At 67.2% G+C, this 56328-nt stretch carries 54 protein-coding genes and 1 pseudogene; 22 read left to right on the top strand and 33 right to left on the bottom strand.

Translation table 11 applies throughout. The features are described 5' to 3' along the window. On the top strand, window positions 1-212 hold a 212-nt coding region (locus KA419_12310; GenBank protein MBP7866720.1), incomplete at its 5' end, for a transposase. A gap of 54 nt (window positions 213-266) precedes the next feature. Here the strand turns inward: KA419_12310 and KA419_12315 are convergent. Together KA419_12315 and KA419_12320 are read right to left on the bottom strand one after the other, a co-directional pair. Further along, window positions 267-1022: a hypothetical protein gene (locus KA419_12315; protein ID MBP7866721.1), complete on the bottom strand. Its 756-nt coding sequence runs from the start codon at window positions 1020-1022 to the stop codon at window positions 267-269. A 10-nt stretch (window positions 1023-1032) separates the two neighbouring features. After that, window positions 1033-2529, bottom strand: coding sequence for a hypothetical protein (locus tag KA419_12320; protein ID MBP7866722.1), 1497 nt, complete (start codon window positions 2527-2529; stop codon window positions 1033-1035). Between the two features lie 332 nt (window positions 2530-2861). Here KA419_12320 and KA419_12325 point away from each other — a divergent pair, with 332 nt between their 5' ends. Continuing rightward, window positions 2862-7025 (top strand): SUMF1/EgtB/PvdO family nonheme iron enzyme, encoded by a 4164-nt coding sequence (locus KA419_12325; GenBank protein MBP7866723.1) that lies wholly within the window; start codon window positions 2862-2864, stop codon window positions 7023-7025. Window positions 7026-7327: 302 nt separating this feature from the next. Further along, complete coding sequence (locus KA419_12330) at window positions 7328-10075, top strand: 2-oxoglutarate dehydrogenase E1 component (protein ID MBP7866724.1); 2748 nt, start codon at window positions 7328-7330, stop codon at window positions 10073-10075. A 179-nt stretch (window positions 10076-10254) separates the two neighbouring features. Here KA419_12330 and KA419_12335 read toward each other — a convergent pair whose 3' ends face one another. The 6 genes from KA419_12335 to KA419_12360 all read right to left on the bottom strand — a co-directional run bounded on the left by KA419_12335 (window position 10255) and on the right by KA419_12360 (window position 14616). Continuing rightward, the gene (locus KA419_12335) at window positions 10255-10848 is read right to left on the bottom strand and encodes a GNAT family N-acetyltransferase (protein MBP7866725.1); all 594 of its coding nucleotides are present in this window, start codon (window positions 10846-10848) and stop codon (window positions 10255-10257) included. A gap of 91 nt (window positions 10849-10939) precedes the next feature. Further along, window positions 10940-11542, bottom strand: coding sequence for a hypothetical protein (locus tag KA419_12340; protein MBP7866726.1), 603 nt, complete (start codon window positions 11540-11542; stop codon window positions 10940-10942). A 162-nt stretch (window positions 11543-11704) separates the two neighbouring features. After that, window positions 11705-12499, bottom strand: coding sequence for an MBL fold metallo-hydrolase (locus tag KA419_12345; GenBank protein ID MBP7866727.1), 795 nt, complete (start codon window positions 12497-12499; stop codon window positions 11705-11707). Between the two features lie 115 nt (window positions 12500-12614). Continuing rightward, complete coding sequence (locus KA419_12350) at window positions 12615-13262, bottom strand: hypothetical protein (protein ID MBP7866728.1); 648 nt, start codon at window positions 13260-13262, stop codon at window positions 12615-12617. Window positions 13263-13316: 54 nt separating this feature from the next. Beyond that, the gene (locus KA419_12355) at window positions 13317-14237 is read right to left on the bottom strand and encodes a four helix bundle suffix domain-containing protein (protein MBP7866729.1); all 921 of its coding nucleotides are present in this window, start codon (window positions 14235-14237) and stop codon (window positions 13317-13319) included. 61 nt (window positions 14238-14298) lie between these two features. Further along, window positions 14299-14616, bottom strand: a complete 318-nt coding sequence (locus KA419_12360; GenBank protein ID MBP7866730.1) for a hypothetical protein — start codon at window positions 14614-14616, stop codon at window positions 14299-14301. A gap of 451 nt (window positions 14617-15067) precedes the next feature. On the opposite strand from KA419_12360, the gene KA419_12365 reads away from it, so the two are divergent. Continuing rightward, complete coding sequence (locus KA419_12365) at window positions 15068-16333, top strand: ribonuclease H-like domain-containing protein (protein ID MBP7866731.1); 1266 nt, start codon at window positions 15068-15070, stop codon at window positions 16331-16333. A gap of 354 nt (window positions 16334-16687) precedes the next feature. After that, window positions 16688-17713 carry a zinc-dependent alcohol dehydrogenase family protein gene (locus KA419_12370; protein MBP7866732.1) on the top strand — a complete coding sequence of 342 codons (1026 nt, stop codon included), beginning with the start codon at window positions 16688-16690 and terminating at the stop codon, window positions 17711-17713. 644 nt (window positions 17714-18357) lie between these two features. Here the strand turns inward: KA419_12370 and KA419_12375 are convergent. Genes KA419_12375 through KA419_12385 form a run of 3 tightly spaced genes read right to left on the bottom strand, consistent with a single transcriptional unit; the run spans window position 18358 to window position 20572 of the window. Further along, entirely contained in the window at window positions 18358-19986 is a 1629-nt protein-coding gene (locus tag KA419_12375) for a DUF2330 domain-containing protein (protein MBP7866733.1), read from the bottom strand. A 28-nt stretch (window positions 19987-20014) separates the two neighbouring features. After that, a complete protein-coding gene (locus KA419_12380) occupies window positions 20015-20317 on the bottom strand; it encodes a Txe/YoeB family addiction module toxin (protein ID MBP7866734.1) in 303 nt (100 codons plus the stop codon). A 6-nt stretch (window positions 20318-20323) separates the two neighbouring features. Next, on the bottom strand, window positions 20324-20572 hold the full coding sequence (locus KA419_12385; GenBank protein MBP7866735.1) for a type II toxin-antitoxin system Phd/YefM family antitoxin: 249 nt from the start codon (window positions 20570-20572) through the stop codon (window positions 20324-20326). A gap of 110 nt (window positions 20573-20682) precedes the next feature. Here KA419_12385 and KA419_12390 point away from each other — a divergent pair, with 110 nt between their 5' ends. Then, window positions 20683-21198: a hypothetical protein gene (locus KA419_12390; GenBank protein ID MBP7866736.1), complete on the top strand. Its 516-nt coding sequence runs from the start codon at window positions 20683-20685 to the stop codon at window positions 21196-21198. 500 nt (window positions 21199-21698) lie between these two features. On the opposite strand, the gene KA419_12395 is transcribed toward KA419_12390, so the two are convergent. After that, entirely contained in the window at window positions 21699-23015 is a 1317-nt protein-coding gene (locus tag KA419_12395) for a UDP-glucose/GDP-mannose dehydrogenase family protein (protein ID MBP7866737.1), read from the bottom strand. A 1069-nt stretch (window positions 23016-24084) separates the two neighbouring features. Between KA419_12395 and KA419_12400 the strand changes: the two genes are divergently transcribed. From KA419_12400 to KA419_12415, 4 genes are all read left to right on the top strand, one after another. Continuing rightward, entirely contained in the window at window positions 24085-24384 is a 300-nt protein-coding gene (locus tag KA419_12400) for an FHA domain-containing protein (GenBank protein MBP7866738.1), read from the top strand. 63 nt (window positions 24385-24447) lie between these two features. Then, entirely contained in the window at window positions 24448-28014 is a 3567-nt protein-coding gene (locus KA419_12405) for a cyclic nucleotide-binding domain-containing protein (protein ID MBP7866739.1), read from the top strand. Between the two features lie 16 nt (window positions 28015-28030). Beyond that, window positions 28031-28579 (top strand): hypothetical protein, encoded by a 549-nt coding sequence (locus KA419_12410; protein ID MBP7866740.1) that lies wholly within the window; start codon window positions 28031-28033, stop codon window positions 28577-28579. Next, complete coding sequence (locus tag KA419_12415) at window positions 28580-29344, top strand: porin family protein (GenBank protein MBP7866741.1); 765 nt, start codon at window positions 28580-28582, stop codon at window positions 29342-29344. 237 nt (window positions 29345-29581) lie between these two features. On the opposite strand, the gene KA419_12420 is transcribed toward KA419_12415, so the two are convergent. Continuing rightward, window positions 29582-30121 carry a hypothetical protein gene (locus KA419_12420; protein ID MBP7866742.1) on the bottom strand — a complete coding sequence of 180 codons (540 nt, stop codon included), beginning with the start codon at window positions 30119-30121 and terminating at the stop codon, window positions 29582-29584. 265 nt (window positions 30122-30386) lie between these two features. On the opposite strand from KA419_12420, the gene KA419_12425 reads away from it, so the two are divergent. From KA419_12425 to KA419_12435, 3 genes are all read left to right on the top strand, one after another. Next, a complete protein-coding gene (locus KA419_12425) occupies window positions 30387-30800 on the top strand; it encodes a sel1 repeat family protein (protein ID MBP7866743.1) in 414 nt (137 codons plus the stop codon). Between the two features lie 260 nt (window positions 30801-31060). Continuing rightward, window positions 31061-31282, top strand: coding sequence for a type II toxin-antitoxin system HicB family antitoxin (locus KA419_12430; GenBank protein ID MBP7866744.1), 222 nt, complete (start codon window positions 31061-31063; stop codon window positions 31280-31282). Beyond that, a complete protein-coding gene (locus KA419_12435) occupies window positions 31275-31496 on the top strand; it encodes a type II toxin-antitoxin system HicA family toxin (protein ID MBP7866745.1) in 222 nt (73 codons plus the stop codon). The genes KA419_12430 and KA419_12435 overlap by 8 nt, the downstream gene beginning before the upstream one ends. Here the strand turns inward: KA419_12435 and KA419_12440 are convergent. From KA419_12440 to KA419_12490, 11 genes are all read right to left on the bottom strand, one after another. After that, a complete protein-coding gene (locus KA419_12440) occupies window positions 31453-32802 on the bottom strand; it encodes an SLBB domain-containing protein (protein ID MBP7866746.1) in 1350 nt (449 codons plus the stop codon). The two genes, KA419_12435 and KA419_12440, sit on opposite strands and share 44 nt — an antisense overlap. A gap of 112 nt (window positions 32803-32914) precedes the next feature. Beyond that, complete coding sequence (locus KA419_12445; GenBank protein ID MBP7866747.1) at window positions 32915-33184, bottom strand: EutN/CcmL family microcompartment protein; 270 nt, start codon at window positions 33182-33184, stop codon at window positions 32915-32917. Window positions 33185-33208: 24 nt separating this feature from the next. After that, the gene (gene eutM, locus KA419_12450) at window positions 33209-33493 is read right to left on the bottom strand and encodes an ethanolamine utilization microcompartment protein EutM (GenBank protein MBP7866748.1); all 285 of its coding nucleotides are present in this window, start codon (window positions 33491-33493) and stop codon (window positions 33209-33211) included. Between the two features lie 252 nt (window positions 33494-33745). After that, window positions 33746-34114 carry a hypothetical protein gene (locus KA419_12455; GenBank protein ID MBP7866749.1) on the bottom strand — a complete coding sequence of 123 codons (369 nt, stop codon included), beginning with the start codon at window positions 34112-34114 and terminating at the stop codon, window positions 33746-33748. Between the two features lie 571 nt (window positions 34115-34685). Next, complete coding sequence (locus tag KA419_12460) at window positions 34686-35459, bottom strand: class I SAM-dependent methyltransferase (GenBank protein ID MBP7866750.1); 774 nt, start codon at window positions 35457-35459, stop codon at window positions 34686-34688. 72 nt (window positions 35460-35531) lie between these two features. Further along, window positions 35532-35813 carry a PIN domain-containing protein gene (locus KA419_12465; protein MBP7866751.1) on the bottom strand — a complete coding sequence of 94 codons (282 nt, stop codon included), beginning with the start codon at window positions 35811-35813 and terminating at the stop codon, window positions 35532-35534. 9 nt (window positions 35814-35822) lie between these two features. After that, a complete protein-coding gene (locus tag KA419_12470; GenBank protein ID MBP7866752.1) occupies window positions 35823-36158 on the bottom strand; it encodes a type II toxin-antitoxin system PemK/MazF family toxin in 336 nt (111 codons plus the stop codon). Then, window positions 36159-36407: a transcriptional regulator/antitoxin, MazE gene (locus KA419_12475; GenBank protein MBP7866753.1), complete on the bottom strand. Its 249-nt coding sequence runs from the start codon at window positions 36405-36407 to the stop codon at window positions 36159-36161. A 327-nt stretch (window positions 36408-36734) separates the two neighbouring features. Continuing rightward, entirely contained in the window at window positions 36735-37349 is a 615-nt protein-coding gene (locus KA419_12480; GenBank protein MBP7866754.1) for a hypothetical protein, read from the bottom strand. Window positions 37350-37495: 146 nt separating this feature from the next. Then, window positions 37496-37720, bottom strand: a complete 225-nt coding sequence (locus tag KA419_12485; protein MBP7866755.1) for a DUF433 domain-containing protein — start codon at window positions 37718-37720, stop codon at window positions 37496-37498. A gap of 355 nt (window positions 37721-38075) precedes the next feature. After that, the gene (locus KA419_12490) at window positions 38076-38402 is read right to left on the bottom strand and encodes a hypothetical protein (GenBank protein ID MBP7866756.1); all 327 of its coding nucleotides are present in this window, start codon (window positions 38400-38402) and stop codon (window positions 38076-38078) included. Between the two features lie 154 nt (window positions 38403-38556). Between KA419_12490 and KA419_12495 the strand changes: the two genes are divergently transcribed. The 9 genes and pseudogenes from KA419_12495 to KA419_12535 all read left to right on the top strand — a co-directional run bounded on the left by KA419_12495 (window position 38557) and on the right by KA419_12535 (window position 45278). Next, the gene (locus KA419_12495) at window positions 38557-40014 is read left to right on the top strand and encodes a trimethylamine methyltransferase family protein (GenBank protein ID MBP7866757.1); all 1458 of its coding nucleotides are present in this window, start codon (window positions 38557-38559) and stop codon (window positions 40012-40014) included. Beyond that, entirely contained in the window at window positions 40011-40700 is a 690-nt protein-coding gene (locus tag KA419_12500) for a hypothetical protein (GenBank protein MBP7866758.1), read from the top strand. The genes KA419_12495 and KA419_12500 overlap by 4 nt, the downstream gene beginning before the upstream one ends. A gap of 52 nt (window positions 40701-40752) precedes the next feature. Further along, window positions 40753-41394 carry a corrinoid protein gene (locus KA419_12505; GenBank protein MBP7866759.1) on the top strand — a complete coding sequence of 214 codons (642 nt, stop codon included), beginning with the start codon at window positions 40753-40755 and terminating at the stop codon, window positions 41392-41394. Window positions 41395-41946: 552 nt separating this feature from the next. Next, window positions 41947-42840, top strand: coding sequence for a homocysteine S-methyltransferase family protein (locus KA419_12510; protein ID MBP7866760.1), 894 nt, complete (start codon window positions 41947-41949; stop codon window positions 42838-42840). 309 nt (window positions 42841-43149) lie between these two features. Then, window positions 43150-43632, top strand: a pseudogene (locus tag KA419_12515) (hypothetical protein). A gap of 3 nt (window positions 43633-43635) precedes the next feature. After that, the gene (locus KA419_12520; GenBank protein ID MBP7866761.1) at window positions 43636-44205 is read left to right on the top strand and encodes a hypothetical protein; all 570 of its coding nucleotides are present in this window, start codon (window positions 43636-43638) and stop codon (window positions 44203-44205) included. A gap of 71 nt (window positions 44206-44276) precedes the next feature. After that, window positions 44277-44546: a hypothetical protein gene (locus KA419_12525; protein ID MBP7866762.1), complete on the top strand. Its 270-nt coding sequence runs from the start codon at window positions 44277-44279 to the stop codon at window positions 44544-44546. Window position 44547: 1 nt separating this feature from the next. Next, the gene (locus KA419_12530; GenBank protein ID MBP7866763.1) at window positions 44548-44952 is read left to right on the top strand and encodes a type II toxin-antitoxin system VapC family toxin; all 405 of its coding nucleotides are present in this window, start codon (window positions 44548-44550) and stop codon (window positions 44950-44952) included. 20 nt (window positions 44953-44972) lie between these two features. Then, entirely contained in the window at window positions 44973-45278 is a 306-nt protein-coding gene (locus tag KA419_12535) for a hypothetical protein (protein MBP7866764.1), read from the top strand. Here KA419_12535 and KA419_12540 read toward each other — a convergent pair. The 9 genes from KA419_12540 to KA419_12580 form a co-directional block, all read right to left on the bottom strand. Further along, window positions 45250-47196: a GAF domain-containing protein gene (locus KA419_12540; GenBank protein MBP7866765.1), complete on the bottom strand. Its 1947-nt coding sequence runs from the start codon at window positions 47194-47196 to the stop codon at window positions 45250-45252. The genes KA419_12535 and KA419_12540 overlap by 29 nt on opposite strands. Window positions 47197-47218: 22 nt before the next feature. Beyond that, window positions 47219-49258 carry a hypothetical protein gene (locus KA419_12545; GenBank protein ID MBP7866766.1) on the bottom strand — a complete coding sequence of 680 codons (2040 nt, stop codon included), beginning with the start codon at window positions 49256-49258 and terminating at the stop codon, window positions 47219-47221. A gap of 2 nt (window positions 49259-49260) precedes the next feature. Further along, window positions 49261-49842: a hypothetical protein gene (locus KA419_12550; protein ID MBP7866767.1), complete on the bottom strand. Its 582-nt coding sequence runs from the start codon at window positions 49840-49842 to the stop codon at window positions 49261-49263. A gap of 164 nt (window positions 49843-50006) precedes the next feature. Beyond that, window positions 50007-50342, bottom strand: coding sequence for a hypothetical protein (locus KA419_12555; protein ID MBP7866768.1), 336 nt, complete (start codon window positions 50340-50342; stop codon window positions 50007-50009). Between the two features lie 14 nt (window positions 50343-50356). Continuing rightward, on the bottom strand, window positions 50357-52321 hold the full coding sequence (locus KA419_12560) for a hypothetical protein (GenBank protein MBP7866769.1): 1965 nt from the start codon (window positions 52319-52321) through the stop codon (window positions 50357-50359). Window positions 52322-52407: 86 nt separating this feature from the next. Continuing rightward, a complete protein-coding gene (locus KA419_12565; protein ID MBP7866770.1) occupies window positions 52408-52920 on the bottom strand; it encodes a CarD family transcriptional regulator in 513 nt (170 codons plus the stop codon). A gap of 66 nt (window positions 52921-52986) precedes the next feature. Beyond that, a complete protein-coding gene (locus KA419_12570; GenBank protein MBP7866771.1) occupies window positions 52987-54570 on the bottom strand; it encodes a DUF1957 domain-containing protein in 1584 nt (527 codons plus the stop codon). Beyond that, window positions 54567-55496: a DUF4912 domain-containing protein gene (locus tag KA419_12575; protein MBP7866772.1), complete on the bottom strand. Its 930-nt coding sequence runs from the start codon at window positions 55494-55496 to the stop codon at window positions 54567-54569. The genes KA419_12570 and KA419_12575 overlap by 4 nt, the downstream gene beginning before the upstream one ends. Window positions 55497-55570: 74 nt before the next feature. After that, window positions 55571-56290, bottom strand: coding sequence for a DUF4412 domain-containing protein (locus KA419_12580; GenBank protein MBP7866773.1), 720 nt, complete (start codon window positions 56288-56290; stop codon window positions 55571-55573). Window positions 56291-56328: the final 38 nt, after the last annotated feature.

The raw sequence follows: 56328 nt of genomic DNA on the forward strand, positions 1-56328 counted from the left end.
CGGGGGCGATCCCGGCGGAGCTGGCGCCGATCCTGGAGCGGCTGTCGCTGGACGCGGCGGAGTGGCTAGCGTCGGTGCAGGGCTACGAGCGCCGCTTCCGCCGGGTGGTGGGCTGCGCCGGCCGCCTTGCGGAGCTGGCCCGCGCCGCCGGCCTCAAGTGGTTCCAGGGCGTCGCCGCCTGCCGCCGGCTCTTCCTCCCCGCCCGGACGTAGCACAGAGGCCGAAGCTCTCACGACCGAGAACATCGGCAGTGTCCCACGCGACGGTCATTGCGGCAGCAGGTAAACCCTCTTCGCGGTGTCGATGTCTTCGGCGATCCAGCGTATCAAAGGATCTTCGCATTTCATGAGTTCCGCAAGGCGCTCGCCGTATTTCTTCCGGAGTGCCGGGACCCGCTCCGGAGCTTTCTCGGCTTCCAGCGCCTCGATCCCGCTTCGCCACCGGTGCAGCAGAAAGAGGAGAAGGTAGGCCCGCAGGGGTGTCCCGGGCGTCTTCTCCAGCCACTGCTCGGCAAAGAGGGCTTCATCCAGAGGACCGTCACTCATCCCTTCCCACTCGTAGAAAAGGGTGGCCTTCGTGGCGTAGGCTGCCGCCGCCTCTGCCGTCTGTGGCCCCAGGAGCGTCACGATACCCCGCTCAACGAGCCGGCGCTTTTCGGAGAGCCAACGCTCTGGGGTATTACGTCGTCCGGCCAGGGGAATCCTAGACCTGAACTGCCGGTTGGCGGCAAACCATTGCGTCAGCCGACTTGAGACGGCGGACCTGAAATCCGAATCTCCCTCGCAGGCGATGTCCGCCGCCTTCAGCCGAGTGGGATCGCTATCCTCCGGATAGCCATGGAAGAGGGCGTGAAACAGCTTTCCCTCCGCTTTCACCTTGCCCTCGGGTGAGACCGGGAGGTCCGAGGCCGCCGCCGCCCCTGCCGGCAGTCCGATTGCCAGCAGAAGGACCAGGCTTCGGAACGGCAGGCTCCGGCAAAGAAGCGTGAAAAGAGAAAAAGGGATGGCGGATTGAATCGGCATGGAGACCTCCTCACGATGGATCGGCGGGCCCGGGGAGAATCCGGGTGTCCACTTTCTGGTAATCACTGTATCGGATCACCTGGTGAGTGTCCACCCCGAAGAAGAGGAACACCCGGGCGACAAGGTCAACCTCGATGCGGGAAGGCAACCAGGCATCCTGGTTGATCTTCTCCTGCTCGATCAGCACGGTGCAGGACCCAAGGGAAGCCACGAGGCCCCCACCCACCTTGAACTTCTCGGTGAGACGGGCTTCCAGCCGGATGATCTGGGCCTCCTCCTCGTCGATCCAGACATTCCCGGCCAATCCACCGATCAGCTTTTCCACCAGGTTGCGGGTCTTGTGCCCCAGGCGCGGCGCAAAGTCGGCGATTAGCACCGGCCTGCCCTTCCAGCTTTCCCGCCGGAGGGAGTCGATGCTGCAGCACCGCAGGAAATCGGAAGCCGTGAACTCGATTTCCCGCTCGTTCTTCCGGCCCGCGGCGAGGCGCTCCATTTCCTTTTCAACCCGGCGGTCCTCTTCGGCCTGCCTCTTTTCCGTGAGTTGACGGCCGTTCTCCGCGATCAGACGGTCCACCAGCCTGCCGCCTGCCGGCGTGACCTCGTAAAGGCCGGTGTATTCCTGCGTCTCCTTCCCTTTCTTGTCGCGCTTCCAGGCGGTCACGGTCTTGCGGCAGCTGTAGCGCTCCCGCCGGGAATCCATTTCCGCCTGGTGGCGACCGAGGGATTCGACCAGCTCCGGCAGGTCGGGAAGGGGCCTTCCGTCCGACGAAACAGGGAAGGAGAATGCATGAGTGTCCGGTGTTGAGCGGCGGTCGAAGGTCACCACCGTCAGGGTGACCTCCTCTTCACCGATCGCCAACCGGAGTTTCCCCGGTTCCCGGATACCGTCCTGTTCTCGATAGTTTCCCAGGGAAAGGCTGAAGCGCTCCGGGGGTTCCTTGAACGCCGCCCCGCACAGAAGACCCGTTTGCGGATCGAAGTGAAGGCGGCAGCGGGCCTGGCCCAGGGAGACCTGCACCGAAGCGGTGCTGCCGCCGTCCCACGGCTCGGCGGTCACTGCGGGAACCACCGCCAGGCGGGACTTCTTTGGCTCGTGCCACCGGTGATTGACCAATAGACCCAGCAACCGGAAACAGTCGGCCGCTTCGCCCGAGACCGTGGACGACCGGTTCCCGTCCCGGCGCCAGGCTGACATGCCGTTGTAACAGAGGACCCGGGATCCGGGGCCGAAATCCAGCGCCAGGCGGAAACTGTCTGGGGCTGAAGTTCTCAGGGAAAACCTCCCCTCGCGACCGTGGCTATCGAGGGCTGTGCCTTCCGCCAGGCCGTTCCGGGCCTTGTACAGCGCCTTTCCGCCTTCCGCTTCCCGGCACTTCCGGAAGAGGTCGGCGGGTGAATCGGCCTTCCGCGCGGCAAAGGCGGAAACCCCGCAAAGGAGAAGACAGATCACCACCGCCTTCGAGAGGCTGTGGCACGATCCCAAGGTGAATCCAACGAGTCTGGTCATTTTCCAACCCCTGTCCTTGTTGATGGGTGATCCTCGTTCCTCGAGGGGGACACCATTGTGCCCGGCGACAGTAGACGTGAAAACGGGGAGAAAAGTTCAGAAGAGAGGGGAAGTGGAGGATCGTTCCGGAAAGCGGGGGATGTCGGCCCCGGCGAGACCTCCGATAACCGCTCTCGCGGCTCCCCGGGTCCCGTGCGGACTTCGCCGGTTCGGGGTTGGTCGGGAAAGCGGTGTAACCGCGGGTCGCCGTCGCTCGTCATTTTTCTTTGAGGCCCGCTCGATTTCCGATAGAATGGTCTCAACAATCGAATTTTTCCGAGGAGAGTCAGATCATGGCGACAAACCGAATCCCAGGAATCCTCGCCGCCTGCGCGTTCTTCGGCGTCGTCCTAGGCCAGGGGGCCGGGAGCGTAGCCTTCAACGACCCCATCGTGGGGAATCTCCGCTACATCCCGGCGGGGACCTTCATGCAGGGGGCACCCACCAACGAGTCCTGTGCCGGGGGCAACGAATTCCAGTTCCAGCACCAGTTGACGCAGGCATTTGCCATGATGGAAACCGAGGTGACCCAGCAGATGTGGGCCACCCTTCGATTGAACGACCTGTCTCTGCCGGCGAACCCCTCGGAGCCTGCTTACGGGGTCGGTCTCAGTCTTCCGGTCAACCACGTCAACTGGCGTCTGGCGATCCTGTTCGCAAACCGGCTGTCCGACCGTCAGGGGCTGACTCCCTGCTACTATGTCGACCAAGCGTTCACAACGCCCCTCAACGCCGTGAACTATCAGACCGGGGCCATCTACTGCAACTTCCTGGCGAACGGCTACCGGCTGCCCACCGAGGCCGAGTGGGAGTACGCCTGCCGGGCGGGGACGACCACACCGTTCAACGTGGATGAACCCGGGTACGGCCCCGGGAATTGCACCGCCTGCTCGTCCACCCCCTTCGGCCCCTTCAACAACGCCGCCTGGTGGTGCGGCAACGCCGTGATCTCACAACCCGTCGGGGGGAAAACCGCCAACACCTGGAACCTCAGGGACATGCACGGCAACGTCGAAGAATGGTGCTGGGATGCGTACGGCATGTACCCGACCGGGTCCTTCACCGACTACCGCGGCGAGTGGGCGACCGGGAGCGATCGCGTGACCCGGGGCGGGAGCTTCAACGACAATCCCTCCTACTGCCGGTCGGCGGCGAGGGACCTGTTCCCCCCCCTTGCCCCCACCCTGCAAGGCTTCCGCCTGGTCCGGAACGTCAGCTCCGGCCCCTGCCCCCCCCCGCAGATCACCCTTCAACCCTCGGACGTGACCATCACTGCCGGGCAGACTGCCACGCTGGTCATCACGGCGACCGGGACCGGGACGTTGTACTACCAGTGGTACACCAGCCTGACCGGCCAGGTCTGGGTGATGGTCCCCGACGCAACCTCACCGTTCTGCATCACGCCGCAGTTGAGCTACAACCGGAAGTACAAGGTCCGGGTGTTCGATGACTGTGACGTGCCGGTGGACAGCAACGAGGTCACCGTCACGGTGGAGGGCTGTGAAGACCCGATGATCACGAAGCAGCCGGCGAGCACCACGATCCTGGCGGGTGACCGGGCGATGCTCTCCATCACCGCGGGCGGCAGCGCCCCCCACGCCTACCAGTGGTACCTGGGCGCCAGCCCCGACACGAACGCCCCCATCGAGGGGGCGGTTTCGTCCAACTACACCACCCCGGCGCTGACCTCGAGCCAGTCCTACTGGGTGAAAGTGGAGAACGGCTGCGGGACGGTGGAAAGCGCCACGGCAACGGTGACCGTGCAATCGTGCCTGATCCCGACCATCGTCTCCCAGCCCGTGAGCCAGACCCTTCAGCCCGGTCAGTCGGCCACCCTTTCCGTCCAGGTCCGGGGAACAGCGCCGTTCCAGTACGAGTGGTACACGGGGCAAAGCCAGCAGTCGGGCACGGTCATCCCGGGGGCCGAGATGCCCTACTACACCACTCCACCCCTCACGTCATCGGCCTGGTTCTGGGTCAAGGTGACCAACGGCTGCGGGTACACGTTTTCGAGCGCGGCCCGGGTGACCGTCGAAGCCTGCACCCCGGTCGCCATCACCACCCAGCCCATGGGGACGACCATCCCCACGGGCGGGACCGTCACCCTGGGAGTGGCCGCCACCGGGACCGAACCCGTTGATTTCCAGTGGTACCAGGGGAGCAGCGGGGATACCTCCATGCCCATCCAGGACGCCGTCACGGCAGTCCTGACCGTGGGGCCTCTCTCCCAGTCCACGCCGTACTGGGTCAAGCTGACCAACGGTTGCGGCAGCGTCAACAGCGCCACGGCCCTCGTTACGGTACAGCCCTGCCAACCGCCGTCGTTCACCGCCCAGCCCATCGGCCAGAACATTGCCCCCTGGCGGCCCGTTCTCCTCTCGGCCATTGCCGAGGGTACGCAACCGCTTCTCTACCAGTGGTACCTCGGCCCGAGCGGCGACACGCGAAACCCCATCCCCGGCGCCGTCGGCAGCCAGTACAACTCCCCCGTCCTGGGACGCAACACCACGTTCTGGGTCCGCGCCTCCAACCCGTGCGGGTTCATTGACAGCGTGACGGCCGCCGTCACGCTCCAGGCGTGCACCCCGCCGGTGATCACCCGGCAACCCCAGGGTACCACTGTTCTGCCCGGTCAACCCACGACCCTGGCGGTAGTCGCCGATGGCTACGGAACCCTCGCGTACCAGTGGTACCAGGGGACCAGCGGGGACACCTCCGCTCCCATCGCGGGCGCCGATGACGCCTCCTACACCACGCCGGCGATGGCATCGACCACCAACTTCTGGGTGAGCGTGACCAACGACTGCGGAACCGTGTCGAGCAACACGGCCACGGTCGCGGTGAACGCGGGGAAATCCGTCATCAACTCCCAGCCCCAGCCCCAGTCCGTCCAGGCCGGCGAGCGCGCCACCCTTCGCGTCGCCTACTCCGGGGGCCCGCTGAAGAAACTGGATACCTGCCAGTGGTACAACGGGGAAAGCGGCGACACCTCCAACCCGGTCGAAGGGGCCACCGCTCCCGAATACACCACGCCGTCCCTGGATTCCAGCACTTCCTACTGGTGCGAAGTGGACGGTTCCGCCGACAGCCAGACCGCCACGGTCCAGGTCCAGGGGTCCGGCGATTCGACCCTGTACGCGGCCCATATCGCCACGGACTCCAACTGGTGGAGCCGAATCACCCTCGTAAACCTCAGCGACAACGCAACGGACGCCCATATCGACGCCTACCTCGGATGCGGTCTTTCCGCCTACGCCAAGGGTGCGCCCCAGCGGACCATCCTGCCCGGAAACACCTGCGTCATCCGGGCCGAGGACATCCTCCAGCCCGGCAGCGACTACTGGCTGAAGATTCGAAGTTCGAAAAAACTGGCGGGCGTGGTGGAGTTCGGCATGAAGGGAAACCCGACCACGGAGGTGATCCTGCCCCTCATCGACATGGGCTCGAAGAGCATGGTTTATCCGTACGTGGTGTCCGGGGTGGGGAACTGGTACACCGGCGTCACCCTCATCAACACCACCCCGGTGCCGGTGCAGTACGTCGTCTCGGCCTACAAGGAGGACGGCACGCCGCTGGCCGCCGTGGGGCCCCTCTACCTCCCGGCGTCCAGCAAGTTCGTCCGGATGGTGAACACCATCTTCCCGTCCGAGGCCGGGGTCAACCCCTCGGACATCCGCTTCCTTAAGGTGGAGACCACGGCGGAGCAGGATTCCCTGGTCGGCTTCGAACTCTTCGGCATCTTCAGCGCCCAGGGCGGGCTGTCGGGCCTGCCCACCTATGCCATCCCCATCGACCCTGCTTCCCCGTCGTCGACCTCCACGCTTCACTTGGGCGAAATCCCCGACAACAACGAGTGGTACACGGGGATGACCTTCTCCAACCTGGGGCTGGTTCCGGTCACCGCGAACGCGGACCTCCTGGACGACAAGGGGGCCGTCATTACCTCCAACAGCTTCACGGTCGGACCCCAGAGCCAGATGACCCGGGAGGTCTGGAGCCTGTTCGACGGATCCGTTCACGCCGGGGCGTCCCGGGTCCGGGTCACCTCCCCGACCCCCCTCCTCGGGTTCGAGATCAACGCGGCCCGCAACGGCATGGAGAGCCTGGATTTCGACGGCCTGCTCGGCTTGGGCGGAGGCCTCACGAAACAGTCCTTCCCGCTGGTGCGCTGCACGGGCGGATGGACAACCGTGCTCACCCTGAACAACCTGGCCGGCGCCGACAACGCCTACACCCTTCGAATCTTCAATGCCGCGGGGGCCGAGTTGGCGTCCCTCCCCGGCGCCCTGGCCGCCGGCTACCAGGGCAAGCTGGACCTGGCGGCCCTCTTCCCCGCGCAGGCCGCTTCCATCGCGTGGGCGAAGCTGGAGTCGGCCCAACCGATCCTGGCGGGCGCCACCCTGAAGAACACCGCCACCAACCAGGTGGGGAAGTACGTGGGCATCCAGTACCAGTGATCGGAGCGGACGTCCCCCGCCCGGGACCGGCTGCCCCGCGGGAGACCCCGTCGATCGAACGGAGACGCCGGCGGGCCCTCGAGGCCCGCCGGTTGTCTTGCACCCTACTCTCCCTTGGAAACACCCTCCACAGGCCGGAGCCGGGCGAGAGCCCGGTTTCTCTTTGCGCTTCCGGCGTTCGTTGTGGTATTAGACCGGTCTGCGACGACCCTGCCGGATGAGGTGTCATCGGCGCGGGGCGGCAGATCCGGCCGCGGGGTTCGCGCATCGAAAATGGCTGAAGCGTGAAGGAGGCAGGGCCCATGACCGACCCGCGATACGACTGGCTGCTTACCAGTGACCCAGGGACACTCGATGCCCTATTCCGGCGGTTCGTGTCGGACCCGGCTTCGGTCGACCCCGGCTTGCGGCACTTTTTCGAGGGCTTCCAACTGGGCTGCGTCGAGGGTGGCGCCGGGGTCGCCGGGGAGGCAGGGTTCGACCCGGCCGGGGTGGAGCACGAACGGAAGGAGTTCCAGGTCCTGGCGCTGATCCACGAGTACCGGACCCGCGGTCACCTCTTCACCCCGACCAATCCGGTCCGAACCCGGCGCTGTTACACCCCCGATCTGAACAAGACCCGTTTCGGGCTCGACGAAGCCGATCTGGACCATGTCTTCCACGCCGGGCGCGAGGTGGGGCTGGGCCCCGCCACCCTGCGGGACATCCTGTCCCTGATGGAGGAGACCTACTGCACCGCCATCGGGGCGGAGTACATGTTCGTACGGGTCCCGGAGCGCGTCCGGTGGCTCCGGGAACGGATGGAGTCGACCCGTAACCGGCCGGCGTTCACCATCGATCGCAAGCGAGCGATCCTGGACAGTCTCAGCCGCGCCGTGGTGTTCGAGAACTTCCTCCACGCAAAGTTCCCGGGTCAGAAACGCTTCTCGGTCTCCGGGGGCGAGAGCCTCATCCCGGCCCTGGAGGCCCTGGTCAGCCATGGCGCGCAAGTGGGTGTCCGGGAAATCGTGGCCTCCATGGCGCACCGGGGGCGGATCAACGTCCTGGCCAACGTCTTCGGGAAACCATGGCGGGACCTCTTCGAGGAGTTCGAAGGGTGCTCCTGGGAAGACGAGATTTACGCCGGTGACGTCAAGTACCATCTGGGTTGGCACGGCAGCGTGTCTCCCGAACCCGGGCGGGAGATCATCCTCAATCTCGTTCCCAACCCCTCCCATCTCGAGGCGGGCGGGACCGTCGCGCAGGGGTTCGCCCGGGCCCGCATCGAACACTTCCACGGGGGAGACGCGTCTCGGGCGCTCCCGGTCATCGTCCACGGTGACGCCGCCCTGTCCGCCCAGGGGGTGGTCTACGAACTGGTCCAGATGGCCGGCCTGGAGGCGCACCGGACCGGTGGAACGCTGCACCTGGCCGTCAACAACCAGATCGGCTTCACCACGCCCTACCTCGAGGGGCGCACCAGCACCTACTGCACTGACGTGGCGAAAGTGACCCTCTCTCCGGTCTTTCACGTCAACGCCGACGACGTGGAGGCGGTGGTCCTGGCGGTGGAGATGGCCCTGGAGTACCGCCAGGCTTTCCAGTCCGACGTTTTTATCGATCTGCTGGGTTACCGGCGGTATGGCCACAACGAGTCCGACGAACCCCGCTTCACCCAGCCGAAACTCTACCGGGCCATTGCAGAGCACCCCGACCCCATGACCCTCTACCGCCGCAAACTGGCAGCGGAGGGGATCGTGACGGAACACGAGTCCCTGGCCCTTGAGCGGGGCCTGACCGAACGCCTGGCGGCGGAACTGAAGGCGGCCCGGGAGGAGAGCGCGCCCCACTGCCATTACATGAATTTCTGCGATCGTCGCCGCCGCCCTTCCGACCTCGACCTCGTCTCCTCGCCCCCCACCGGCGTGCCGGAGGAAAACCTGTCCGCAGCCGCCCGTGCAGCCTTCCACATCCCGGAGTCCGTGGCGGCTTTCGGCAAGATCCGGAAAATCTACGACGGCCACCTGGAGAACTTTTTCAATCGGAAACGGGTGGACTGGGCCATGGCCGAGTTGCTGGCCTTGGGCACCCTGGCCCTGGATGGGGTCCCGGTCCGCCTCTGCGGGCAGGACAGCGAACGGGGGACCTTCTCCCACCGACACGCCGTTGTCACGGACGAGGTCACCGAAGCGAAGCACGCCCCCCTGCAACATCTGGCGCCGGGGCAGGCACCGGTTTCGGTTTACAACTCGCTGCTGTCGGAGTACGCCGCCCTGGGCTTCGAGTACGGCTACGCCCGGGGTTGTCCGAATGGCCTGACCCTGTGGGAAGCCCAGTTCGGGGACTTCGCCAACGGGGCCCAGATCGTCGTGGACCAGTACCTGGCCGCTGCCGAGGCCAAGTGGAACGAACTCAACGGGGTCGTCCTGCTCCTCCCCCATGGCTACGAGGGACAGGGCCCGGAGCACTCTTCAGCGCGTATCGAGCGGTTTCTCCAACTCTGCACCGGGGGAAACCTGGTGGTGGCCCAGCCCTCCACGCCCGCGAGTTACTTCCATCTCCTCCGACGCCATGCGCGGTGGCCCGTCCGCCCGCCCCTAGTGGTCTTCACGCCTAAAAGCCTCCTGCGCCGGCCGGAGTGCGCCGACACCCCCGCGGACCTCGCCGGCGGGGTGTTCCACCCGCTTCTGGACGACGGCGAGGCCGATCCGGCCGCCATCCGGCAGGTACTGCTCTGTTCGGGGCGCATCTACTACGACCTGGCCGCCCGCCGCCGGGAGCGGGGTGCCCTGGACACCGCCCTGGTCCGCCTGGAGCAACTCCACCCGTTGACCCCGGCGCTGGGGGACCTGCCGGGGCGCTACCCGGCGGCCGTTCGCTGGGCCTGGGTGCAGGACGAGCCGGAGAACATGGGCCCGGCCCTGTTCCTCCGCCTCAAGCTCCCGGGGCTTGCCCCCGCTTTTGCCGGGATCGAGGTCGTCGCGCGCCGGGAGAGTGGCGCCCCCGCCACCGGCTTTCACGACATCCACGACCGGGAGCAGCGGCAGATACTGGAGAAAGCCTTCCGGTAATCAGGCCTTGACAGTCTTACGACAAATCTGTTACGGCCCCCGAACCACGCGACTCGGACCATCATAAATTCTTTAAGGCCAATGCATTCCGAATTCGCGTCAATGGTGCGATTCGGGGGAAATGCCTGTTTGGCGGCCAAGGCGGGGAGTCAGCCTTGCCGCAAGGCGAAGCCGGCCCCCTATCCTCCGGCGGGACGGAGAAAGGAAAGCAACCGAAGCCCGGACGGGGTGTCACGCCCCTCCCAGACGAGCCGGAACCCGTGCCGTTCGTAAAAGGGCCGGTTGGCCGGCTGGGCGGTCTCCACGAAACAGGACACCCACTCCTTGTCCGCCTGCTCCAGCCCGCTCCTGACGAGGGCCGAGCCGACGCCGCACCCCTGCCACGCCGGCGAAACCCCGATCACGAAGAGGTAGCGGTACCGCTCCCCGGCCAGGGAGCGTCGAACTTCGTGAAAATGCTCCCAAAACCGGCCGAGCCGCTCCGAGGCCGCCGGGCCCAGCAGGGTCGGCAACCCGGCCAGGCCCGAGGCGCGGGCCCGTCCCGGGTCGATCTCCGTTTCGCCGGGCCCCAGCCAGACGGCGGCCCCGCGCGGCTCCCCCCCGGTGGTGAAGGCCCCGCCGCAGAGGAGCCCAAGGCGAAGCGCCGCCGCGAATTGTGCCGGGGCCACCCGGCGCCGGGCCTCGGGGTCCGGGAGGGCGTAAACCTCGAGGGGGTCCCCGAGGAAAGCTTCCGCCAGAACCGTCGCGCACGCCGACAGTCGACCCGGTTCCATCGGGACCACGGTCACCCTACTCACATCCACCCTCCAACCGAAGGCTCAGCCGCAGGTCCACCCCGTCGGGGCGGCGGCCGCCTCCCCGGGGTCACTTCTCCAGCTTCAGGCGCAGCCAGTGGTCCGGGACATCGGGTGAAGCGCCCGCCGGAAGCGTCTTGTCGGGTCGCTTGAGGTGGATCAGGAGCGCGACTTCCCGCCCGAGCCGGGCCCGGTCCAACTGGAACTCGAACGCCTCGGGCGCGACGACCGCCTGTTTTCCGTCCTCCCAGGTCACACAAACCGGGTTGGCGGTCCACCAGCAATTCCGCCCCCACACCAGTTCCAACGCGTGAGTCAATGCGTGAGTGTCCTTGATTGCGGCGGGGTGAGTGTCCTCGATCGGCCCGGCTTTCGAAGGGTGGTTGTCCTCCATCGCCCGCTCCCCCAGGGCCGACGAGACGTGGAGCATTGCACGCCCGTCGCGGGTCGTCAGGTAGAGGTCGAGCCCCGTGTGACGGGCGCCCTTGAAGACGACCGCCAGGTAGAGATAGCGGGAGTCCTCTCGAGCCTTCAATTCCACCTCCGGGTCGAGCGGCAGGCCGAGGGCCCCCCGCCATTCGTCCACCCCCACGAAGCCGTTCACCAGGATGGACGGCCCCAACGGGACCACGGGCGACACCCCCGCCGCCAGCAGCAGCAAGCACAGGATCATTCCGCCTCCTTGCCGTGGGATCACGGGCCACGGCGTAGATTAGTGTTGATAAAGCCGCAATAAGTCGAAAACCGAACGGGAGAGTGTCTGTAACGCCTTTGTCTGAACCATCGCCCGGCGGGAGATGGTACGAATTGCGGAGAAGACCGTGTTCTTCGTCATTCAATTCGTCCACGGAGCCGGGGTCAGGCTGACGACGCGGGTGACGCCGGGCGGGCCGGAACTATCGACCCCCCAGGACGGGCTGCCGGTGTCCTCGACGACATAGCCCGGGCGGGAGCGGAACCGGTCCAGGAAGTCGGCCTTCTCCGCGGCCGACCAGTAGTGCGTGGGGATGACGGCCCGCGGCCGGAGGACCTCTACGAGCCCCGCCGCCTCGCCGGGCACCGGTCGGACCCAGCCCACGGGGACCAGCAGGAGGTCCAGCCGGGACGGGAGGCGTTTTTTCAGGGCCGTCCAGCGGGCCGGTGCGTCCGGCGCCGTCAGGTCGCCCTGGAGATCGCCGGAGAGGAACAGCGTCAACCCCTTGTAACGGATCAGGTAGCCGGTGTTGTCGTCCCGGGCGCGCTCGCTCACGGGGATCGCCTGGAGGCGGATCCCCCTCAGCGCAAAATCTTTCCCGTCGATGACGGTGGCGCCCGGGAAGGCCTGCTGGCGGTCGTGGTCGGGGTCGTGGTGGGTGTAGGCCACCAGGTCCGGCTTCAGGTCCCCGAGATCATGGATGGGGCTGGTGAGGCCATAGGCGTTGGACACCCCGTAGTCGACGAGGAGCGTCACGCCGTTGTCGAAGGCGAAGACAAAGGACGCGTGGCCCAGGTAGTGCAAGCGCACCGACGGCGCTCGGCCTGAGCCCTCCCCCGCGAAGACCAAACCGCCGAGGGTGATCCCCGCCAGGAAACAGGCGGCCAGCAACCCCCGTCTTCCCGATGAACCGAAGTGCATCGTAATCGTAGTCATTGGTTCGCCCTCCCGTCCCGCTTCGTTTTCCGTGTCTTGCGGACCGCTTCCCGGATCGCGGCGTGCATGGCCTCGCTCGGTTCGAGGGAGACGAAGGGCTCGATCTCCGCCTTGTTCACGGTCGTACCTCCGGGTGACGGGCCAGGAACGCCCGGGCTTTTTTCCGAGTGGAAACCCGGGGATTGTCCAGTTGCCGTTTTACGAAGTCGATAACGGTTTCCCGGCTCTCGACGGCAACAAGGATTTCGTCGAAGGCATCGATGACCTGGCCCAGGGCCACGTTCCTGCACTCGGGTGTCTTGTAGGCGGCACCCTCGACCTTCAGGAACTCCCGGGCGATCCGCCCCGCGAGGTGCGGCTTCGCCTTTGCCACGGCGGCGGCGCCCTGGATCGTGTTGGCGGCGGTGATGAGTTCCGGGCCGGGAATCGGGGCCAGGTAAGCCTCGAGCAGGCCCTCGAAACGGTTCTCCGTGTCGGCGCCCGCCAGGTTGCCCAGGATGCGAATGGCCTCCCACCGCAGGATCTTGTTACGGCCCGACAGCAGCGCGGCGAATCGGTCGAAGGCCGGGTAGAGGACCGCCGGGTTCGTCTGGCTGACGGCGTGGAGCACTTTGGCGCAACCGTACTTTACCCGCGGCTCGCGGGAATCGAGGCCCTCCAGCAACAGAACGAGCGCCCCGGGCTCTCCCGTGGCCCGCACCGCAAGGGCCTTGGGGTCGGCACCTTTCCTCCCGGCATCGTCGAGCAGATGGCATTCAGACATAAGCACTCCTCGTGATAGACATGATCTGTCAACTCGTTAATCCACCGATCGACCTCAGCCGTCCGCTTTCCTCGTCCCCCGGCACTCGGGATACGCCCGGCAGCCCCAGAACCGTGACCCCGCGCGCGGGCCCTGGCGGGCGGTTCGCAGGACCATTTCCTTGCCGCAGAGCGGACAGGATGGCGGCGAAGAGCTGGCAGAATCGGTCGGATCGGTCGGATCCGACCGATCGGTCCGATCGTGTGTGCTTTCGCCTTTCCGATAGGCGATTCTCGCCGCCGCCAGGCGTTCGCTGTATCCGCCCTCCTCGATGAAACCCCGCTCCAGTCCGGCGATCTGGTGGTCGAGCAGGTAATTGGCCTGGTGGATCAGGCAGATGACGGCATTGGCCACCACCGCCGGGTCCTCATGGGCGAGCCAGCGCGTGTAGGGGCCGAAGCGATCGGTCGGATCGGTCGGATCCGACCGATCGGTCCGATGCTGTTTCCCGACCTCTCTCACTTGCCGGGCACCGGGCGCATCCTTGGCCCACTGGGGCAAACCGCGTTGGCGCAGGAAGTCTTCGTAATCGAGCAGAAGCTCGTCGAGGCTGGCCCGGGCGACGTTGACGAGGCGCAACTCGGTCTGGGAAGAGGTCGCGGAGGCCCGGCTCCCCTCGGCGATGTTCTGGCGCCCGCTGCGTGCCGCCTGGACCATCTGGTCCACGGTGCGCGACCGCTTGTCGAGAAAGCGCTCGCAGAAAGCCACGGTAGCATCGTAGATAACGGTAGCCGTCTGGAAAGAGCGCAGTTCACGGTAGCCGCCACTTGGCCGGACCCGCTCCTGCTTGCCTGACGGGTGAGGTTTGCCGCTTCTGACAGGTCTGTCGGGCAAAGGCACTGAATCAGATCGGTCGGATCGGTCGGATCCGACCGATCGGTCCGATTCTTCGGGCGCTACGAACCAGTCTTCCGGGGTTTCCCGCCTTTCTCTCATCTCTCCCTCCCGGTTTCCCGGGCCGAATTCAGACATCGCCCGGGTCTCTCCCCTCAAGCCCTCACTTCCGGATCTGCAGGAACTCCACCGGGGCGCCGTCGCAGACGATGAAGGCCACCGTCACGCCCTCCGAGGGGCTGTTGGGGGCGATGATCACCTCCTGCCCGGCGAGGGCGGCCTCCAGGTCGTCCACCTCGAAGGCCAGGTGGGGGACCGTTTTGACCAGTTCCGGGAGACCGCAGTGCGGCTCGTAGCGCATCCACTGGATCCCGAACGGGTTCCGCTCGTGGTCGGTGCAGAAGACCCCGTAGCGCTCCAGGTGCGTCTCCCCTTCCTGCGGGGTCTGCGTGGGTATCCCGATGTGGTGGTATTTTCGCAAGGGGCCCTCCTGTCCCGCGTTTCGATCTCACCTGGCCGACAGCCCGCGGACGCCCCTCTACCGCCGGCATCTGCTGCCGTGTAACCCGAATGATACGATCCTATCTTATAGCCCGCCGGGCAGACTGTCAACCGACGACCCGGCCGCCTGTCGCAATCGCCGGAACGGAGCCGCGACCGTAAGGGAGCGGGAAGACACTGGAAAGGCGTTCCGCTTGCGTACGCGCGTGACTCTGGTTGCGCGTGTCGAGGGGGACTTCCCTCGTGGCGCGTGGGGAGGAGGCCGGTGCCAGGGTGCAGGCCTGCCCCTCGCCGACGCTTGGGGTGCCAGGGAAGGTTGCGGGATGCACACGGGTGTTGACGGCCCGGCGCGGCCGTGATGAAATGGACGAGGAGCCTCGTTCCTGTGGTTGGTGGGATTCGTGGTTTGATTTCGGGGCCGGGAGTGAGCGATGGAGTCGATCCGGGACCGGCTGAAGCGGATGACGCGGGACCGGCAGGGCGCCGCCGGGGAGGCGAAACCCGTCCGGCCGCCCGAAACGCCCGCCTTCACCGTCGAACTACGCACCGCGCGCTTCCCCCTCGACACGGTCCACGGCCACACGCCCCTCGCCGGGCTCTGGCCCCCCCGCCCAAACCTCTACCGCCTGGCCAGCCTCCCGGTGCCGCCGCCGGACGCGTCCCCGCCCGAGATCCTATTCCTGGACACCGAGACCACGGGCCTGGCGGGCGGCACCGGCACCCTGGCCTTCCTGGCGGGGACGGCCCGACTCGACCCGGCCCGCGGCGACCTGGTGGTGGAGCAGTACTTCCTCCCGGACCCCTCCGCCGAGCCCGCCTTCCTGGCGCCGCTGGCGGAGGCCCTGGGGCGGGCGGGCCTCCTGGCGTGCTTCAACGGGAAGTCCTACGACCTGCCCCTCCTCAACACCCGCTTCATCCTCAACGGTTTCCCCCCCGTCTCCCCGGACCTGCCCGTGGCGGACCTCCTCCACCCCGCCCGCCGGCGGTGGAAGGGCGACATCGGCGCCTGCGACCAGCGCTCGGTGGAGCGCCACGCGTTGGGTGTCCACCGCCGGGGGGACATCCCGGGCGAGTTGATCCCGGACCTCTACTTCCGCTACCTCCGCGACCGCGACCGGGGGCCCCTCGAGGAGGTTTTCCGCCACAACCTCCTGGACATGCTGGGGATGGCGGCGCTCTTCGCCCGGCTCAACACCCTCGTCCCCGAGGCGGAGCCCGCCCGCGACCCCGCGGACTGGGCCTGCCTGCTGGGCACCCTGGACGCCCGGGGCCGGCTGGCGGAGTTCGAGGAGATCTTCGCCCTCCAGTCAGACGCCCTCCTGGAGGCGGGTCGGCGGCACCTCCCCGCGGGGCGCGTGCTGGCGAGGCTGCTCAAGCGGGTCGGGCGGCGGGAGGAGGCCTGGCGGCTCTACCTCCACCTGGGGACGGCGCGCCCCCGGGACGTCCCCGAGAGCTTCGCCGAGGTCCTCAAGTACGAGGAACACATCCTGCGGGACTTTGCCCTGGCCCTGCGGCACTGCGACGAATTCGAGGCGGTCCTCCTGCGCGTCCCGGGCGTCACGGAAATCGTCCTCGACCTCCGACGCCGCCGGGAACGGTTGCGGAAGAAGGAAGCGCAAAAAGCGCAGAAGGCGCAGCCGGAATCGCCGGAGAACGGTCACCGGTGCGTGACCGGCAGCCCCGCGCCGGAAGAGTGAAACCGCGGAGAGCGCGGAGGAGCGCGGAGAACACCCGCGGAACGAGAAAAGAGCGGCAGCGTGCCCTGGGTTCCGGGGATCGGGAGAGGGGAAAGGGGATTGGGAGGGGAGAAAAGGGGCCCCGTTCACGCGAAATTCCGGGCAACCCTTTCGTCCTTTGTCCCTTGGGTCGTTTTGGCCCCTTGGGTCCTTTCCGCTGATTTGTGCGGCGAGCACCCCGGCCCGGGTGATGAATGGCGTTGCTTTTACAATCGCCACCGGCTTGCGGGAACGATACCGATTGCGACGGCGATACCGATTCCGATTGCGATACCGATTCCGATGAGGGTGAGAAACCGGGAGAGGAGGGACGAGATGAGAGCCATGCGAATGCACCGGGTCGTCGACCTGGGGACCTGCGCCGAGCCCCTGTCCCTCGACGAGGTCCCTCGCCCCGTGCCGGGGCCGGGGGAGGTTCTCCTGCGCGTGGGCGCCTGCGGCGTGTGCCACACCGAGCTGGACGAGATCGAGGGGCGCACGCCCCCGCCCCGCCTGCCCGTCACCCCCGGCCACCAGGTGGCGGGGGTGGTGGAGGCCCTCGGCCCCGGGGCGGCGAGGTTCAAGGCCGGCGACCGGGGGGGCGTGGCGTGGATCCACTCGGCCTGCGGGGACTGCGACTTCTGCCGGGAGGGCCGGGAGAACCTCTGCGCGGGCTTCCGCGCCACCGGCCGAGACGCGGACGGCGGCTACGCCGAGTACATGACGGTCCCCGAGGCGTACGCCGTGCGCCTGCCCGACGGCTTTACCGACCTCGAGGCCGCCCCGCTCCTGTGCGCCGGGGCCGTGGGCTACCGCTCCCTGCGCCTCGCCAAGCTGTGCGACGGGCAGGTGCTGGGGCTCGTCGGCTTCGGCGCCTCGGCCCACCTGGTGATCCAGGCCGCCCGGCACCAATACCCGAATTCCCCGGTTTACGTCTTCGCCCGGTCGGAGGCCGAGCGGGCCTTCGCCCTCGCCCTGGGCGCCGGCTGGGCGGGGGACATCGCGGACGACCCACCGTCGAAACTCCACGCCGCCATCGACACCACCCCGGCGTGGACGCCGGTGGTGGAGGCCCTCCGGCACCTGGAGCGCGGTGGACGGCTCGTGATCAACGCCATCCGCAAGGAGGCGGCCGACCTGGGCGCCCTGCTGAGCCTGGACTACGCGAGCCACCTCTGGCTGGAGAAGTCGGTGAAGAGCGTGGCGAACGTCACCCGCGCCGACGCCGAGGACTTCCTGGCCCTGGCCGCCGCCATCCCCATCCGGACCGAGGTGCAGGCCTTTCCCCTGGAGGATGCCAACAGGGCCCTCCTCGAGATCAAGCAGCGCCGGATCCGCGGCGCCAAGGTCCTGCAGCTCTGACGTTCGTACGCGCGGTCCCCGCGCGGACCCAGATGGTGAGTATTATTTTCGCCCGACGCAAGTGGGATGATGCAAGATGAAGCTCACCCCCGGCCATTCTCTGGCCGGCCGGGGCCTTGATGGACCGTCAACCTCCCCGGGAACTTCCGATTCGAGCCGTCCCGGCCTCTCGCAACGTCGCCAAGCCGCCAAGCCTCGCAAAGAAACTGTGAAGGCCTCTGGGGGTTCTTCACGAGGCTGGGATGTTGAAAGTGCCAGGCGAAGAAGGATTCTGATACCACCGTGGGAGAGAACGATTCACGAGCCTTGCGTCAATGCGAGGGTGACGTATCCCGAAGAGATACAGGAAATCAGCCGGCGGGTGCCCCGCCAGAGGCGGCGCTCCCGCCGGGAGGGGACGGTTTTGGGTGTTCCGCGCCCCGGAGGCGGCGCAGCTGCCTGCGAATTCATCCGGAATGGTGTTCAGAGTTCCGTTCAGGAGATCCACGTCTTCCGGAAGGTAAGGAGATACCACTTCCCCCCGCGCTTTCCCGCCAGGACGGCGTAGCTGACGCCGAAGAGGGGGCCGTTCCACCCGGGCCAGTCGAACCCTGACGCGTCATCCACGAAGGCCAACGTGCGGCCCGCCGGAAGCGAGCCGGGATTCAGGGTTCTGTGCCGTCCGGCAGCCGGACCACCTCCTGCTCCGTGATAAAAAATTCCCATTCCGGGCCTGCGTCCGGCGCGAAGGCCCGGATCGTGTAGCCCCCTGAGGAAAGGGTGATCTGGTAGGTGAAACCATCGGCCTCGGGTACCGGGTCCAGGAATCGTTGGTCCAGAAAATTCGCCCGGGCCAGGTCCCGAAGCGTTCCGTAAGCGCCGTTTCCTGCTTCCGCTGTTTCCCGGTAGGCCTTCTCGGCCGACGCCAGGTTCCGCAGCATGGCGATGCCCGACCCGCGATTCAGTGACCGGCTCTTTACCACCCGGTCCGCAGGGATCTTCACCGTCCACCGGTACCAGGCCGCCCCGCCGGCCGCGGCCAGGCCGGCCGCCGCGAGGAAGGCGACGAGGTAGGCCCGCTGCCGCCGGCCGTTCAGCCAGTCGTCCCAGCCCAGGATCGTCAGCGCCAGGGCCGTCAGGAGGAAGCCCGTCAACGGGTAGCCCACGGCGAGGCGGAGGGCCTCCGGCTCAGTGTAGATCGTCCTTCGGTAACCTGAAGGGGCGTCACTCACGTCCACCGAAAGGTCCCGGCTCAACTGGGCGAAGTTCAGGGAACCCTGCATCCGGGTGACGCAACAGCCGTCCCAGCCCCGTAAAACCAGGATCGGGTTCCCGATGCGCTCGGAGAAGGACAGCCCCCGGAGGACCCTCTCCGTGGCGTTCTCCAGGGCGAAACGACTGACGTAGAGCGTTTCCAGCCCCTGCGCCGAGGCTTCCCCGTCGGCCACCACCAGGAGGTCGAGGTCCAGCCCCGTGCTGGCCAGCGCCGTGAGCCGCAGGGGGTAGACCGGCTTCCGCGAGGGGAAGCGGATCTCCAGGGGGTGGGGCTGAAGGTCCCCCCCCGCGCCGGGGGTCTCCCGCTGGAGCCTGGAGGCGACAAACAGCCACCCGTCGCGGATGACGGCCTCCGTCACCCGCTCCCCGTCGGGCGTCAGGGGGGAATAGCCGTTGCGGGAGAGCCACGCCTGGAGTTGGGACGCATTCCTCGGTCGGAGAATGGCCGTGTCATAGACCCCGACTTTCAGGCGTTTGAGCTCCGGTTCGGCCAGGGCTCCCCCACCCGACGCACCCGAGTGGGAGCTTTCCAGGGGAGCGGGAAGGAACACGATCATGACCAGGAGAGAAAACGGTAGAGCGTAAAGGAGGACCCTCAGCATCTGCAAGCGGGAGATGCGTTCGCGATACAGGAAAAACAGGATCGGGGCCATCAGGGCGGCGAAGACGATTTCCCCCTTGATAAAAAACCAGCCCCCTCTGCCGTCGCCGTGTCGGACGGCCGGCTGGAAGCGGTGGAAGAGAAGGTCGAAGAGTTTCCCGTCGACCGGCAGGATGGCCGAGGGCTCGGCGGGGACGGGGACCAGCCAACCGAACCGGTCGCCCTTCCCCCGGAAAGGGGACTCCAACAGGAGCGTCTCCGCCCCGTCCCGGTGGACGACCACCGCACGCTGGGTGCTCATGCTGGGACGCTCCGCCAGTCGCCACTCCCCCACCACGTAACCGTCCGCCGCGACCGGGGCCAGAAGGCACCAGAACAGGCCGAGGACCGCCGGCGGCCGATGGAGGGAAACGGTCAAACGGCTTCGCTCTCCGTTCGAGATAGGGTCATTCATAGTGCGTCCACATGCTCAGCACCTTCACGATGCCAGCGAAGGATTCGGGCAGACCATCGATCTGCTCCCGTTCCAGGACCTCGTAAACCAGTCGGTGCCGGATATTGATCCGCCGGGAGTATTTCCCGGACAAGTCACCGACCAACTTCTCGTATTTCGGGGGAGTCTGCCACGGGTTGACCCGCAGGATGTCCAGCAGTTTCATTGCTTGCTTCTTCAGGCCGGCCCGGGCCAGTTTCTCGGCGTCCTTTCCGGCTCGGGGGCTGAATTTCAGCATCCAGGGTTTGGGCGACATCCGGCTTCACCAGAGGAGTCGGTCTTCATCCAGGCAGGCCTCCAGCGGTGTGGCGGACGCCTCGTTGATGGCTTCGCGCAGTCCGGGGACGGAAAGGAGATAGAGGGTCTCCTGCTGGGCTCGCCAGTCCCCCTCGGACACGAGCACAGCATTGTTCCGCTTCCCCACGATGAGGACCGGTTCGTGCTCCTCCGCCGCCTCGTCAACCAGGGAAAAGATTTCCGCCCGGGCTTTCGAGATCTGAATGGTTTTCATCATGCACCTCTTTCTTGTACAATTTATTGTACATCCAAATCCGCCATCATGCCCAGAAAATAATCCCCTTTCGTGTGTTTCGTGGGGTTCGGGGTTGGTATAATGAACCCATGAACGCCGAACCGCTCCTCAGACGCATCGCCCGGGTCTTTCACGAGGCCCGCCTGGAGGCGGTGATGGTGGGCAACGCCGCGGCCGCCCTGATGGGGGCGCCCGTCACTACCCTCGATATCGATTTCATGTTCCGGAAGACACCGGCGAACCTGAAAAAACTGAAGGCGCTGGCCGACCGCCTGGGCGGTCGGGTGCTGCGGCCATACTACCCAGCCTCCTCGCTCTACCGCGTGGTGAACGACGACGAGGGGATCCAGCTCGACTTCATGTCGGTCCTGCACGGTATCCCTTCCTTCGAGGGCCTCCGCGCCGTGGCCGTCGTCGTCGACTTCGGCGGCTTCCCCCTGCGCGTGGCCCCCCTGGAAGCCGTCATCCGGAGCAAGAAGGCCCTCGGCCGGCCGAAGGACCTGGCCGTCACCGAGATCCTGGAGAGGACGCTGCGTGAAAAAGAAGCCCTCGAAAAAGAAACCCTCGCGAAAGGAATCCCTGGCGGCTCTGGAAAAGGAGAGTGAGCGGGTGCTCACGGAGCGGATCCGGGCCCTGCTGGCGCTCCCGCCCAACCGCCGGACCCACTTCCTGCGCAAGCGCCTCCCCTTCGGCGGCTCGGGCCTGTGACGGGGAGGGCGTTCCCCCCGGATGACCCGTTGGCCGAAACCCGTTCAGAACCACGGATGAACCGGATAATCCGGAAAAAGGAACCACGAAAGACACGAAAGACGCAGAATCCGCCGCATCGCCCTGTCGTTGCAGTCTGCCCTGTCGGTTCAGCCCGTCCCTTTGGTCTCTTTGGTCCTTTTGGTCCCTTCGTCCCTGCGCTTCAAGGTCATCAAAGCACTCACATGCCCGGGGAAAGGCCGGCGTCAGTTCCCTTGTGCCTTTGCGCCCTTGCGGTTGCTCTTCCGGGAGGCGCGTGGGTTGCGTCGGGGCCGCGCCGCTCCGGCGGCCTGCGCGGCTCGGACAAAGCGGCGCTCCGGCAGCCTCCGCGCCGCACTCCACAAGCGGGTGAAGGGCCTCAGACCGGAAGCTCGGCGGCGCGGCCGATGGGGTAATAGGTGAACCCCAGGTCCTTCATCTCCTTCGGGTTGTAAATGTTGCGGCCGTCGAACACCACGGGGGACTTCATCGTCCGCTTCATCTCCCCGAAGTCGGGGAAGCGGTACTCGTTCCACTCGGTGACCAGCACCAGGGCGTCGGCGCCCTCCAGCGCCTCGAAGTTGTTCTTCGCGAAGTGGATGCGGTCCCCCAGGATCCCCCGGGCGTTGGGCACGGCCACCGGGTCGTGGGCGGACACCGTGGCGCCCGCGGCCAGGAGCCGGTCGATGATGACCAGGGCGGGGGCTTCCCGCATGTCGTCGGTCTTGGGCTTGAAGGAGAGGCCCCAAACGGCGATGCGGCGTCCCGCCAGGTCGCCGCCGAAGTGAGCCAGGACCTTGTCGGCCACCACGTGCTTCTGGGCCTCGTTGACGCTCTCCACGGCGTCGAGGACCTCCATCCGGCAGCCGTGCTCCCGGGCGGTCTTGATGATGGCCTTCACGTCCTTGGGGAAGCAGGAGCCGCCGTAGCCGGCGCCGGCGAAGAGGAAGCGCTTGCCGATGCGGGAGTCGGAGCCGATCCCCGCCCGGACGGCGTCGATGTCGGCGCCCACCTTCTCGCAGAAGCGGGCGAACTCGTTCATGAAGCTGATGCGGGTAGCCAGCATGGCGTTGGCGGCGTACTTGGTGGTTTCCGCCGAGCGGATGTCCATGATGACGATGGGGTTGCCGGTGCGGACGTAGGGGCCGTAGAGCGCCTTCATCAGCTCGGCCGTCCGGACGTTGTCCGTGCCGATGACGATGCGTTCGGGCATCATGCAGTCGTCCACCGCGGTCCCCTCCTTGAGAAACTCGGGGTTGGAGACCACGTCGAACTCGGCCTTCGTGTGCCGCGCCAGGACCTCCCGGACCCTGTCGGCGGTGCCCACGGGGACGGTGCTCTTGTTGATGATGACCCGGTAGCCGTCCATGAGCTTGCCGATGGTTTCAGCCACCGCCAGGACGTGGGAGAGGTCCGCCGAGCCGTCCTCGTTGGGCGGGGTCCCCACGGCGATGAAGAGGATGGTGGACTTCGCCACGGCGTCCGCGGCGTCGCAGGTGAACGCCAGGCGGCCGGCCGCCACGTTGCGGGCGATCATGGGCTCCAGGCCGGGTTCGTAGATGGGGCACACGCCCCGGTTGAGGCCGTCCACCTTCTCCTTGTCGATATCGACGCAAATGACGTGGTTGCCCGTCTCCGCGAAGCAGGTGCCCGTCACCAGCCCCACGTAACCGGTCCCGAATACGGATATGTTCATGCGAATGCCTCCCGGGCGGAATGAAACACCGATATTACCAGAAACCCAGGGAGGGGTAAAACGATTTGTCACGCTCCAAACTGCCGAAGCCCGGGTCCGGGCGCCCACTTTCCCCTTGAAATGGACCGGGAAAAGGAAGTATGATCCCCGCAATGGCCGAGGCTCTCCGAAATCGAAGGAAGCAATGATGATGCGAGCGAACGCGACCCCTACGGCGAGATCGGACGGACGCGGTGCGTTCCGCTTCCCCGTGTTTTCCACCCTGTGCCTTGGCGCCACGGGGTGGGCGGCTGCCCGGCAGACGGCCGGGGCCCCGCCCGCCCAGCCCCAGGCCGGGACCGTGACGTGGGTGCTGTGGATCTGCGCCATCATCGGGGCCCTGGCGTTCGTGGCCGTCATCACGGCGCTGGTGATCCGGATGATCTCCCAGAAACCGAGAGTGCCCGAGAAGGGCGGCGGAAAGCAGACTGCCGGGCATCGTCCGGCAGGCGACTCCTGGCTGGAACCTGCCCCGATGCCCGGCCCCCCGTTCGCGGATCAACCCTATGGCGCGATTTCCCCGCCGGGGTACCCGGGGGATGCCGGCCCCTACGGCCCCATGCCCGGTCCCGCGCCCGGTCCCCCGGCCGCCCCCCGCGGCGCCCCGGGCCCGGCGTACCCCGGGCCGGCCCCCTACCCGCCGCCGGGCGGCTACGCCCCCGCCCCGCCGGCACCCCGCCCCGCCCCGCCGCCGGCGCCCTATCCACCGTATCCCGAACCGCCGTCTCCTTACGGGCCGGGGCGGACCCCCGGCGCCCCCGGGAGCCCGGCGGCGTTCCCGCCTCCGGCCTGGGGGCCGCCCCCGCAGGAACCGGCACGTCCGCTTCCCAAGACCCGGATCCTGCCCACGATCGACGCCCCGGCGTCTCCCCCGTTGCCCCGGCCCGCGGCCCCGCCGGCTCCGCAGGCCCCGCCGGCGCGACCCGCCGCGGCCGGTTTCCCGGCGCCGCCTCCCCCGTTCCCGCCTCCCCCTCCGCGGGCGCCGGAGATCCCGACGCTCCACGACGAGGAGAGCGGCGACAAGACCATCATGGCGGATCAGTCTCCCCCGGAGACGCTGGTGGCCGAGAAGGGTCCCGTTGCCGGGTCCAGCTTCTCGCTGAAGTCCCGGGTACGCATCGGGCGGGCTCCGGACAACGAGATCACGCTTCCGGACAAGAAAGCCTCACACCACCACGCCATTCTGAATATCCTGGCCGGGCGGTTGGTGCTGACGGACCTGAACAGCACCAACGGCACCACGCTCAACGGGATCCGGGTCAGTGAACCTACCGAGGTGCACGCGGGTGACCGGATCATCATCGGGGACTCCTGTTTCGTGGTTCGATAACGCGGCCGGCCCGGCCGGGGCGGTCGTGACCGGCGGGCCGGTCCCCCGAAAGGCAGTGGAACGATGAAGGACAAAGAACTTTCCGAGGGTCTCCCGCCGGCAGCGCCCCCGGCGCCCTCCCCCCCGGCGCCCCCCGGCCCGGCGGCGAAAACCGTCTTCGCCGTGCGCACGCACGGCGCCCTGCAAGTCCCCGTCATCCGGCTCGGTAACCCGGACGTGCTGGTCATTCCCGGCGCCATCCACTACTCGCGCGACGCCGTCGAAACCGAGACCCTCCAGTGGCCCCCGAAAAAAACGCAGGACGCCACCGACCTTCCGATCCGCCTTCCCCTGACCCGGTGCAGGGGAACGGGCGAGCTTCACCTGGACCCCTCCTTCGGCGAATACCACGTGATGAGCCTGGACGACGAAGCCTGGATCCTGCCCCGGAAGTATTTCGTGGCCTGCGAGATCACCCTGAACGTGGTGAAGCTGATGGAAGAGGGGGCCGGGACCGGGCCGCCCGGGGATACCGAACCGCTCCTCCGGGTCGCCGGGACCGGGACGCTCCTTGTCATCTCCCCCGGGCCGGTGGAGCGCATCCCGCTGGACGGCGCCCACCCCCTCGTCGCCTCCCCCTCGGCCCTTCTGGCCCGGGAGTCGGGGGTCCGCTGCTCCGGGGTCCCCCAACCTGCCGGCGCCGGGGAGACCGGGGATACCGCGTCGGCGCCGACGCCCCGCGTTCTCCGCGGGCCCGGGAACGTGCTCCTCTGCCCGGTCCCCAACCCCCGCTCGACCCTCTGCCCCCACGCGGAGTTCATCCCGCCCCCGAACCCCGAGGTCTTCCAGGCGCTTCGGCGGGTGGCGATCTTCCAGGAGCTTCCCGACGAGGTCCTGGAGGGGTTGGCCCGCCGCTCCGTGCTGGAAAGCCGGCCCGCGAGGGAAACCGTGTTCAACGCGGGGGACGAGGCCGCGGACCTCTACGTGGTGGAGTCGGGGGCCGTGGAAGTTCTTCGTCCCGCCGCTCCCCCCGTGCCGCCGGTGTGCATCTCCGTCCTGGGGCCCGGCGAGTGCTTCGGGGAGATGGCCCTCCTGTCGGGCGAGCCCCGTTCCGCGACGGTGAGGACCACGGAAGCGGCCACGCTGGTGCGGATCACACGGGGGGATTTCCTCCACCTGGTGTCGGAGGCGTCCGTTTACCGGCGCATCGTGAAAATGCTCTGCGACCGCCTGCGCTCCTCCACCACGCGGATCGAAGAGGCGAGGAGGGCCCATCTCTCCCTCAGCCGGCGACTCCAGGGGTACCGGGAGTTCGAGAAGGACCGGGCGGCGGGGTCCACCTCGGCCGCGAGGGAACTCGAGCAGGTGATAGCCGCCGCGGCCGCCTGCGACGGTCCGGTCTTCGTGGAAGGGGAGGAGGGGTCGGGCAAGAGCCTCGCCTGCGCCCTCGCCATCCGGAAGAGCCGCCGCGCGGAGGGCCCGGTCATCGTGGTGGACTGCCCCCGCGGGGGCGTCACGGCCGCGACGGAGATCTTCGGCCAGGAGGAGGGCCCCGAGGGGTCCGCCCAGTGGGGCGCCCTGGAACTCTGCGCCGAGGGGTCCGTGGTGATCGAGGAACCCCAGGCCCTCGGGCCCGTGGCCCGCGAACAACTGCTGCAGGCGCTGAGGACCGGGAAATTCCGCCGCATCGGGGGCAGTTCCGAGGTGCCGCTTTCGGCGCGGGTCTTCGTGACCCGGCGCCTGAAGCCGGACGAGGTCTCCCACACCGCCGCCCCCGGCCTGAAGAACCTCTTCACCGGCGGGGTGATCTCCATCCCCCCGCTGCGAAACCGCCGGAAGGACATCCCGGAGATCGTGGGCACCCTGGGGACCAAGCACGCCGAAGCCGCGGGGGTCCCGAACCCGCAGATCTCCCCGGCGGCCATGGAGCGCCTCGTCAGCTACGATTGGCCGGGGAACGTGGGCGAGTTGGACACGGTGATCCGCCGGGCCTTCACCCTCGCCCCCGAGGGGCGGATCGACGCCGAGCACATCCTCATCCACCTGCCGCCCGGCATCAAGCAGGGAAAGGTGGACCTCTTTCGCCTGCCGTGGCTCAAAGCCTTCCTCAAGAGTTCTTTCTACCCGCTGATCCTGCAAATCCCCGCTCTGTTCGTCCTGGGCCTCATCGCCGTGTACTGTTTCGTCGGGCCCCAGTCCGAGGACAACTTCGCCCTGACGCTCACCTGGCCCATCTGGTGGGCGGCCCTCCCCCTCTCCTTCCTCTTCCTCGGGCGCATCTGGTGCAGCATCTGCCCTTTCGCCCTGGTCAGCTCGGGGATCCAGAAGGCGGGCGGGCTGAAGTTGCCGATCCCGAAGTTCTTCCGGCGGCTGGAAATCTGGCCCATGACGTTCCTCTTCCTCTTCCTGACGTGGGCGGACGAGTACTGGCACTACCCGGACTACCCGTGGATGACCGGGGTCGTGCTGGTTTCCGTCTTCGGCGGGACCGTCCTCATGAGCCTGATCTTCGAGCGGCGCACCTGGTGCCGGTACTTCTGCCCGCTGGGCGGTGTGAACGGCGTCTACTCCAGCGCCTCGTTCCTGGAGCTGCGCACCAACATCGACGTGTGCTCCAACGAGTGCACCGACCACCGCTGCATCGCCGGGGACAACCGGCGCCCCTGCCCCATGCTGGAGCGCCCGCTGGCCATGGACACCAACCAGAACTGCAACCTGTGCATGAACTGCCTGAAGGTCTGCCCGCACGGGGCGGTGCACCTCTACCTGCGAAAGCCGGGGGCGGAGATGTGGGAGATGCGGAAACCGCTCCTCTCCGCCGGGGTCCTCGCCGTGCTCCTGTCGGGCGCCATGCTGCTCCACGCTTTCTGCAAGTACCTGGGGGCGTGGGGCCTCGGCCTCAAGGACGCCCCCCCCGCCATCTGGTTCGGCCTCGCCACCGACGAGGCGGCCTGGACCCTCGGGTACATCCTCATGCTGGTGGCGGTGATGGGGATCGTCATGACGGCCGCCGCGGTCTCCACCGGGATGGAGAACGGCGTCTTCAGTTCGAACCTGGCCCACTACGGCCTCACCTTCGCCGTTATGGCCGTTCTTCAGCACATCACCCTCGAGGGCGCCGAATTCTTCGCGGAGGGAATCCCCGATGGGGTGGCCCTGGTGGCGGGCTGGCTCGGGGGCAACGCGGACCCGGAGGCGTACGTCCTCTTCACGCCGCTCCTGGTGAGGCTGGTCCAGGTGTTCCTGGGAGTCTGCGCCCTCGTCCTGACGCTCTACGCCATCGACCGGGTCTCGAAGCAGCGGGGGGAGGAGGGAAGGCGGTCGCCGGGGGCCCTGCCCTTCCACGCGGCGGCGGCCCTCCTGGGCGCGATGTTCGTGGTCTTCATCGTCACGGCGCCGCTGTCTCCCCCGGGGGAGGCGCCCGCGGAAAAGCCGCCGGCGGCGGTCCAACCCGCCCCGCCGGGGGCCCCTGCCGCCCCCGCGCCGGCCGCCCCCCGGCCGCGTCCCGCCACACTGCGTTGGACAAACCCCGGTGACCCCGGACCGGACGCACCGTCCGGCGGGACCCGTGCGGCCGGTGCACGCGGGAGGCACGCCGCGCGGGTGGGACATCCAACCTCCGTAAAGAAGGGCTTCGGCTATCATCTGTGAGAAGAAGGAGACACGCATGGAAGTGATCAAGCCCCCCGATCCACCCGAACCGAACGTGCAGACACCCGCCGAGCCCGAGCTGGACCCGGCGAAGCTGGAGTTCCACCTGCGGCGGTTGCGCGACGAGCAGAGCCTTCTCAGGGGCTTTCTCGGCGGGGCCGTGGCCGCGCTGGTCGGGGCCGCCATCTGGGCCGGCGTCACCTTCGGCACCGGGTACCAGATCGGCTGGATGGCCGTGGGGGTGGGCTTTCTCGTGGGTTTCGCCATTCGCCTGACCGGGAAAGGGATCGATCCGAAGTTCGGCGTGATGGGCGCCGTGCTCAGCCTCGCCGGCTGCCTGATCGGGAACTACCTCACCGTCTGCGCCGTCCTGGCAAAGGAACTGCACACCCCCTTCTTCGACCTGCTCACCAGCGTCGACTTCAACTTTGTCCTGCTGGTGATGAAAGAGACGTTCAGCCCCATCGACCTCGTGTTCTACGCCCTGGCGGTGTTCGAGGGCTACCGCTTCTCCATTCGCGGGCTGACGGACGAGGAGAAGGCAAAACTTGGAAAAGGAGTCTGAATGAAAAGCATTTGCAGGTTCCTGGCGACCGGTCTGCTCCTGGCGGCGGGGTGCGCGCCGGTCGCGTCCCAGGGGTTCCACGGGGTGGTGGAGGGCGGGTGGCTCTTCACGCACGCCACCGAGTACCGCGACGTCCACCCGGCACAGAACCCCCCGACCCCTCTCTACGGCGTGGGCTACCGGGCGGCCGGCGATTTCGGCAACGCGGTCGCCTGGGGCGTCGGTCTCGGTTACAAGCCGTTCCCCTTCGTGCGGCTCGACGCGCGGTTCACCGATTACCCCTCCCTCACCTTCTCGGGGCAGAGCAATTTCCTCACCCCGCCGGCCCCGGAGCCGGTCCGGGGGAAAGTCCACGCCGACTCGCTCCTGGCCGGCGCCTACCTCGACCTGTCAGGGGTCCCGGGAGCGCGCCTCGGCCGGTTCCGTCCCTACCTGGGGGCCGGGGTGGGGTTCTCCGTGAACCGGCAGCAGCCCATGGTGCTGTCCTATCCTTCGCTCGCCGTCCCGCACACGCTCACCACGCCGGGGGGGACCCGGGCCGATTTCGCCTGGAAGGCGTGCGTCGGCTTCTCCTTCCCGCTGGTGAGCCGGCTCGTGCTCGACCTGGAGTACCGGTACACCCGCCTGGGGAAAGCCGTGACCGACGAGGGCGACGCGGTGATGGTTCGCCCGTCCATCGGGCAGACGACGATCATCCACATCGGCGAGACCTACGCGCCGCTCCGCTTCCACGGCCTCTTCGCCGGGGCGAGGGTGAGCTTTTGAGCTTTCGCGGACGGGACGGGGCGAGGGCGGGCTTCCCGGCCTCGTGAGACGGACCCGGTCGCGGGCGAACCGGCTGAAGATCGGAAGGGTTTCGCGGCATCCGTCGCCGGATCGGACGGATCGGTCGGATCCGACCGATCGGTCCGATTCAACCCTCCCGGTGAGACGGCCGGCCCCGCGCAGAGCGGCCGGCATCGACGCGGTTCCGGCCCTTCCGTTTCCGGGCCGGGCCCCGGGTCAAGGGACGAGGGCGAAGGACTCGAAGAACTTCCGGCACTCCTCGCTGTCGATCGCCGCCTGGTCGAAGTTCATGTACATCAACTGGTAGAGACGGTTTTTCACGAGGATGAGGTCCGCCCGGCCGTGGATGGTCTTGCCGGACTTCGACCCCGTGAACGTGAAGGAACGCCCCGGGTTGCCGCTCACCGTGATGTCTTTTTCGCTGTTCAGCTTGCCGTTCATGCTGCCCAGCGCCCCGCGGCGTCCGCCGTCGAAGAACTCCCGTTTCGAGCCGACCTGGTCCAGGATCGCGGCGGGGAAGTCGTTGAACCCCACCACGCACGCCCCCTCGTCCCGTTCAGCGGTCACCATCACGAACTCGATGGTGTCGCCGTTGGGCAGCGGAGCTTTCTCCCGGGTTTCCTTCGCCGTGGACAGCCCGGCCGGGAATGTGACCTTGTACTTCCCCTCGTTCGACGTGTAGTCCTGGGGACCCCTCAGGCAGCTGGCACTGGAGGCGAGAAAGGCGGCGATCAGGATGAGGGCGGTTTTTCTCATGGTTCTCCTCTTTTCCCGAGATGATCGTTCGACGGGTGAAACCTCCCCGAGAGGAGGTCCCCGGGTTCGCGTGCGGAGTGTTTCAACAAGGTCCTTGCAGTGGCTGGTTCGGAAGCCGCGATAGCCATGTTATTGTAATCCCGGTCCCGGGCGGGATCAAGCGGTTTGTGCCGTAGCTTTCCGCACCGCGCGGCGGGTCGGCGCATCCAACGGGCAGGCGGGCCCTTCGGCGGGTCCCCCGAACCCCACTAGGAGAAAAGAACGGATGATCAACGCAAAATCGAACGGTTCCGACCCCATTCTCTGCCGTGCCGAGGCCGGCGAGGCCGGGGCCCAGTACGAGATGGGCTGCCGGTTCTACGACCGGGGCGACTACGCCGCGGCGCTGGAGTGGTACCGGAAGGCCGCGGCCCAGGGCCACAACAGCGGGCTCTGCGACACGGGCTACTGTTACCGGAACGGCTACGGCGTCGCGCAGGACTACGCCGCGGCCCTCCCCTTCTACCGGCAGGCCGCCGGTCAGGGCTGCCCCACGGGGGCGTTCTGGCTGGCCCACGCTTACGAGCACGGCGAGGGGGTCGACGTCGACCTCGCCGAAGCCCGGCGCTGGTACGGGATCGCCCGGGACCGCGGGGACGCGGACGCCAGCGCGGCGCTGGCCCGGCTGGGGACCGTCTGACGCACCGGCGTGTCGGGATACCGTTCAGCCTCGGGTAACGCAAGCCCGAGGCAACCATCCTTCAGACCCGGGCCAGAATTTCCGGGAAGCGGTGACAATCCTCCCTGGGGCTGTAGGCAATTTTTTATGTCTCCATGATTTTTTATAGTCCATGCGCTCCCAAGGCGCAATGGCGTTGACAGGTCTGGACGACTCCGGTATGCTGAAACCAGGCGCCGAACCCAGTATCAAACCCCTGTGGATGGAGGGTCAGAGATCATATGCTCAGACGATTGACCGCGATTATCGAGAGAGAAGGCGACGGCTTTGTCGCGCTCTGCCCGGAATTGGACATCGCCAGCCAGGGGGAATCCATCGAAGAGGCCCGGGCCAATCTCCGGGAAGCGGTGGAACTTTTCTTCGAATGTGCTTCGGAATCGGAAATTCACCAACGCTTTCATGAGGAGATCTATGTGACTCAACTCGAGGTTGCCGTTGGGTAAGCTGAAGGTCCATTCCGGGGCCGAGGTATGCAAAATACTCTCTGCAATGGGATTTCAGGAAGTCCGACGCAGAGGGAGCCATATCGTGATGCAAAAGGACGTCCAGGGTGGGACGATTACCGTCCCGGTACCCGATCACCTGGAGTTGCGGGTCGGGACTCTTCTCTCCATCATCCGCCAGTCCGGCCTTCCCCGAACCCTGTTCGAATCGTGACCGAATCCCCCACCGATTCCACCGTGCCCGCGGCGGGGGCGTGAACCGCCGCCGAAGGCCCGCCGTCCGCGGGACGGCCGATCACCTGGCCGGCCTCCACGCACTCGCCGGGCTGCACCGCGGCGACGGCGGGCCGGCCGGCGTGCTGCTGCAGGGGGACCCGCAGGGCGGCCGGAAGCGGGAATTCCCCCGCGAAGCGGTGCGGCGCCAGCCAGGCGTTCAACTGGAGTTTCGCCATCACTTTTTTCGTCGGGACGGCCACGCAGGAGGCCTCGGGGGGAGGGGCCGGTTCCGGCGGCACGACGCCCTGGGGCCGCGGGACGACACGCCGGGCCTCCAGGATCAACCGGCGCGGGGAGAGGTCGAAGGGGCAGGCGATCAGCGAGCAGAGGCCGCAGCCCGAGCAGTTGAAGAGGGTCGGGGAATGGAGGGCCCGGTAGTCCCGCCGGGCGCCCACCAGGCGCATCAGCCGGTGCGGGGCGAGGTCGTGACCCAGGAAGCGGCGGGAACAGAGTTCGCTGCAGCGGGCGCACTGGCAGCAGGCGTGTTCGGCGACCCGGGCGGAGTAGGCGAGGGGGCGCAGGCGCTCCAGGACGGCGGGGTGGTCCGGCGGGAGGGCAACCACCCCGGAGGTCGTCTTGCGCACCACGTCGTCGTCCGAGGCCAGCGCGCCCATCATCACGCCGCCCTCCACCAGCCGGGCCCCGGCGACGCGGACACCCCCGCAGGCCGCCACCAGGTCGCCGAAGCGCGTCCCGAGGGGCACGTCGAAGGTGCCCGGCTCACGGACGGCCCCGCAGACCGTCACCAGCCGCCGGGTGAACGGGACCCCCGCCAGCGCGTCGTCCACGGCCTTGAGAGTGGCGGCGTTCCCCACGTAAATCTTTTCAAAAGAGGGGATTACGCCTTGGGGGAGCGTCCGGCCGAGGGCGGCGCGGATGACGAACAGTTCGTCGCCGGAGGGGTAGACGTCGTCCAGGAGCACGGCCCGGAAACCGCCGAGCGGGGCCAGGGCCTCGGCCAGGGCGGCGTTCTTCCGTTTGACGGCCAGGACCACGTCAGCCGCCCCGCAGCCCGAGGCCACCGCCCGGGCCCCCCGGATCACGGCCTCGCCGTGGCGCTTCAGCGTGAAATAGTCGCAGTCCAGGAGCGGCTCGCACTCGGCGCCGTTGACGATGACGGCGTCCAGCCGCGGGCGGAACTTGAGGTGAGTGGGGAAGCCGCCCCCGCCCATGCCGACCACGCCGGCGTCGGCCACGCGTCGGCAGAGTTCGTCGTAGGTCAGGAGCGAGGACTTTCTCTTCATGCGATCCCGTGCGCAAAAAGGAAGCGCGGGCGTTGCCGGCCTGCCGGGGATCCCCCCGGGTGCCGGACACGCCCGCGCGGTGCTCTCGGTCCCCCCCCGGACGGAGGGGTCATCAGCCGTTGAACGAGATGGTGTCGATGATGGCGATGATGGCGGCATCCACGGGGTGGTCCTTCATCCCGTGGGAGAGCCGGGCCGAGGAACCCGCCACCATCAGCACGGTCTCGCCCGCCCCGGCGCCCACGGTGTCCACGGCGATGACGTGGCCCGCCGGCGCGCCGTTCTCGGGGTTGATCTTCTCCACGATGAGAAGCTTCTTCCCTTCCAGTTTCGGGTCTTTCCGGGTGGCCACCACGGTCCCCCGGATGCGGCCGATGATCATGGGGTCAACCTGCGGTGCCCCGGCCTATTTCTTCGCGCGGGGAACGATGGGCAGGACCTCGTCCAGGTTCATGTGCGGGCGCGGGATCACGTGGACCGCCACCAGTTCGCCCACTTTGCGGGAGGCCGCCGCGCCGGCGTCCGTCGCCGCCTTCACCGCCGCCACGTCACCGCGGACCACCGCCGTGACAAAGCCGCCGCCGGTCTTCTCGTAGCCCACCAGGACCACCTTGGCGGCCTTCACCATTGCATCGGCGGCTTCCACCATGGCGGGAAAGCTCTTGGTTTCGATCATGCCCAGGGCTTCCATTGAATCGGACATCGTTCCTCCTGTCATCCTTTCTGTTTCTACGGGTTTTTCACCCGCAACGGGTTCGATCATTGTAGAAGAACCCGCCCCGCTTTGCAAATGGAAATTCACGGTCCCCGCGGGGGTGCAAGCGGATGTCTGCACGCTTATCGCGGGAGCGACCCGCCATTTCGGAAAAACACGACACCGGAAATGGGATTCCCGGAGGAGCGGGGACGGAAATCGACGCTCCCGTCCCCCGGTCTCCGGCAATCAGTGGGTCTCGGCAACGGGCTTTCCGTCGATGATCTTGAGCACGCAGGTGCTGATCTCGGTCAGGTCCAGCCGGGTCCAGACGATGCTGGTGCCCTCGTCGTCGGTGACCTTGAGGTCCCACAGCTCCGCATCCTCTTCGGGGTCGAAGCTGATCTCGCAGGTCTGCCCGTCCACGAGAATGTCCGTGGTGAGGATGTCCGACCCCCAGTGGTTGCTGCTGGCGGGCGAGATGTGGACTTCCTGGATGTCGACGCCGGTCTTGTTGACGAGCTTGAAATCGAGCTGGGCGTTCTCCGCCGGGACGACCCCGGCGAGGAAGGTCAGGGCGGCCAGGCACAGAATGGCTCTCGCAAGGACTCCTCTCATGTGGCACCTCGAAGAAGGAATTTTGAAACGCGGCGATTGCAATATTATCAGAGTCCCCCGCCCGGGGCAATCCGAGATTTCGTGGGTTCGCGCTTCCCGTGACCCGGAACCCGGAACGCGGGCCTCGTCGTCGGTGCGCCCGAACCTGTAGAGCAGTTCGGCCACCGTCAAGATGCTGATGCCGAACCGCTCGTCATCCCGCCCCAAAACAAGTCCCTCGATCATTCCTCTGCTGTGCTCCAGCGTCCGGATCATTTTGACCACTGATCACACTAATTCACACTGATGGGGAGATTGGTGGGGATCTGCGGTGAAACCGAACTGATGTTGGCCATAGTTGACGGGTTCGCAAAAAGTCTGAAAACGAAGGGGAAAGTGTATGTAAGGCCTTTGTTTGAGCCATCGCCCGGAGGGTGATGGTACTTTTTGCGTTGCCGTCATATTTAATATTAGTGTCGATTAGTGAAATTAGTGGTTTTTCCCCCGGGCTCCGGAGACGTTTGGGTCGGATCCGGGTGGGGATTCGTGTGGTTGGTGTGGTTCGTGGTTTGTTTTTCTGTAGTCACGGGGTTCACTTCCCGGCGGGTGGGACGGAGGCGAGGAGGACGAGCTGGTCGGACGACTCCGGGTCGAAGGGGCGGCGGTCGTATCCGGCGAAGGTCTCCAGCCGCCTGAACCCCGCCTCCCGGGCGAGCCCCACCAGGCGGCCGGGGCCAACGGGACGCTGGACGGCCGTGAGGACCCGGGTCTGCACCCGCTCGCCCTCCCGGGTGACCACGACGATGTTGAGGTCGATGCGGTCGCCCCGGTGGTGGAAGACCCGCAGGAAGGTGACCTCGTGACCGTCCAGGGCGGACGCCGTGGCCGGCATGATCCGGAGCCGCTCGCGGGCGAGCTTGTCCCAGTTGAAGATGTGCACGACGGCGATCCCGCCGGGGCGGAGCATGCCGTGCATCTGCCACAGGGCCCGGGCCACGTCGGCGTCGGTGGGGGCCAGGGTGAGGGAGTTGCCGAGGCAGACCACCGCATCGAAGCGCTCCACGCCGGCAAAACCCTTGAGAAGCTCGGTGAAGGAGCAGACCCGGAAGTCCGCCGCCACCTCTTCGCGCCGCGCGTTCTCCCGGGCGGCCTCCACCATGGTGGGGGCGAGGTCGGATCCGTGGGCCTCCAGGCCGAGCCCCGCGAACTGGATCACGTGCATCCCCGTTCCGCAGGCGCAGTCCAGGACCCGCTTCACCCCGCGCTCCACGAAGAGTCGCGGGAAGAAATCCCCCTCGTTCCGCTTACGGGTCTCCCAGGGGAACATGTGGTCGTAGACGGTGGAGAAGTCGTCGAAGATGGTCATGCTTCACCCTTGCCTGTCGCTTGCGGCGGCACCCCCACGGCGGCGCCTCTTCATCTCCCGGTTGCGGGCGCCTCAAGAGAAAGGGTTGCAAACCGTGATGCCGAAATACTCCCGACCCTCGGCGAGGTCTTCCGAGTAAAGCGTGCGGCACCCTGCTCGTTCAGCCGCCGCCACGATCAGGGCATTCCACCAGGAAATGCGGTACTCCCGCTCGGCATCCTTCGCCCGCAGAACCAGCAACTTGTCCATCGGGACCGGTTCCCAGGCCATCAGGGCCTTGACGTCATCCCAGGCCCGCTGGGGTGAAAGGCCGGGAGTCAGCTTCCGCGTGACCGTGACGTAAAACTCGTTCAGCTGCGATCCTCAATAAATGCACGCGTCGAGAATCGACAGGACTTCGTCGAGCACCTCGTCCGGGGCCTTCCCGATGATTTCGGCCTTCCGGGCGCGGAAATCCACCGACTTGACCTGCTCCACCATGACGAACCCGTCCACTCCCGGCATCCCCGCTACCGCGACGTGAAAGGGGAACCCCCGGACCGTTCGGGTCAGCGGGCAGACGATGGCCAACCCCGTTCGTTCGTTGAAGAGGGTATTGCTGACCACCAGCGCCGGGCGGCGTCCCCGTTGCTCGTGCCCGGATTGCGGGTCGAAGGTGATAGTGATGAAATCACCCTTCTCGGGTATTCCCGCCTTCATTTACCACTCCTCCCGGCCGACGGGAGCACCCCACTCTTCCTCGCCGACCTGGCTGCCTTCGGGAATGCGGGACACCAGCGTTTCCAGCCTCAACCGTCCTCTGACCCGCCTCACGGGCGAGATCACGATCAACCCATCCTTCACATTGACCTCGACGTCGTCGCCGACGTTCAAGTGCACATCCTGCAACACCTGTCGGGCCAATCGGAGTCCCTGACTGTTCCCCCACCTCTGGATTTTCGTTTGCATCGGTCAGCCCCCTGAAAGATATACATAGTATATACATCCCGGAGAAGCAAGTCAACCTGTGATTTACCTCTGCTTGACAGCCGCGGCGGGCGGGCGAAAGGAATCGGACACCCACTTTTTTTGTGTTGGGGGCGAGGTCCGACCCGCAGGCCGCTAGGCCCATCCCAGCGAACTGGATCACGTGCATCCCTGTGCCGCAGGCGCAGTCCAGGGCCCGCTTCACCCCGTTGCCCTCGAAGATTCGGGGAAAGAAATCCCCCTCGTTCCGCTTCCGGGTCTCCCAGGGAAGCATGTGGTCGTAGACGGTGGAGAAGTCATCGAAAATGGTCATGGTCCGGAAGCTCCGTCTTGCCGTTTTCGGCATCGGTCCCACGTCACCAGTTTTTCCGCCAGGAAGATCGCACCGAAGAGTAACCAGAACAGGCAGAACCCATTGAGGTAACGCTCCTGATGCAGTGTGAAAAACGCCCGGGCAGCTACAAGCGCCAACCCGAAGCAGAGGATGAAGAGAATCCACACCAGATTGATCACGGCCTGCTGTGGCGCTTTCCTGGAATGCCGTGGAACACGACCGGTGACCTGTTCCAGCCAGCGGCCGATCCCAAACCACAAAATCCAGTAAGCCGCACTGGCGATGAATGCGCAGACCCAGAAATAAGCGGGGTTGGGGACCCAGATGAAAATCAAGAAGAGCGGGAAGCAAAGGATGACGACCGGCAGGAGCATTCCCAGGGTAATCTGTTCTTTCTCGGTTATTTCCCAGAATACGGTTCCCAGATAGAACCCTGATCCATCAGCAGTCCTGGAGTCGATTTTCTGCTCGTTTTCCCTTTCAAGCGCGCGGACAGGCGAAGGAGGATAGCAGGCGACGACCATCATGACTGCGGTCAGGGTCGCCAGCGTCGGCAGAAGGAATCTGTTCAGGATTGAACGTCTCTTCATCACCTTGACTCTCCATCTGATCTCGTAGCGGATCAAAGGTCGCGCCGGCGTGTTTTTCGAGGGGTGATGACATGGATATCAGCCTCAAGCCGAGTCCCCGTAGACGCCCGACGATTCTGTAATCGACGCTCTCATCCGCTATCAGACTAGCCGACAAGGATTTCCTCCGTCGCCAGGATGGCGGCCGAATAGGCGAGGGCCGCCAGAATCCCTTCACGGGGCACCTGGGGGTAGGCCTGCTGGAGTTCGTCCATCGGCATGCTCTCGGAGAGCTTGCGAAGGATCAGTTCCACCGATATCCGGGTTCCCCGGATAACGGGTTTGCCGACCAATACTTCCGGGTTTGACTCGATCCAGAGATGATAATCCATTTTCGGCCTCCGTTTCTTCGATCATAACACAGAATTTTTGCAGTTCGGCCGCGATCACGATCAGCTCAGGTAAGCTCAGGGACACTCACTTGACCATTCCCGGAAGGGCGGGCCGCGGCGGCGCGAATGCGGGATGGCCATCCGTCAAGCCAGAAACGAATCGGAGCCGCGCGCGTAAGCAAGCGGTAAGATTTTCTCACCCTTACCGCTCCCTAACGGTCGCGGCTCCGACTGTTTTTTCTGGAGAGCGCATCGAAGGCGGTACCGATTCCGGTACCGCCCCCGGGGGTATCGGCGTAGTCTCCCGGTCCCTTGCTCCTCATCTCCACCGGAGATATCGACCCCAGGGGATTCCCTACGGTTCGAAGGGACAGCGGATAGGCTTGCCCTCGAGGTAGAACCGCAACACGCACTTGTTGCAGGAGACGCAGCGGGCCTTCGCGCGGTCGCCGGCCGCCTTCGCCCGCCGGGCCGCATCGCCGTAGGCGGCGGCAACCTCCCGAATCCGGTCTCCCTCCGCGGGGCACTCCTGCCGGTTGGGACTCCGGTACTCACAGAGGGGAGCGTCCACAGAGAAGGAGGATGCGAAGGGGGCCCCGCCGATCGCGCGCTGGTGCTTCGCCGCCCACATCCCGGCGTGGGTCAGTTGGAAGGCCGCCCCGGCCCCGCCCGCGTGGATCATCCATTTCTCGACATCTACAGTACCCGCGAGCCTCGATCGACCACGGCTTGACAGCCGCCGCTTGCTGGCGTATTCTGCCCCCAAATTCCCGTGAAGCCGCGTCCGGAAGACCCCGCGGCCGAAGGACGGACGGCTCGCGCCCCGGAGGGTGAACATGCGCCCCAAGCTTCGGTTGCTCACCGACGACCTGATCCGCTCCATCGTGGACGAGGCCCGGGAGGTCCTTCGCGTCCTCGGCGTGGAAATCAACAACCCCGAGGCCCTGGCCCTGCTGGGCGACCACGGGGCCGAGGTGGACCTGAACACCCGTCGGGCGCGGATCCCCGGCGCCCTGGTGGACAAGGCCCTGACCACCGCCCCCCGCGAGTTCCGGCTCCACGACGTCGCGGGGCAGCAGACCCACCACTTCGCCGGGGACAACGTCCACTTCACCCCGGGCTCCGCGGCGCTGAACCTGCTGGACAGCGACACCGGCACCCTCCGCCGCCCCGACACGGCCGACTACGTCCGCTACTGCAAGGTGGTGGCCCGCTGTGCCCACATCGCGGCCCAGAGCACGGCCATGATCCCCGGAGACGTCCCCGAGCGGGTCTCCGACAGCTACCGGCTCTACCTCAGCCTGCGCCACTGCACCAAGCCCGTGGTGACGGGTGCCTTCACCGCCGACGCCTTCGGGGTGATGAAGGACCTGCAGGTGATCGTCCGGGGAGATGCAACGGCCTTGCGGGAGAAGCCGCTCACGGTCTTCTCCTGCTGCCCCACCGCCCCGCTGAAGTGGTGCCACGAGACCTCCCGGAACCTGATGGACTGCGGCCGGAGCGGCATTCCGGTGGAGTACATCTCCATGCCGCTCACGGGCTTCGTCTCCCCCGTCACCCTGGTGGGGAGCCTGGTGCAGCACACCGCCGAGACCCTCAGCGGGGTTGTGATCAGCCAGCTCGCCGCCCCCGGCGCCCCGGCGCTCTACGGGGGCTCGCCCGCCGCCTTCGACGTCCGGTACGAAACCACCCCCATGGGCGCCACCGAAACCATGATGCTGGACTGCGCCTACAGCGAGATCGGCAAGTTCCTCGGCTTCCCCACCCAGGCCTACACCTCGCTCTCCGACGCCAAGCTCCTGGACGCCCAGGCGGGGATGGAGGACGCCATGGGGGCCGTGCTGGCCGTCCTCTCGGGGATCAACAGCGTGTCGGGGCCCGGGATGCTGGACTTCGAGTCGTGCCTGAGCCTCGAGAAGCTGGTCCTGGACAACGAGCTGTGCGGCATGGCCCTGCGCCTCGCCCGCGGGATCGAGCCCCGGGAGGACTTCCCCGCGGTGCCTCACTTCGAGGAATTGTTGCGGGAGGGGCACCTCCTGATCGCGAAACACTCGAGGAAGTACCTCAAGCTGGAACACCACTTCCCCGGCCCCGTCATCGACCGGGCGCAGCGCGGGCGGTGGCACGAGGAGGGCGCCACGACGATCCTGGAGCGCTGCCGCCGCGAGATCGCGCGCGCCGAGGCCGCCTGGGAGCCCCCGCCGCTGACGGACGGGGTGGGTGCCGCCCTGCGGGAACGGATGACGGCGGAAGCTCGGCGTTTCGGCATGGACGTCCTCCCCGCCGTCCCATGACCGGCGTGGCGGACACCCCGTTCGCACCGGCCGACATCCTCCCCTCCCGGGACGCGGTGACGGCGCTCCTCGGGGTCCCGCCCGGCCGGGGCGGGGGGCGGCTGGAGCGGCTCCTGGACGAGGCCCTGGCCGTGCTGGCCGACCTGGCAACGCCGGCGGGCCTCCGGCGGGCGGTGGAGGCCGGCGAGTTCGCGCGGATCTACCCGGGCGAGGGGCGGAACGTTTCCCCGTCGCCGCTGGAGAGTGTCCTCCCCGGGGCCCGGCGGCTGGCCCTGTTCGTGATCACCCTCGGGGAGGGGGTGAGCCGGCGGATCGGGGAGCTTTTCGAACGCGGCGACCCGGCGTCCGGGGCCGTGCTGGACGCCGCGGCGTCCGCGGCGGCGGAGCGGGCGGCGGACGCGCTGGAGGCCGGGTGGGCCGCGTCCTGGTCTTCCCCGGGCGACGGCCTGGTGACGCGGCGCTACAGCCCGGGCTACTGCGGGTGGGACCTGACGGGGCAGCGGGCGCTGCTGGCGGCGGTGGAGGCGGGCCGGATCGGGGTGAGCCTGAACGCGTCCTGCCTGATGTCGCCCCTGAAGAGCATCTCCGGGGTGATGGTCGCGGGGCCGGCGGGGATCCACCGCTACCGCCGGGTGTTCCCCTGCTGTGCCGGGTGTCCCGGGGCGGGGTGCCGGGCCGAGCCATGAGTGGGATCGTCCGGGCGTTTTCGAGCGGAAATTTAACGACGGAGGCGAGGGCATGAACGACGAGCGGCTGAAGGAACTGGCCGGGATCATCGAGGCGGGCGACGACGAGGCCGCGCGGGAGAAGGTCCGCGGGGTGGTGGCGGCGGGGCTCTCCCCCCACGACATCCTCAACGGCGGCCTGATCGCGGGAATGAACACCGTGGGGGACCTCTTCAAGGCCCACGAGATCTTCCTCCCCGACGTGCTCCTGGCGGCCCGGGCCATGCAGGCCGGCCTGGACGAACTGCGCCCGCTCCTGGTGCGGGACGGCATCCCCTCGCGGGGGAAGGTGGTGCTGGGGACGGTGCAGGGGGACCTGCACGACATCGGGAAGAACCTGGTGGCCATCCTCCTGCGGGGGGCCGGCTTCGAGGTGGTGGACCTGGGGAACAACGTGCCGCCGTCCGCCTTCGTGGATGCCGCGGAGAAGGAGAACGCCGGCGTCATCGGGATGTCCGCCCTCCTGACCACCACCATGCCCGTCATGCGTCAGGTGATGGACGAGCTTCGCGCGCGGGGCCTCGAGGGGCGCGTCCGGACGGTGGTGGGCGGGGCGCCCGTCTCCGAGGCCTGGGCCCGGGAGATCGGCGCCGACGGGTACGGCTGCGACGGCGCCGCCGCGGTGGACCGCGTCCGGGCCCTGCTGAGTGTTTGAGGGGGAAGGATGTTAGGCTGTAGGCTGTAGGTCCGGATGTTTATACCTTCGGAATCGGTATCGGAATCGGTATCGGTATCGCAGTCGCAATCGCAGTCGCAGTCGCAATCGCAATCGTAGTCGCAGTCGCAGTCGCAATCGTTATCGCAGCCGCAGCCGCAGCCGCAATCGGCATCGGAATCGCAGCCGGTATCGGGGCGAGTACCGGAATCGGACTTCGGATCAGCGAAGGCGCCTGGCAAAAAAGCGCGAGGGTCCCGGGCAGGACGGCCCATGATCCCTGAAGGGAAACAACGGACAATTCGGCGGCAACCATGATCCCGACCGCGACGGCGAGACTGATGCCAATCCCGACAGCGAGAGCGACGGCGACACCGGTCCCGATACCGACTGCGGCTGCGATACCGACTGCGATACCGATTGCGATACCGATTGCGATACCGATTGCGATACCGATACCGATTCCGACCCCGATGGTATCCGCTTCCGGACCTACAGCCTACAGCCTATAGCCTAGAGTCTAGAGTCTAGAGTCTATCCCACGGAGGCACCATGAACGACATCCTGCAACGCCTGCGCGCCGGCGAGGTCCTGGTGGCCGACGGGGCCATGGGGACGCTCCTCATGGCCCGGGGCCTTCCGGCGGGGCACTGCCCCGAGTGGTTCAACCTCGAACATCCTGAGGTCCTGGAGGAAATCGCCCGGCGCTACACCGAGGCCGGCGCGGACCTGGTCCAGGCCAACACTTTCGGCGGCTCGCCCCTGAAGCTGGCCCCCTTCGGCCTGGCGGACCGGGCGGCGGTCATCAACCGCGCCGCGGTGGAGGCCGCCCGGCGCGGGGCGGTGGGGCGGGCCCATGTGGCCGCCTCCGTCGGCCCGACGGGGAAGCTGCTCAAGCCCCTCGGCGACGCCGACCCCGCCGAGGTCCTCGACGGCTACCGCCTCCAGATGCGCGCCCTCTTCGAGGCCGGGGCGGACCTCGTCTGCGTGGAGACCATGACGGACCTGGACGAGGCCGTGATGGCGGTCCGGGCGGCGAAGGAGGCGGCCCCGGGCGTCCCGGTGTCGGCCTCCATGACCTTCGACCGGGCCCGCCGCGGCTGGTTCACGATGATGGGGGTCGGCACGGAGAAGGCGGTGCGGGGCCTGGAAGCGGCGGGCGCCGACCTCGTGGGCGCCAACTGCGGCAACGGCATCGACGCCATGGTGGAACTGTGCCGGGAACTCCGGGCCCTGACCACCCTCCCCCTGGTCATCCGGCCCAACGCCGGGATCCCCGCCGGCGTCGGGACCGACCTGGCGTGGCCCGAGGATCCGGATTACTTCGCGGAGCGCGCACCGGCGCTCCTGGCGGCCGGGGCGAACGTCCTCGGCGGCTGCTGCGGCACCGGCCCCGACCACGTCCGGGCCCTGCGCGCCGCCGTGGACGCCCGGGGTCACGGATAGGAAATCGGTTTTTCGCTGATCCGTGGGCATGGGGGGAAATCAACCGGTCATGGGGTGAAAGTCCATCCTTGACAACGTTGATGCACCCGCAAAAAGTCGCGAAAAGGAGATATCCCGCGAATAACGCCAATGTGCGCGAATTTATAAAACTAATAAATTCTTTGATTTATTGGATTCCGATTCGCGCTTGTTCGCGTGATTCGCGGGCTGCCAGGGACTTTTGCGGGACCGTCAACGTTACCCAAAACCGGTAAAAATATTTACCGGACTGGCCATAAAGTGGTCAAAATATTTGCCTGGCGGAAACTGATGCTCGAAATGATCAAGCGCATCCTGTTGGATTTTCAGGAATCCCGGCCAGAGACGGGCGTGCCCAGGCGCTTGCGTGTGGCAACCGTTCCCGGTAAGGCAACCGTCTGCATCGGGGCGCGCCGGAGTGGCAAATCGACCTACCTGTTCCAGGTCATGGAACAGTTGGCCGCCGGTGGCGTCAGTCGGGAAAACATCCTGTAGACGTACCAGACGCTGGTGACGGATTTCGTGGGCTGGTTCGAGGACGCCTACTTCCTCTTCAGCGTCCGTCTGTTCGACGCTTCGCTTTCGCGGGTCAACGCCAACCCGAAGAAGATCTATTGCGTGGATCACGCCCTGGTCTCCTTGGTCTCGTCCGGTATCCTCGTGACGCGGAGCGAGGAAGCGTGCATCGACGTTCCGGGAGGGTCCGTCGAAGTGGTCCCCGCGTGGCGTTTCCTGTTGAAACTGCCCGAAAGGGAAAATGAAACCCGGAGGTGAGTCATGGACGACCGATTCCGATACCCTGCCTACCTGGTGCGCAAGAAAATCCTGAAGCTTTTTGGTGGGGAGTTCCGTGTCTACGACCCGCTGGGGAACCTGGTGTTCCTCTCGAAGCAGAAGGCCTTCAAGCTTCGGGAGGACATCCGGCTCTACACCGACGAGAGCATGTCCCGGGAGGTGCTGGCCGTCAACGCCCGCCAGATCCTCGACTTCTCCGCGGCCTACGACGTGTTCGACAGCGGGACGAAAACCAAGGTGGGCGCCCTGAAGCGGCGGGGGTTCAAGTCACTCGTGAGGGACGAGTGGATCGTCATGGACCCGTGGGACCGGGAGATCGGCAGGGTCCGGGAGGACAGCCTGGCCCTGCTGCGCCGGTTCGTCAACCTTATCCCCCAGAAATTCCACATCGAGGTGTCCGGCCGGCCGGTCTGCCGGATCAAGCAGAACTTCAACCCCTTCACGCTGAAGCTCCACGTGGACTTCGGCCCGGACCCGGCCTTCACCTTCGACCGCCGCCTCGGCTTGGCGGTGGCGGTTCTGCTCTGCGCCATCGAGGGGCGCCAGGAATAGGGAGAACGGGGTCTTGCCGGATTCATGAATTCGGAGTAAAATATCATGAAGATGGCGTCTGGAGCGTTGAAATGGCAAACCTGCAGATCAAGAACATCGACGAGGAACTGTACGCCAAGATCCGGAAGCTGGCCGAGCGGGAGCACCGGTCCATCAGCCAGGAGATCCTCTTCCTGGTCCGGGAGCGCCTGGCGAGAACCGGGGCATCGGACCGGGAAACCACCGCGGAAAGGCTGGTCCGCCTGGCCGGGTCCTGGGAGGACGACCGGAGCGCCGAGGAGATCGTGGAGTCCCTGCGGCTCGCCCGGAACCGGACCCGTCGGGTGAGCCTGGAGGACTGACGTGTACCTTCTGGATACGGACACCGTCGTCTTCCTGCTCAGAGGCAACGAACCCGTGCGGCGAAATCTGGAACTCCACCGCCTCGCCCCGATCCGGATCAGCGCGGTCACCCTGATGGAACTCTATTACGGTGCCTTCAAATCCGGCCGGCCAGAGGCGAACGTCGCCCGGGTCCATGCCGTCGAGCGGGCCGCGGAGATCCTCCCCATCGAAAGGGAAGCCGCGGAGGTCTTCGGGATGCTGAAGGCCTCCCTGGAAAAGGCAGGGACCCCGCTGGACGATTTCGACCTGGCCATCGCGGCCTGCGCCCTGACGAACAAGCTGGTGCTGGTCACTCACAACACCCGCCATTTCCAGCGGGTCACCGGGCTGGTCCTCGAAGACTGGACCCAGGCCGGGGGATGAGGCGGCAAGGGCCTGTTTTCATGAGAAACGCCCCCGTCGAAGTGCTGACCTACAGCGGCTGCCGGGCCGACGAGCGGCCCGAGGCGGTCGTCCTGGACGGCCGCCGCCGGGCGGTGACGGCAGTCCTCGCGCGCTGGCGGGAGCCGGACGGCGAGTGCTTCGAGGTGCGGCTGGACGACGGGTCGGAACGGCTGCTCCGCCACCGCGAACCGGAAGACCGTTGGGAAACGGAATTACAGTCCCCGGTGCTCCCACCCGGAAAAGCACCACGGATGAACACGGATCTGGCGAGAGGCCCTACCGGTGGTAGATTCCCGCGGCGATGAAGAGGCGGACGAGGGCGGGGTCGAGGGCGCCCCGGGCGGCCTCCTGCAGGATGATCTCCAGGGCCCGGTCCACGGGGACGGCCTTCTTGTACGGCCGGTCCGCGGAGGTCAGGGCGTCGAACATGTCGCAGACGGCGATGACCTTGGCCTGGAGCGGGATCTGCGTGGCGGAGTAGCGGAACGGGTAGCCGGTCCCGTCCATCTTTTCGTGGTGCATGGCGGCGATGAGCGGGACGCCGGCATAGTCGAAGCCCCACGGGATCAGCTTCAGGAAGTTGGCGGTGTGGACGACGTGCCGTTCCATCTCCTCCCGCTCCGCCTCGGTCAGGGTGCCCTTGGGGAGCTTGAGGACGGCGAGTTCCCTGTCGGTGAGGACGCGTTTCGCCTCGCCTTCGGTGGTGCGGTAGGTCAGGCCCGCGCACGCGTCGAGGCGGTCGGAGACCTTCGCTTCGAGGAAGGTCGGCCGGCACGCCTCGAGGATCATGGCCAGGTGCTCGTCGAGTTGCTGCAGCCGCTCGGTGAGTTCGGCTTCCACGCGCCGGCGGACTTCCTCCGGGAGGCGCCCGCCGGCCTGGTCGGCCAACCGGAGTTCCTCCCGGGCGGCCTCCAGCGCCACGGCCAGTCGAATACTCTCGAACCGCTGGAGAATCAGCGCCTTTTCTTCCGGGTAGAGCTTCTCGGGTTTCCCGAGGATGCGCTCGGGCACCCCGATCTTGCCGAAGTCATGGAGGAGCGAGGCGTACTCCATCTCCTTCATCTGCATGGTGTGGAAGGCGATGTCCTGGAAGGGCGGGTCCTCGCACCGGTTGACCGCCTCCGCCAGCCGGAGGGTCAGTTCCGAAACCCGCTTGGAGTGGCCCAGGGTGGTGGGGTCCCGGGATTCGACGGCGGTCATGGACGCGCGGACAAACCCCTCGAACAGCGCCTGCACCTCCCGGTAGAGGGTGGCGTTTTCCAGGGCGATCCCGGCCAGGGCGGCCAGGGCGCGGCAGATCTCCTCGGAGTGCTTGTCGAAGGGGAGGACGTTGTCCAGGAAGTCCCGGGACGCGCGGAGGCGGATGTCGGGGTTTCGTTTCCGGTTGATGAGCTGCACCACGCCGATGACCTCGGAGTTCTTGTTCAGGAGGGGGACCGTGAGCATGGAGTGGGACTGGTAGCCGATCCGCCGGTCGAAGCTCCGGTCGTGCCGCCAGCCGTTGAGGGCCATCGCCTCGTCGTCGTAGAGGTCGGCGATGTTGATGCTGGACATGGTGATGACCGACTGGCCCACGATGGAGTCGCTGGTGATGTCCATGGTGAACTCGTTGAAGTCCACGCCGACCGAGTCGTTCTGGGTGATCTTGAAGCGGAGGCGCGTCATCTCGCCCTGGATGCAGGGGTCCTCCACGAGGTACAGGGAGCCGGCGTCCGCCCCGGTCACGCTGCGGCACTTGGTCAGGATCACTTCCAGGAGCCGCTCGATGTTCCGCTCGGAGTTGATGGCGCGGTAGAGGGAGAGAATCTCGTCCAGTTCGAAGCGGGAGCGGTCCCGGGCGGGACGGGCCTCCGGGGTGAGCAGGGGCTGGAGGTCGCCGGTTTTCAGGACCCCGAGGTTGAAGACGAGGGCCCGGCTGTCCAGGGGAAGCTTCAGGCAGCACCCGACCCCCTCCAGGTCGGGGGGCGGGAGTTCCGCGAGGTCGTCCTCGAAGCCGAGAAGGAAGACCCGCTGGTAGAACCCGGTGCCCCCATGCATGGACTCGGTCCAGGCGGACGGCTCCTTCCACCCGGGGGGCCAGACGAATAGGGCTCGCCCCCGGTCGTTCCCGATCTCCACGGAGTCCGCCTGGATGCCGCAGACGGCGAAGCCGAGGGATCGCCCGTCGCGGATCATGAATTCAACCAGGTCCTTGGGTGTCGCGATGGGTTTGCTGGGGCTCACGGTCAATCTCCGTCGAGGATTTTCACCGGGCCGTCGCCCGTTCCAGCGCTATCAGGTCCAGGGGGTCGACCCGCCCGTCCCCGTTGAGGTCGGCACCGGTGTAAGGTGGGAGCGGCAGGCTCCCCGACAGGACCCCCCTGAGGATGGATGCATCTTCGCCGTCGAGGATGCCGTTGCGGTCCAGGTCGCCGGTGGCGGCGGGGAGGATGTCGAGGTGCGCGGCGTACTTTCGCAGGAGTTCGACCCGGCTGTTGGCCCCGTACCCCTCGTCCAGGCCCCCGAACTCGAAGGCGGCGGCAAGGGATCGGAAAACGTAGGGCGTCCCGTAGTAGTCGTGTCCCGTCCCGGTCACGGCGCAGCCGGCGCCGGTCTGCCCGCTCACCAGGACCGAGGCGGCGCCGGCGCCGGTCCCGAGCCGGCTGGTGATGGCCTTGTCGCCCACGTAGGGGAGGTTGATCTCGTGGAAGACCGTTCCGGGGACCCCCGCCAGGGAGGCCAGCGTCCCGTAGTCTGCCTGGGTGCTGGGCGCCTCGAACCAGGAACGGGCGAGGAAATCCGTTTCGGTGTCCGACCAGATGGAGCCGGACTCCAGGTAGACCGCCCGGCCCAGGGCCATGGCCCGACGAATGTTGTAGCCGTCCGCGGGCTGGGGGATCGTCTCCCAGGGCATGACGCCGAAGCACACGAAGAGGGCGCGCAGGTCCGTCACGTCGGTGAGGTCGTAGGCCCGGTCCGTGACGGCGTCGATGCCGCAGGCGGCGAGGGCGGCCTGCAGGGCGGGGGCGCTGTTGTGGTTGGGGTCCATGTCGACGACGATGGCGGTGGGCTTTTTCAGCCGGACCCAGAAGCGGCCGGTGGCGGCGTAACCGCCCGACGCGCGCAGGGTCAGGGAGAAGACGTACACCTTCGCCATCGGGGCCTGGGCGGAGAACCGGACGACGAAATCGGTCAGGCCAGGTCCCTCGGCGCCTTTCGGGAGGTCCGGCCAGGCCACGGTCCCGGACACCACCGTCACCTCGGGGTCCGCGCAGGCCAGTTCGGCCGTGACGCCCGAAGCGGGGAGCCCCTGGTTCCTCAGGGTGACCCGGACGCGGCACTCCTCCCCCGGGGCGGGCACGAAGTCCCCCTCGACGTCCGTCTCCACCCGGGTCTGGACGAGGCGCGGGCCGTCCGCCGCGTCGCATTCGGCCCACCGGGTGCCCGTGCCGATCTTGGCCGCCCCGTACTTGATGCGCATGTAACCGGACTCGCCCCACGAGGCGCCCCAGGAGTTCCGCATGATCCAGTAGCCGTTTCCCGCCGTGTCCGTGTCGGTCCACCCCGTCAGGATCACGGCGTGGTTGGTGGACGGGGCGCCGGGGCCCTCGAACACCCCGCCCGTGTACGCCTGGAAGGCGTTGTCCACCGCCACGGAGGTGGCCACGGGCCCGTGGTCGTAGATCGCCTGCTTGATGAGGTCCGTTCCCGCCGCGGCCCCGAACTCCCGAACCCGGTACGGTCGCGAAAGCCCTTCCGAGAGGCAGGAGCCCCAGGGGAAATTCTTGTAGCGGTAAGGGTACCAGGCTTCGGGAACGGCCCCGTTCGTGTCCAGCCAGGAGAGGGCCAGGCTCAGGAAACCACCCTCGCAGCCGGAGTTGCTGCTGTCGCGGTCGCAATCCACGAGGAGTTGCTCGGAAAGGTCGATCGCGACGCCGTCGCGGATCAGGGCCTGGTACTCCAGGATCCCCACCGCGGCGAAGGCCCAGCAGCTCCCGCAGACGCCCTGGTTGCGGACGGGCAGCGGGGGCGCCTGCTCGCGCCAGTCGAAGTGGGCCGGGAGGGCCAGTCTCGCGGAGGGCGCCGGTTCACCCTTCTCCACGGGGTCTCCCTCGGGGAAGGTCCCGCAGAGGAGGGCGAGGGGGACCTCCATTGCGGGGTTCATCCCGACGGAGTACCCGTAGCCTCTCTCCCGGATCTCCTCCCGGAGACGCTCCAGCCGGGAGTCGAGGCCCTCGTCGGCGGCCCGGGCCGCGGAAGCGAGCGAAAAAGCCAGGAGCAGTGCCAGCGTCGCAGACCTTGCCATCTTCATGCGTCCTTGTTGCCCTGTCCTTCGGGCCCGCCCCCCGCGGGCGCCTCTTCGAGGATCTCCCAGGAGTCCAGGCACCCCTGGGTGACGATCTTCTCCCCCGTGGGAATGCCGTTGTCCCCCCCGCCCACCAGGCAGAGGTGGAAGACCACGGGGCTCCCTTTCCGAAGGTGGTCCGGCAGGTCGGCCTTCTTGGTGAAGCGGTGGACCCCCGCCACGGCGTAGAACGGCTCGCTGGGGATGGCCTTTTCCTGGCCGTCCGACGCCTGGACCAGCCGGCGCGACGTCACGTAGAAAACCCGGTGCCCCGCCGAGCGCCGCTCGACGACGTTCCAGACCCGGAAGGCCGTCGGGCTGAGCTCGTACTCGTTGCAGACGGCGGGGAAATCCTCGCCGTACTTGAACTCGGACGGCGTCATCCGGAGGCGGATCTTCCCGAACTCCTCCGGGATTGGAACGGCGGGCGCCGTCGTCGACTGGCACCCTTTCCGGTACGCGAGGACGGCGCCGCCGAAGAGCAGCCCGCCGACCCCCGACCAGAAGGTCAGGGGCTTCCAGTTCTTTCTGAGGTAGTCCTTCATGCGGAACTCCTTTAAAGGTGTTTAGCTTGTAGGGGTTTAGGGGTTTAAGGCCCGGGGGGCGACGGCGCTTCGGGGGGGAGTCGGTTGGCTGCCCTCCGGGGACCCGAATCCCCCGCCTTCTCAAAGACCCTCCCTAAACCCCTGAACCCCTACCGCCCAACCCGCTAATGCGTGACCATCCCCGAACGCGTGAAGAAGCTCTCCGGCTCCGTACCCGTTCGCTCCAGGATGGTCGCCTTCAGGGAGAGGATTCCCCCCTCCGTTTCGTCCATGGTGATCTTCTCTACGCGGTGCATGGGGAAGAAGGTGGTGGTGAAGGCGGGCGGCGGATCGCCCTGCCTGAACCCGAAATTCAGCCACTCTTCGAGGTTTCGCAAACCGGTGCCGGACATCCACACCCCCGCGGGGGTGCTGTCGTGCAGGACGCCCCAGTACTTCTCCCGGGGGTTCTGCAGGTAGATGATCACGAAGACCAATCGGGGTTTGGACGCTTCTTCCACGGGGTCGCTCCTTGTCAGACCTGGAGGTTGAACAGGGCGTCGTTGAGACAGCGGACCTCCTCCCGGGATCCCGCCTCGGCGTAGTACCGCAACACCGCGTCGGTCCCCGAGGCCCGGAGCTGGAACCACGCGCCCTCGAACTCGATCAGGGTCCCGTCGCCGGCCCAGTAGGCGTCGGTCACGGGGGGAAACACGAAGGCCCCGGTGTGACGGGACTGGAGTTCGGCGGTGACCTCCCCGGCCTTCAGGGCGCCCGCGGCGAGCCGGTCCGCGAGGCCGCGGAAGAACCCGACGGTGGCGTCCTTCCGGCGGTTCCCCTCCTCCATGGCCTGCCGTCGGGCGTCACCCTTGAGGGCCTCGTCGAAGAGGGTGACGTCCCGGCGCTCGTAGAACCGGTGGCGGATGTCGTACCGGTCGAGGCGCTCCAGGTAGTACTCCGCGAAGCTCTTCCCCTCGCGGAAGAGGTCCGCCGCCAGGGCGAGGGCGGTCAGGCCGACCTGGAAGCCGTCCTTTTCCTTGAGGGCCAGCATCCGGCGGTTCCCGCCGCGGCTGACCAGCATCTCCTCGCCGCCCATGGCGGCTCCCCCGCTCTCCTCGGCCATGAGCAGGACCCGGGTCCCCCGGGGGAAGCGGTGCGTCCGGCCGCGAACGTCCGTGAGGGTCAGTTCCGCGGCGCCGGAAAGCTCCTGGGCTTCCAGTTCGGCGCAGGCGTTGCCGAAGTGCTTGAACCCGACCGGCGTGCGGAAGACGGGGATCGTAAGGCGCTCGGCCAGCTCCCCGATGGACCGGCTCGTGGGATAGGTCTCCATGACCAGCCACGGCCGGCCTTCGGCCCCTTCCCGGGCGGCGCCCCGCTCCAGGCGCCAGGCCAGGAGCATGAAGTAGATCTGGTTGGGCTTGAAGTAAACCAGGATGCGCTCCCCGTCGCCGGGGTCCGTCTCCAGGCCGTTCATCCGTGCCCGTCCCTCCAGTGCGGCCGGCGCCGTCGTCACCATGTTGAAGCGATCGCCGTCCGGGTCCCAGATGAAAAAGACGTGGGAAGCCCCGGAGAGCAGGACTTCCCGGGCGCCCACGTTCTTGTAGATCTGCCACTTCCCGGGATCGACGCCGTGGTTGACGCCGTCCACGATCCCGATGCCGTGGTAGCGGCTGTCCTGCTCGAAGTGGGTGTAGCGGACCACGCCGTTTTCCCCGGTCGGGATCCCGAGCATCTCGAAAAGTTTGCGCGAGTTCCGCCCCATGGACCCGCCCTCGGGGCACACGGTCAGGCGAAAGCCCGTCGCCCCGGCCTCACGGACGGCGGCGAGCCCCTCCTCGCCGAGCAGGGTCCCGAGGGAGCGCGCGTAGGCGTCCATCACGCGGAAGTCTCTCCGGATGAGCGGGGACGTCGAGGGGGCCAGTGGGATGACCACCCGCTCTCCGGCCCCGGCCCGGGCGACGATCTCCCGGACGCCCCGCTCGATTTCGGCGGCCTGGTCCAGGAGTTGCATCCCGTTGCGGTCCATAGGCTTGCGACCACCCTTGAAGAACTGGGAGTGAGAGGACGTGAAGTTCTCACCCCCGGCCAGTTCCTCGTAGAACACCCCGAAGGACGACAACCAGATGGGGGTGGTGGGGATGGGGCCGTCCGCGTCCTCCTCCCCGGCAAGGCGGCAGGCGATGCCCTTGGCGGCGAGAATCCGGGCCGCCAGGTCGATGAACTCGGGGGTCCAGGCCCGGGACTCGCCGCCGAGGTGGAGCGTGTCGCCGGCCCGGTAGAGCCTCGACTCCGCCTCGGTGATGACGGCCATGGTGAGGGGGTTGAAGGGGACGTCCAGGTCGAAGAGGTCGTCGGGGTTCTCCAGGTCGCGGTACCCCGCGGTCCCGAGGGCGAACTGCCGCGCCCACTCCGCAAGGCCGTGCCGTTCCACGGTCCCGGCGTCGAGGACGATCTCTTCCGCGTGGTCGGCAAAAGGTTCGAAGATCCGGTTCGTGCTCATGGTCTGCTCCAGCGGCGGTTTGTGCAATCGCCCGGGGGCCCGCGGGGCGGCCCAGGGCCCCGGCGTCCCCCGGTGTGGCGCGAGGGTCAGGCGGTTTCGGCCGGCGGCGGCCCGATCAACCCGTCCAGGAGGGTCTCCACCTCGGCCGGGGTCAGCCCCTTGACCGCGGCGATCTCGGAGATGACCAACACCCGGACCTTGTCGTACATGCGTTTCTCGCGGAAGGACAGGGGCTTGTTCCGGGCCAGGATCGTCAGCATCTGGAGGACCTGGATGGCCTCCTCCAGGCGCCCGCTCTTGAGGCGCTCGGTGTTGTCCTTGTAACGGGTCTTCCAGTCCCGGACCGGGTCGATGACCCCGAGGGGCCGCGACTTGACCCGCGAGAGGACGCGCTCCACCTCCAGGGCGGGGGTCGGCTTGCGCAACCCGATGGACACGGCGTTGTCCAGGGGCACCATCACCCGGGAACCGAACTCCTGGAGGAGGATGTGGTAGACCTCCACCTCGTGTCCCGCCACGTGGCGAACCCCGATCTCCTCAACGACGCCCAGCCCCTGGTTGGGGTACACGACGGTGTCACCGACATTGAACAGATTCATCACCCGCCTCCCTCGACGGTGCTCCGCCCCGCAGGGCGGACCTTCCGGGCCGTCCGGCCCGGGTTCTCACTGAAAGACCTGGTAATCGATTTCCTGGAAGATGGAGTCCCGGTGCTCCATCTCCGCCAGGGCGGTCTCGTCGACGCGGTCCTCGAGGATCTGCCCGTAGAGCGCGTTGAACCGGTGGATGTGGTCCTTGAACCGCTTGACGGCGTAAGGGACCGTCGTGCCGGTGGTCATGATGAAGGCCCAGTCGCTGCTCTGGGCCAGCAGGAGTTCCCGGGCCGCCTGGTTGAGGGCCCGGCGCAGGAGGCCTTCCGCCCCGTGACAGCGGTGGGCCAGGTCCACCATCCGGTTCTCGGCCATGTGCTGGTGCCGGTAGATCCACTCGTTCTTCCCGTTGAGCCAGATGCCGCTGTAACCTTCCGCGCCCCAGCTGGAGAGCGTCGGCTGCTGGTTCTGGAGGTCGGGGTGCATCTCCAGGTACTCGGAGGCAGTCACGAGCCGGAGGGCCTCCTGGTCGAACACCAGCTTGCGCACCAGGTATTCCAGGAACATGGGCCCCTCGAACCACCAGTGCCCGAACAGCTCCGCGTCGAACGGCGTGGTGACGAGCGGTGGACGGCCGCCCAGCATCCCGGCGACCCGGCGCACCTGAGCGGTCCGCTTGTCGATGAAGTCGTGGGCGTGCAGGGCCGCCTTCTCGAGGCCCTCGGCGGGGACGTAGAGTTCCTTGTGCCCCAGGCTCACCGGGCCGGTGACGCGGTGGTACTTGATGCCCACGTTCCGCCGGACCCCGTCGGGGTGCAGGTAGGGGCGAATGTACCCGTAGTCCGCGTCGAAGCCGAGGTCCCGGTAGAACTCCCGGTAGGACCACTCGCCGGGGTAGCCGCGCTGGGCGCTCCAGACCTCCTCGCTGGCCTCCGGGTCCCGGGGGAAGGACGCGACGCCCGAGGGGCAGCGCACCGGGGCGTAGATGCCGTGAAGGGGCCGGGGGTGGCCAAAGAGGACCCCGTGGGTGTCCTGGAAGAAGTACCGTATCCCGTTGCGGGCCAGCAGGTGGTCGTCTCCCGGCTGGTAGCCACACTCGGCCAGCCAGATCCCGCGGGGGGGGCGCCCGAAGTGCTTGACGTAGTTGGCGACCGCCACGCGGACCTGGCTCTCCCGGCACTTGGGGTTCAGGATGGTGGGCAGGAAGGCGTGGGTGGCGGTGCAGGTCAGGATCTCCAGCACGCCGGAGTCCTGGAGCCCCCGGAGGGCGGTGACGAGGTTCCGGTCGTACCGCTCGAAGAGGTCCCTGGCCTTCCGGAAATGGTCCAGGTACATCCGCGCCGCGTCCTGCATGTTCTCGACGCCCCTCGTGCGTTCCGTCTCCTTCTCCGCCAGCTCCACCAGCCGGTTGATCCGCCGGAGGTAGCGTTCCTGGAGCAGCGGGTCCGCCAGCATTTCGGCCAGGGGCGGCGAGATGCTCAGGGTGAACCGGAAGGGGATGTTCTCGCCCCGCAGGCGGTCGAACATGTCGATGAGGGGAATGTAGGTCTCGCTGACGGCCTCGAAGAACCAGTCCTCCTCCAGGAACTCCTCGTGTTCCGGGTGCCGGACGAAGGGGAGGTGGGCATGGAGCACCAGGTTCAGGTAAGCTTCGGTCATGTCGACCTCCCGTCTTCCGGGTCCCAGGGGAGGAGGTGGAGCCGCCCCGTGCCGGAGGACACCCGGGGCAGGTGAAAGGCCAGCGACCCGGCGTCGGTGCGGACGTGGCCCCGCAGGAGTTCCTCGAGCGCCTCGGCGGTCAGGCCGGGGCCTTCCAGGATCGGCGCGTGGAGGAAGGCGGGGAAGTACCGCTCGAGCACGAACTCCACGAAGATGGAGTACGGCACCCGGAACTGCAGACGCCGGATCACCTCCCGGAGCCAGTCCGGCAGGTAGCGCAACAGGAACTCGGGGACGGTGAAGACCTTGTCGAAGCGCTCGCACTGCTGGAGCATCTCGAGGAAATCGTGGTCCACGGGGTCGGCGCCCGAGAAGGAGAGCAGCTTCAGGTAGCGCACGTTCTCCTCGTTGAGCAGGTCCGTGGACTCCAGGGGCCAGGAGACCGTGTCCCGCGGGGTGGTCACCTCGTTGGAGGAGAGGAGCGTTTCCATCCGGCCGTCGGGGTAGCGGACCTCCAGGGTCGTCCGGTACATCTTCCCGGGACGGACGTGCAGCCACCACTCCCGCGCCGCCCCGACGGAGAGGGGGATCTTGGAGACATCGTGGAGGTCGTGCAGCAGGAGGACGAGGTGGTTCCGGCGGTCCACCGGGGCGCCGGGGGGGAAGAAGCGTTCGTTCAGGAAGTCGGAGAGTTCCCAGTAGGCGTAGAGCCGGTAAGGGTCCTGCACCATGAGCCGGAGGTAGTTCTGGTGGTACAGGTCGGGGATGGGGAGGCCCCAGTCCAGGAAGAGGCCGCCGTCCCGCTGCGCGGGCTCGGCCAAAACCCCTTGCGGCTCCGGGGTTTCCGCCGCCGGGACGTGCTGGACGCGCGTCTCGGTGGGGAGCTTGTCGGGGGTGAACCTCACCCAGGAAGCGTACGTGGTCATTCGGGGTCACTCCATAATCCGGCCCGCCGGGAGGCCTCCCTCCGCGCCCGGGGCTTCGGGCTCACCACCCGGGGCTACCGCGGCGCCCGCCCGGAAAAGTCGAAGGGCTCTTCACGGTACTGGGCGGGCGGGGCGAAGCGGTCGGCCGGGATCGCGCTCTTCGGGTCCACCTTCACCAGTTCGGTGACCGTCCGGCTCCGGGCGCCCATGACGTTCACCCGGGTCTCCGTCCGGACGGGGAACAGGTTCCCCAGGGCCCGGAGCTTCTCGTTCATCTCGCTGAGCGCCGGGGAGAAGGCGGCGGCCCGCGCCGTCATCTCGTAGTAGCGCGCGGCGGGAACGGGGACCCCGGTCGAGCACCAGTGCGTGATCTCCGCGTCCAGGTACCCCGTGGTCCGGACCAGGACCTTTTCGCAGGCGTAGGCCCCCACCTTGGCGGTCTCGCCCGTCCGGCTCACGGTGGTCTGGAAGCGGAGGTTGTTGAACACCCGGGCCGCCTCGGGGGGAAACTGCAGGGGAAGCGTGGAGGCGGACCACGTCCGCTTCACGTGGTTGACGAAGTAGATGCGCCCCTGGTCCAGGCGGACGATCACCATCGACACGCCCGGCTGCTCCACCGCCATCTTGTCGTCTTCCAGCCAGGTGAGTTGGGCGGTGTCCCGCGCCGGGTGGGTCTTTCCGCCCACGGTGAGGCTGTCCGTGCGGACCCGGTGCTCGAGGAAGACCCCGCCGGGCGCTGCCTGGGCCAGCGCGGCGAGGCACAAACCGGTCAACAGCAGTCTTGAACTTCTCATAACACGCTCCCGAAGAGATCGGCGTCCGCTCAAAAGGC

The sequence above is a fragment of the Acidobacteriota bacterium genome, from assembly GCA_018001935.1.
In the GTDB taxonomy this organism is placed as follows: domain Bacteria; phylum Acidobacteriota; class JAAYUB01; order JAAYUB01; family JAAYUB01; genus JAGNHB01.

Coding starts and splice junctions, on each gene's coding strand:
- KA419_12315 (MBP7866721.1), bottom strand. CDS start 1,022: ATGCCGATTCAATCCGCCATCCCTTTTTCTCTTTTCACGCTTCTTTGC.
- KA419_12320 (MBP7866722.1), bottom strand. CDS start 2,529: ATGACCAGACTCGTTGGATTCACCTTGGGATCGTGCCACAGCCTCTCG.
- KA419_12325 (MBP7866723.1), top strand. CDS start 2,862: ATGGCGACAAACCGAATCCCAGGAATCCTCGCCGCCTGCGCGTTCTTC.
- KA419_12330 (MBP7866724.1), top strand. CDS start 7,328: ATGACCGACCCGCGATACGACTGGCTGCTTACCAGTGACCCAGGGACA.
- KA419_12335 (MBP7866725.1), bottom strand. CDS start 10,848: ATGGAACCGGGTCGACTGTCGGCGTGCGCGACGGTTCTGGCGGAAGCT.
- KA419_12340 (MBP7866726.1), bottom strand. CDS start 11,542: ATGATCCTGTGCTTGCTGCTGCTGGCGGCGGGGGTGTCGCCCGTGGTC.
- KA419_12345 (MBP7866727.1), bottom strand. CDS start 12,499: ATGACTACGATTACGATGCACTTCGGTTCATCGGGAAGACGGGGGTTG.
- KA419_12350 (MBP7866728.1), bottom strand. CDS start 13,262: ATGTCTGAATGCCATCTGCTCGACGATGCCGGGAGGAAAGGTGCCGAC.
- KA419_12355 (MBP7866729.1), bottom strand. CDS start 14,237: ATGAGAGAAAGGCGGGAAACCCCGGAAGACTGGTTCGTAGCGCCCGAA.
- KA419_12365 (MBP7866731.1), top strand. CDS start 15,068: ATGGAGTCGATCCGGGACCGGCTGAAGCGGATGACGCGGGACCGGCAG.
- KA419_12370 (MBP7866732.1), top strand. CDS start 16,688: ATGAGAGCCATGCGAATGCACCGGGTCGTCGACCTGGGGACCTGCGCC.
- KA419_12380 (MBP7866734.1), bottom strand. CDS start 20,317: ATGTCGCCCAAACCCTGGATGCTGAAATTCAGCCCCCGAGCCGGAAAG.
- KA419_12385 (MBP7866735.1), bottom strand. CDS start 20,572: ATGAAAACCATTCAGATCTCGAAAGCCCGGGCGGAAATCTTTTCCCTG.
- KA419_12390 (MBP7866736.1), top strand. CDS start 20,683: ATGAACGCCGAACCGCTCCTCAGACGCATCGCCCGGGTCTTTCACGAG.
- KA419_12395 (MBP7866737.1), bottom strand. CDS start 23,015: ATGAACATATCCGTATTCGGGACCGGTTACGTGGGGCTGGTGACGGGC.
- KA419_12400 (MBP7866738.1), top strand. CDS start 24,085: ATGGCGGATCAGTCTCCCCCGGAGACGCTGGTGGCCGAGAAGGGTCCC.
- KA419_12405 (MBP7866739.1), top strand. CDS start 24,448: ATGAAGGACAAAGAACTTTCCGAGGGTCTCCCGCCGGCAGCGCCCCCG.
- KA419_12410 (MBP7866740.1), top strand. CDS start 28,031: ATGGAAGTGATCAAGCCCCCCGATCCACCCGAACCGAACGTGCAGACA.
- KA419_12415 (MBP7866741.1), top strand. CDS start 28,580: ATGAAAAGCATTTGCAGGTTCCTGGCGACCGGTCTGCTCCTGGCGGCG.
- KA419_12420 (MBP7866742.1), bottom strand. CDS start 30,121: ATGAGAAAAACCGCCCTCATCCTGATCGCCGCCTTTCTCGCCTCCAGT.
- KA419_12425 (MBP7866743.1), top strand. CDS start 30,387: ATGATCAACGCAAAATCGAACGGTTCCGACCCCATTCTCTGCCGTGCC.
- KA419_12430 (MBP7866744.1), top strand. CDS start 31,061: ATGCTCAGACGATTGACCGCGATTATCGAGAGAGAAGGCGACGGCTTT.
- KA419_12440 (MBP7866746.1), bottom strand. CDS start 32,802: ATGAAGAGAAAGTCCTCGCTCCTGACCTACGACGAACTCTGCCGACGC.
- KA419_12445 (MBP7866747.1), bottom strand. CDS start 33,184: ATGATCATCGGCCGCATCCGGGGGACCGTGGTGGCCACCCGGAAAGAC.
- eutM (MBP7866748.1), bottom strand. CDS start 33,493: ATGGAAGCCCTGGGCATGATCGAAACCAAGAGCTTTCCCGCCATGGTG.
- KA419_12455 (MBP7866749.1), bottom strand. CDS start 34,114: ATGAGAGGAGTCCTTGCGAGAGCCATTCTGTGCCTGGCCGCCCTGACC.
- KA419_12460 (MBP7866750.1), bottom strand. CDS start 35,459: ATGACCATCTTCGACGACTTCTCCACCGTCTACGACCACATGTTCCCC.
- KA419_12470 (MBP7866752.1), bottom strand. CDS start 36,158: ATGAAGGCGGGAATACCCGAGAAGGGTGATTTCATCACTATCACCTTC.
- KA419_12475 (MBP7866753.1), bottom strand. CDS start 36,407: ATGCAAACGAAAATCCAGAGGTGGGGGAACAGTCAGGGACTCCGATTG.
- KA419_12480 (MBP7866754.1), bottom strand. CDS start 37,349: ATGAAGAGACGTTCAATCCTGAACAGATTCCTTCTGCCGACGCTGGCG.
- KA419_12485 (MBP7866755.1), bottom strand. CDS start 37,720: ATGGATTATCATCTCTGGATCGAGTCAAACCCGGAAGTATTGGTCGGC.
- KA419_12490 (MBP7866756.1), bottom strand. CDS start 38,402: ATGATCCACGCGGGCGGGGCCGGGGCGGCCTTCCAACTGACCCACGCC.
- KA419_12495 (MBP7866757.1), top strand. CDS start 38,557: ATGCGCCCCAAGCTTCGGTTGCTCACCGACGACCTGATCCGCTCCATC.
- KA419_12500 (MBP7866758.1), top strand. CDS start 40,011: ATGACCGGCGTGGCGGACACCCCGTTCGCACCGGCCGACATCCTCCCC.
- KA419_12505 (MBP7866759.1), top strand. CDS start 40,753: ATGAACGACGAGCGGCTGAAGGAACTGGCCGGGATCATCGAGGCGGGC.
- KA419_12510 (MBP7866760.1), top strand. CDS start 41,947: ATGAACGACATCCTGCAACGCCTGCGCGCCGGCGAGGTCCTGGTGGCC.
- KA419_12520 (MBP7866761.1), top strand. CDS start 43,636: ATGGACGACCGATTCCGATACCCTGCCTACCTGGTGCGCAAGAAAATC.
- KA419_12525 (MBP7866762.1), top strand. CDS start 44,277: ATGGCAAACCTGCAGATCAAGAACATCGACGAGGAACTGTACGCCAAG.
- KA419_12535 (MBP7866764.1), top strand. CDS start 44,973: ATGAGAAACGCCCCCGTCGAAGTGCTGACCTACAGCGGCTGCCGGGCC.
- KA419_12545 (MBP7866766.1), bottom strand. CDS start 49,258: ATGGCAAGGTCTGCGACGCTGGCACTGCTCCTGGCTTTTTCGCTCGCT.
- KA419_12550 (MBP7866767.1), bottom strand. CDS start 49,842: ATGAAGGACTACCTCAGAAAGAACTGGAAGCCCCTGACCTTCTGGTCG.
- KA419_12560 (MBP7866769.1), bottom strand. CDS start 52,321: ATGAGCACGAACCGGATCTTCGAACCTTTTGCCGACCACGCGGAAGAG.
- KA419_12565 (MBP7866770.1), bottom strand. CDS start 52,920: ATGAATCTGTTCAATGTCGGTGACACCGTCGTGTACCCCAACCAGGGG.
- KA419_12570 (MBP7866771.1), bottom strand. CDS start 54,570: ATGACCGAAGCTTACCTGAACCTGGTGCTCCATGCCCACCTCCCCTTC.
- KA419_12575 (MBP7866772.1), bottom strand. CDS start 55,496: ATGACCACGTACGCTTCCTGGGTGAGGTTCACCCCCGACAAGCTCCCC.
- KA419_12580 (MBP7866773.1), bottom strand. CDS start 56,290: ATGAGAAGTTCAAGACTGCTGTTGACCGGTTTGTGCCTCGCCGCGCTG.